The organism is Streptomyces sp. NPDC048659 (assembly GCF_040650575.1).
Classification (GTDB): domain Bacteria; phylum Actinomycetota; class Actinomycetes; order Streptomycetales; family Streptomycetaceae; genus Streptomyces.
Map to the genome: position 1 here is coordinate 1 of NZ_JBEZHM010000038.1, position 56,781 is coordinate 56,781.

The 56,781-nt window shown below is 74.2% G+C and carries 49 protein-coding genes (1 of these 49 only partly in view); 26 read left to right on the forward strand and 23 right to left on the reverse strand.

All coding sequences use genetic code 11. The features are described from left to right. Both AB0C99_RS25775 and AB0C99_RS25780 read left to right on the forward strand, forming a co-directional pair. Window positions 1-201: hypothetical protein (locus tag AB0C99_RS25775; protein ID WP_362479420.1), on the forward strand; the 201-nt coding region annotated here is incomplete at its 5' end. Window positions 202-328: 127 nt separating this feature from the next. Then, entirely contained in the window at window positions 329-838 is a 510-nt protein-coding gene (locus AB0C99_RS25780) for a GNAT family N-acetyltransferase (protein ID WP_362479423.1), read from the forward strand. 81 nt (window positions 839-919) lie between these two features. On the opposite strand, the gene AB0C99_RS25785 is transcribed toward AB0C99_RS25780, so the two are convergent. From AB0C99_RS25785 to AB0C99_RS25795, 3 genes are all read right to left on the reverse strand, one after another. Beyond that, window positions 920-1,045, reverse strand: coding sequence for an ALQxL family class IV lanthipeptide (locus AB0C99_RS25785; RefSeq protein WP_205628270.1), 126 nt, complete (start codon window positions 1,043-1,045; stop codon window positions 920-922). 97 nt (window positions 1,046-1,142) lie between these two features. Then, window positions 1,143-4,106 (reverse strand): class IV lanthionine synthetase LanL, encoded by a 2,964-nt coding sequence (gene lanL, locus AB0C99_RS25790; RefSeq protein WP_362479426.1) that lies wholly within the window; start codon window positions 4,104-4,106, stop codon window positions 1,143-1,145. 16 nt (window positions 4,107-4,122) lie between these two features. After that, window positions 4,123-4,290 carry a hypothetical protein gene (locus AB0C99_RS25795; protein ID WP_362479429.1) on the reverse strand — a complete coding sequence of 56 codons (168 nt, stop codon included), beginning with the start codon at window positions 4,288-4,290 and terminating at the stop codon, window positions 4,123-4,125. Between the two features lie 226 nt (window positions 4,291-4,516). Here AB0C99_RS25795 and AB0C99_RS25800 point away from each other — a divergent pair, with 226 nt between their 5' ends. The 3 genes from AB0C99_RS25800 to AB0C99_RS25810 all read left to right on the forward strand — a co-directional run bounded on the left by AB0C99_RS25800 (window position 4,517) and on the right by AB0C99_RS25810 (window position 7,087). After that, window positions 4,517-5,647, forward strand: a complete 1,131-nt coding sequence (locus tag AB0C99_RS25800) for a hypothetical protein (RefSeq protein ID WP_362479431.1) — start codon at window positions 4,517-4,519, stop codon at window positions 5,645-5,647. Continuing rightward, window positions 5,644-6,168, forward strand: a complete 525-nt coding sequence (locus AB0C99_RS25805) for a GNAT family N-acetyltransferase (RefSeq protein WP_362479434.1) — start codon at window positions 5,644-5,646, stop codon at window positions 6,166-6,168. Before AB0C99_RS25800 ends, AB0C99_RS25805 begins: the two co-directional genes overlap by 4 nt. Window positions 6,169-6,253: 85 nt before the next feature. After that, complete coding sequence (locus AB0C99_RS25810) at window positions 6,254-7,087, forward strand: methyltransferase domain-containing protein (RefSeq protein WP_362479436.1); 834 nt, start codon at window positions 6,254-6,256, stop codon at window positions 7,085-7,087. A 150-nt stretch (window positions 7,088-7,237) separates the two neighbouring features. On the opposite strand, the gene AB0C99_RS25815 is transcribed toward AB0C99_RS25810, so the two are convergent. Continuing rightward, complete coding sequence (locus AB0C99_RS25815) at window positions 7,238-9,184, reverse strand: DUF5107 domain-containing protein (RefSeq protein ID WP_362479439.1); 1,947 nt, start codon at window positions 9,182-9,184, stop codon at window positions 7,238-7,240. 139 nt (window positions 9,185-9,323) lie between these two features. Here AB0C99_RS25815 and AB0C99_RS25820 point away from each other — a divergent pair, with 139 nt between their 5' ends. Then, a complete protein-coding gene (locus AB0C99_RS25820) occupies window positions 9,324-9,656 on the forward strand; it encodes a DUF6204 family protein (protein ID WP_362479442.1) in 333 nt (110 codons plus the stop codon). A gap of 51 nt (window positions 9,657-9,707) precedes the next feature. Here the strand turns inward: AB0C99_RS25820 and AB0C99_RS25825 are convergent, their stop codons facing one another. Further along, a complete protein-coding gene (locus AB0C99_RS25825; RefSeq protein ID WP_362479445.1) occupies window positions 9,708-10,202 on the reverse strand; it encodes a hypothetical protein in 495 nt (164 codons plus the stop codon). Further along, window positions 10,199-10,444, reverse strand: coding sequence for a LapA family protein (locus AB0C99_RS25830; protein WP_362479448.1), 246 nt, complete (start codon window positions 10,442-10,444; stop codon window positions 10,199-10,201). The genes AB0C99_RS25825 and AB0C99_RS25830 overlap by 4 nt, the downstream gene beginning before the upstream one ends. Window positions 10,445-10,606: 162 nt before the next feature. Between AB0C99_RS25830 and AB0C99_RS25835 the strand changes: the two genes are divergently transcribed. Beyond that, window positions 10,607-11,356 carry a GntR family transcriptional regulator gene (locus AB0C99_RS25835; RefSeq protein ID WP_362479450.1) on the forward strand — a complete coding sequence of 250 codons (750 nt, stop codon included), beginning with the start codon at window positions 10,607-10,609 and terminating at the stop codon, window positions 11,354-11,356. Window positions 11,357-11,412: 56 nt separating this feature from the next. Beyond that, a complete protein-coding gene (locus AB0C99_RS25840) occupies window positions 11,413-12,582 on the forward strand; it encodes an adenosine deaminase (protein ID WP_362479453.1) in 1,170 nt (389 codons plus the stop codon). A 26-nt stretch (window positions 12,583-12,608) separates the two neighbouring features. On the opposite strand, the gene AB0C99_RS25845 is transcribed toward AB0C99_RS25840, so the two are convergent. The 5 genes from AB0C99_RS25845 to AB0C99_RS25865 all read right to left on the reverse strand — a co-directional run bounded on the left by AB0C99_RS25845 (window position 12,609) and on the right by AB0C99_RS25865 (window position 20,062). Continuing rightward, entirely contained in the window at window positions 12,609-14,369 is a 1,761-nt protein-coding gene (locus AB0C99_RS25845; protein WP_362479456.1) for a CocE/NonD family hydrolase, read from the reverse strand. A 440-nt stretch (window positions 14,370-14,809) separates the two neighbouring features. Beyond that, on the reverse strand, window positions 14,810-15,781 hold the full coding sequence (locus AB0C99_RS25850) for an LD-carboxypeptidase (protein ID WP_362479608.1): 972 nt from the start codon (window positions 15,779-15,781) through the stop codon (window positions 14,810-14,812). Between the two features lie 14 nt (window positions 15,782-15,795). Further along, on the reverse strand, window positions 15,796-17,781 hold the full coding sequence (locus AB0C99_RS25855) for a prolyl oligopeptidase family serine peptidase (RefSeq protein ID WP_362479459.1): 1,986 nt from the start codon (window positions 17,779-17,781) through the stop codon (window positions 15,796-15,798). A gap of 93 nt (window positions 17,782-17,874) precedes the next feature. Further along, window positions 17,875-19,236, reverse strand: a complete 1,362-nt coding sequence (locus tag AB0C99_RS25860) for a M20/M25/M40 family metallo-hydrolase (RefSeq protein WP_362479461.1) — start codon at window positions 19,234-19,236, stop codon at window positions 17,875-17,877. Next, complete coding sequence (locus AB0C99_RS25865; RefSeq protein WP_362479464.1) at window positions 19,229-20,062, reverse strand: M55 family metallopeptidase; 834 nt, start codon at window positions 20,060-20,062, stop codon at window positions 19,229-19,231. Before AB0C99_RS25865 ends, AB0C99_RS25860 begins: the two co-directional genes overlap by 8 nt. A 285-nt stretch (window positions 20,063-20,347) precedes the next feature. Between AB0C99_RS25865 and AB0C99_RS25870 the strand changes: the two genes are divergently transcribed. Further along, window positions 20,348-21,376, forward strand: a complete 1,029-nt coding sequence (locus tag AB0C99_RS25870) for a hypothetical protein (RefSeq protein ID WP_362479611.1) — start codon at window positions 20,348-20,350, stop codon at window positions 21,374-21,376. Between the two features lie 99 nt (window positions 21,377-21,475). Here the strand turns inward: AB0C99_RS25870 and AB0C99_RS25875 are convergent, their stop codons facing one another. Further along, entirely contained in the window at window positions 21,476-23,833 is a 2,358-nt protein-coding gene (locus tag AB0C99_RS25875) for an MFS transporter (protein WP_362479614.1), read from the reverse strand. 351 nt (window positions 23,834-24,184) lie between these two features. After that, window positions 24,185-24,628: an SRPBCC family protein gene (locus AB0C99_RS25880; protein WP_362479466.1), complete on the reverse strand. Its 444-nt coding sequence runs from the start codon at window positions 24,626-24,628 to the stop codon at window positions 24,185-24,187. A gap of 172 nt (window positions 24,629-24,800) precedes the next feature. On the opposite strand from AB0C99_RS25880, the gene AB0C99_RS25885 reads away from it, so the two are divergent. From AB0C99_RS25885 to AB0C99_RS25895, 3 genes are all read left to right on the forward strand, one after another. Then, complete coding sequence (locus AB0C99_RS25885) at window positions 24,801-25,856, forward strand: Rv2578c family radical SAM protein (RefSeq protein ID WP_362479469.1); 1,056 nt, start codon at window positions 24,801-24,803, stop codon at window positions 25,854-25,856. 102 nt (window positions 25,857-25,958) lie between these two features. After that, window positions 25,959-27,587, forward strand: coding sequence for an alpha/beta hydrolase (locus AB0C99_RS25890; RefSeq protein ID WP_362479471.1), 1,629 nt, complete (start codon window positions 25,959-25,961; stop codon window positions 27,585-27,587). 140 nt (window positions 27,588-27,727) lie between these two features. Then, complete coding sequence (locus tag AB0C99_RS25895; protein WP_362479473.1) at window positions 27,728-28,159, forward strand: RidA family protein; 432 nt, start codon at window positions 27,728-27,730, stop codon at window positions 28,157-28,159. Between the two features lie 23 nt (window positions 28,160-28,182). Here AB0C99_RS25895 and AB0C99_RS25900 read toward each other — a convergent pair whose 3' ends face one another. Beyond that, the gene (locus tag AB0C99_RS25900) at window positions 28,183-28,782 is read right to left on the reverse strand and encodes an adenylosuccinate lyase (protein WP_362479475.1); all 600 of its coding nucleotides are present in this window, start codon (window positions 28,780-28,782) and stop codon (window positions 28,183-28,185) included. A gap of 321 nt (window positions 28,783-29,103) precedes the next feature. Here AB0C99_RS25900 and AB0C99_RS25905 point away from each other — a divergent pair, with 321 nt between their 5' ends. From AB0C99_RS25905 to pssA, 9 genes are all read left to right on the forward strand, one after another. Then, window positions 29,104-30,885: a 3-hydroxybutyryl-CoA dehydrogenase gene (locus AB0C99_RS25905; protein WP_362479477.1), complete on the forward strand. Its 1,782-nt coding sequence runs from the start codon at window positions 29,104-29,106 to the stop codon at window positions 30,883-30,885. A gap of 124 nt (window positions 30,886-31,009) precedes the next feature. Beyond that, on the forward strand, window positions 31,010-31,861 hold the full coding sequence (locus tag AB0C99_RS25910) for a TetR family transcriptional regulator (RefSeq protein WP_362479480.1): 852 nt from the start codon (window positions 31,010-31,012) through the stop codon (window positions 31,859-31,861). Between the two features lie 406 nt (window positions 31,862-32,267). After that, window positions 32,268-33,605, forward strand: coding sequence for a crotonyl-CoA carboxylase/reductase (gene ccrA, locus AB0C99_RS25915; RefSeq protein ID WP_362479483.1), 1,338 nt, complete (start codon window positions 32,268-32,270; stop codon window positions 33,603-33,605). 14 nt (window positions 33,606-33,619) lie between these two features. Next, window positions 33,620-35,680, forward strand: coding sequence for a protein meaA (locus AB0C99_RS25920; RefSeq protein ID WP_362479486.1), 2,061 nt, complete (start codon window positions 33,620-33,622; stop codon window positions 35,678-35,680). Further along, window positions 35,677-36,651, forward strand: coding sequence for a CoA ester lyase (locus AB0C99_RS25925; protein WP_362479488.1), 975 nt, complete (start codon window positions 35,677-35,679; stop codon window positions 36,649-36,651). Before AB0C99_RS25920 ends, AB0C99_RS25925 begins: the two co-directional genes overlap by 4 nt. A gap of 4 nt (window positions 36,652-36,655) precedes the next feature. After that, entirely contained in the window at window positions 36,656-37,168 is a 513-nt protein-coding gene (locus tag AB0C99_RS25930) for a MaoC family dehydratase (RefSeq protein WP_351660024.1), read from the forward strand. A 2-nt stretch (window positions 37,169-37,170) separates the two neighbouring features. After that, entirely contained in the window at window positions 37,171-38,412 is a 1,242-nt protein-coding gene (locus AB0C99_RS25935) for an acyl-CoA dehydrogenase family protein (RefSeq protein ID WP_362479492.1), read from the forward strand. A gap of 170 nt (window positions 38,413-38,582) precedes the next feature. Further along, complete coding sequence (locus AB0C99_RS25940; RefSeq protein ID WP_362479495.1) at window positions 38,583-39,239, forward strand: phosphatidylserine decarboxylase; 657 nt, start codon at window positions 38,583-38,585, stop codon at window positions 39,237-39,239. Continuing rightward, window positions 39,232-40,107, forward strand: coding sequence for a CDP-diacylglycerol--serine O-phosphatidyltransferase (gene pssA, locus AB0C99_RS25945; RefSeq protein ID WP_362479617.1), 876 nt, complete (start codon window positions 39,232-39,234; stop codon window positions 40,105-40,107). Before AB0C99_RS25940 ends, pssA begins: the two co-directional genes overlap by 8 nt. Window positions 40,108-40,186: 79 nt before the next feature. Here pssA and AB0C99_RS25950 read toward each other — a convergent pair whose 3' ends face one another. Beyond that, entirely contained in the window at window positions 40,187-40,708 is a 522-nt protein-coding gene (locus AB0C99_RS25950) for a GNAT family N-acetyltransferase (protein ID WP_362479498.1), read from the reverse strand. A gap of 67 nt (window positions 40,709-40,775) precedes the next feature. Then, window positions 40,776-41,927 carry a glycerate kinase gene (locus tag AB0C99_RS25955; protein ID WP_362479501.1) on the reverse strand — a complete coding sequence of 384 codons (1,152 nt, stop codon included), beginning with the start codon at window positions 41,925-41,927 and terminating at the stop codon, window positions 40,776-40,778. A gap of 112 nt (window positions 41,928-42,039) precedes the next feature. Between AB0C99_RS25955 and AB0C99_RS25960 the strand changes: the two genes are divergently transcribed. The 4 genes from AB0C99_RS25960 to AB0C99_RS25975 all read left to right on the forward strand — a co-directional run bounded on the left by AB0C99_RS25960 (window position 42,040) and on the right by AB0C99_RS25975 (window position 46,147). Continuing rightward, window positions 42,040-43,728, forward strand: a complete 1,689-nt coding sequence (locus tag AB0C99_RS25960) for a BCCT family transporter (RefSeq protein ID WP_362479503.1) — start codon at window positions 42,040-42,042, stop codon at window positions 43,726-43,728. Window positions 43,729-43,797: 69 nt separating this feature from the next. Further along, window positions 43,798-44,871 (forward strand): ADP-ribosylglycohydrolase family protein, encoded by a 1,074-nt coding sequence (locus AB0C99_RS25965; protein WP_362479505.1) that lies wholly within the window; start codon window positions 43,798-43,800, stop codon window positions 44,869-44,871. Beyond that, on the forward strand, window positions 44,868-45,389 hold the full coding sequence (locus AB0C99_RS25970) for an NUDIX hydrolase (protein ID WP_362479508.1): 522 nt from the start codon (window positions 44,868-44,870) through the stop codon (window positions 45,387-45,389). The genes AB0C99_RS25965 and AB0C99_RS25970 overlap by 4 nt, the downstream gene beginning before the upstream one ends. Before the next feature lie 41 nt (window positions 45,390-45,430). Then, window positions 45,431-46,147 (forward strand): Sir2 family NAD-dependent protein deacetylase, encoded by a 717-nt coding sequence (locus tag AB0C99_RS25975; RefSeq protein ID WP_362479511.1) that lies wholly within the window; start codon window positions 45,431-45,433, stop codon window positions 46,145-46,147. 15 nt (window positions 46,148-46,162) lie between these two features. Here the strand turns inward: AB0C99_RS25975 and AB0C99_RS25980 are convergent, their stop codons facing one another. The 7 genes from AB0C99_RS25980 to AB0C99_RS26010 all read right to left on the reverse strand — a co-directional run bounded on the left by AB0C99_RS25980 (window position 46,163) and on the right by AB0C99_RS26010 (window position 56,353). Then, on the reverse strand, window positions 46,163-50,779 hold the full coding sequence (locus AB0C99_RS25980) for an AAA family ATPase (protein WP_362479513.1): 4,617 nt from the start codon (window positions 50,777-50,779) through the stop codon (window positions 46,163-46,165). Continuing rightward, window positions 50,776-51,174: a hypothetical protein gene (locus tag AB0C99_RS25985; protein ID WP_362479516.1), complete on the reverse strand. Its 399-nt coding sequence runs from the start codon at window positions 51,172-51,174 to the stop codon at window positions 50,776-50,778. Before AB0C99_RS25985 ends, AB0C99_RS25980 begins: the two co-directional genes overlap by 4 nt. Window positions 51,175-51,311: 137 nt before the next feature. Then, window positions 51,312-51,815 carry a methylated-DNA--[protein]-cysteine S-methyltransferase gene (locus AB0C99_RS25990; protein ID WP_362479519.1) on the reverse strand — a complete coding sequence of 168 codons (504 nt, stop codon included), beginning with the start codon at window positions 51,813-51,815 and terminating at the stop codon, window positions 51,312-51,314. A gap of 12 nt (window positions 51,816-51,827) precedes the next feature. After that, window positions 51,828-53,336 (reverse strand): AlkA N-terminal domain-containing protein, encoded by a 1,509-nt coding sequence (locus AB0C99_RS25995; RefSeq protein ID WP_362479522.1) that lies wholly within the window; start codon window positions 53,334-53,336, stop codon window positions 51,828-51,830. A gap of 49 nt (window positions 53,337-53,385) precedes the next feature. Continuing rightward, window positions 53,386-53,961, reverse strand: a complete 576-nt coding sequence (locus tag AB0C99_RS26000) for an O-acetyl-ADP-ribose deacetylase (RefSeq protein WP_362479525.1) — start codon at window positions 53,959-53,961, stop codon at window positions 53,386-53,388. 42 nt (window positions 53,962-54,003) lie between these two features. Further along, entirely contained in the window at window positions 54,004-55,425 is a 1,422-nt protein-coding gene (locus tag AB0C99_RS26005; protein WP_362479528.1) for an NAD(P)/FAD-dependent oxidoreductase, read from the reverse strand. Window positions 55,426-55,495: 70 nt separating this feature from the next. Then, window positions 55,496-56,353, reverse strand: a complete 858-nt coding sequence (locus tag AB0C99_RS26010) for an inositol monophosphatase family protein (protein ID WP_362479530.1) — start codon at window positions 56,351-56,353, stop codon at window positions 55,496-55,498. 235 nt (window positions 56,354-56,588) lie between these two features. Between AB0C99_RS26010 and AB0C99_RS26015 the strand changes: the two genes are divergently transcribed. Beyond that, window positions 56,589-56,781, forward strand: partial view of a biotin/lipoate A/B protein ligase family protein gene (locus AB0C99_RS26015; protein ID WP_362479532.1) — the 5' end (the start) only. Its footprint extends 863 nt past the window's final position; only the first 193 of its 1,056 coding nucleotides appear in the window; it begins with the start codon at window positions 56,589-56,591; its stop codon lies beyond the right edge, outside the window.

A 56,781-nucleotide genomic window follows, 5' to 3' on the forward strand; every position in this document is an offset into this window, starting at 1 on the left:
CTCGCCCCCGTGCTGGGCACCGGCGAGATCCGCAGCGTCAGCGCCGCGTCCGCCGACGACGAGTTCCACACCACGGTCATCAGCGGCGGCACCATCAAGCACACCGTCCGCCACACCAACGGCAGCTGGGAACCGGCCGACACCCCGCCCGGCGCCCCGACCGACCCCACCCACCTCGCCATCACCGGCAGCTGGAACTAGCAGCGAAACCGTGGTGGGGAGGGCCAGCGCATGATGGCCCTCCCCACCACGGTCCAGACCATCCGAGCACCGCATCAGCCCTCCCCGCGCCTGCGGGGCGGACCAGGGCCCGGGAGACACTGGTCCCATGGATTCCTCCCCCGTGACCGCCGTCCCCCTGCGCACCGCTCGCCTGGACCTGGAGCCGCTGCGGCTCGGTCACGCCGCCGAGATGGCCGGGGTGCTGGCCGATCCGGCGCTGCACGTCTTCATCGGCGGGGCGCCGCTCGCGGAGCCGGAGCTGCGGGACCGGTACGCCCGGATGCTGGCGGGCCCGGCGGATCCGGGGACGGCCTGGTGCAACTGGGTGCTGCGGCTGCGGGACCAGGGCGGCGCGGTCGGCACCGTGCAGGCCACGGTGACCGGGGCGGAGGCCGAGATCGCGTGGGTGACGGGCACCGCCTGGCAGGGCCGGGGGCTGGCGAAGGAGGCGGCGGGCGCGCTGGCCGACTGGCTGCGCGGGCGGGGCGTACCGGTGCTGGTGGCGCACGTCCACCCGGACCACCTGGCCTCGGCGGCGGTGGCGACGGCGGCGGGCCTGGCGCCGACGGACGGGTACGTGGACGGGGAGCGCCGCTGGGAGTGGCGGGCGGCCTGAGACGCGGGCGGAACCCCCAACAGCAGAGCTGCGCCAGGCGGGACCCCCGCTGTCGGGGGTCCCGCGCTGTGCCGCCGTGGGTCAGCAGCCGCTGGTCAGCCAGCGGCAGGCGGTGATGAGGGCGGCGGCGTGCTCCTCGCCGCGGGCGTCCTCGGTGCGGACCTCCTGGGGCAGCACCTGCAGGGCGTCGATGTCGTGCTCCATCATGGCGTTCTCCTTTGTGTGTCGCGGTGGGCGCCGGTCCGTGCGGGACCGGCCTCCGCGGGCCGGCGGCCAGCGGAAGTCTGGGGAGGGGCGGCGCCCGTCAGCTCTCGGGGAGCCAGGCGCGGGGGCCGCCGCAGCGCAGGCGCAGCAGCAGCGAGAGGCTGCCGGCCAGGCCGGTGGCGTACTCGGCGAGCACGGTCCTGCGGTTCTCGTCGGGGATCAGGAGCCGGCCGTCGCGCAGGACCGCCTGGGCGGCGAGGTGTTCGACGAGCAGCTCCGCGTCGGCGCGGTGCCGGGCCCGGCCGGTGAGCTCGGCCGTGTCGAGCAGGAACTCGGCGTTGCCCGCGAGCCCGTGGCAGGTGGCGGGCGAGTCGGTGACCCTGCCCGCCCGGACCGCGCGGGCCGCGCCGTCCACGAGGGCGAGCAGCCCGTCGGCGGCGCCGTCGCCGGCCGCCCAGAGGCGGGCCAGGAAGGTGCCGACGCCGGAGGAGCCGCTGCACCAGTGGCGGGCGAGCTCCGGGGAGTCGGCGAGGTGCCGGGCCCGGTCCACGGGCCAGAGCACCCCGGCGGCCCCGCCCCGGGCTGCGGTGGCGAGGGTGCCGCCCGCCTCGACGGCCGCGGCGCGGAACCGTTCCTCCCCGGTGGCCTCGGCCGCCAGCAGCAGGAAGGTGCCGACCCCGGCGACGCCGTGCGCGAAGCCGTAGTGCCAGGCCCCGGCGAGCGCGGAGCCGAAGTCCTCGGGCACCGGCCAGAACAGGCCCTCGGGGGTGCGCCGGCCGGCCGCGAGGAGTCCTTCGGCGGCCTCGGCGGCCCGGTCGAGGAAGCGGGGGTCGCCGGTGGCGTTCCAGAAGTGCAGCTGGGCGAGGCCGGAGCCGGCCGCGCCGTGGCAGACGTCCGGGTTGGGCCAGCGGACCGGCAGCGCGAGCGCGAGTCCGGTGGCGCGCTCGGCCAGCTCGGCGTCGTCCAGCGCGTGGGCGGCGTCGAGGAGCGCCCAGGCGGTGCCGGAGCGCCCGAAGTGCAGCCCCGGCAGGTGGCCCGGCAGCTCCCGCACCCGGTCGGCGGTCCAGCGCGCGGCGGTCGCCAGGCCCGCGCGCAGGGCCGCCGGGTCCAGCGGCACCCCGGCCGCGTCCAGGGCCTCGGCGTGGGTGAGCGCGCGGGCCAGCAGGGCGACGCCGCCCGCGGAGCCGTGCTGCACGGCGACCGGGTCGCAGGTCTCGCCGAAGGAGTCGGAGGGCCAGAGGCGTTCGGGGTCGTCCGGGCGCAGGGTGGCCAGCAGGTGCGCGATGCCGTCGCCGAGCAGCCGGTCGCGGACGGCGGCCGGATCCGCCGGTTCGGGGGCGGGGACGAGGCCGCTCACGGAGGCGAAGCCACTCACGGGGACGAGGCCGCTCACGGAGGCGAGGCCGCTCACGGGGGCCTGCACGCGAGCCTCCGGCCCGGCATCGGCTCCGCCCTCGCACCCGCCCGCCGCCGCGCCTCCGTCCGCCGCCCCGCCCGCCGCCGGGCGCCCGTCCGCGCGGAGTCCCGTGACGAACGTACGGGCCTGGTCGAGGCTCCAGCGGTCCTCGGCCGCGTCGCGCATCAGGCCGCGGATCAGCGGGGCGTAGGCGCGGACGAGCGGCTGGTCGCGGGCGAGCAGGGCGACGAGGGCGGCCAGCCGCTCCTCGTCGGGGCGGGCGTCGGCGGCGGGCCGGTCGGCGGCGAACAGCGGGTCGGCGCCGCTCAGCGCGTGCAGGACGGTGGCGCCGAGCGCGTACAGGTCGACGGCCGGCGGGAAGGCGGGGGCCACCTGGTCGGCGGCGCGCAGTTCGGGCGCGGTGTAGCCGGGGGTGGCGCCGAGCACCCAGCGCTCGCCGGGGGCGGCGGCCATCTCCAGGTCGATGAGGAGGAGCCGCCCGTCGGGGGTGACCATGACGTTGTTGGGGTTGAAGTCGTGCAGGGTGACGCCGAGTCCGTGGGCGGTGGCGACGAGTTCGATGAGCTGCCAGACCAGGGAGCCCGCGGTACGGGCGTCGGGGCAGGCGGCGCCGTCGGCGGCGAGGCGTTCGGCGACGGTGCGGCGCAGGGTCGCCCCGGGCACCGCCTCGGCGGCCAGGAAGACGCTGCCCTGCTGCTCGAAGACCTCGACCGGGCGCGGCACCAGGTCGGCTCCGGCGGTGGCGAAGCGGGCGAGCAGGGTGGCCTCGCGGCGCAGCAGGTCGCGGACGTCGAGCCCTTCGAGTCCGGCGCCGACGTGCGGGCGGGCCTGCTTGACGACGACCTGGTCGCCGTGGCGGGTGTCCTCGGCGCGGAAGACGCCGCCCTTGTTGGAGTGCTGGATGGCGCCGCGCACGACGTACCGCCCGGCGAGCAGAACGGGCTTGGCGGCGGCGGTGCTGCGGGGCGGGGCCGCCGGGCGGTCCGGGAAGGGCTCGCCGGCCCAGGCGGGCGGGCTGAACCAGGCGTTGCGCTCGTCGGCGACGGGACGGCCCTCGGGGTCGGTGAGCCGGGCGGCGAAGCCGCCGTCCTCGGTGAGCTCCCGCACGCCGGTGAACACCCCGTAGCGGTAGGAGACCTGGCTGTCGGGGAGGTAGCGCCGGTCGGAGAGGACGGCGGGGCCGGGCAGTCCGGCGGTGGCCTGGTGCAGTTCCTCCGCGAGCAGCCGGAAGCGCGTGTCGTCGGCCGGGTAGACGGTGAGGAACTTGCCGCCCCCGCCGCGCGCGGAGCGCCCGGAGACGAGGGCGGCGACCCGGCCGGGGGTGCCGGCGAACTTGAAGGTGGCGCCGTGCGCGACGAGCACGTCGGCGGCGCGGGCCAGGACGAGCGGGGCGGACAGCGGGGTGGCGGAGACGTGCAGCTTCCAGCCCTGGGCGCGGCGGACCGGCGCGGCGGGCCGCACGTGGCACCAGAACGGGCCGGGGGCCACGGTCCAGCCGGCCGCGTCGCCGGAGCGGGCGACGGCGGCGCGCACCAGGTCGGGCAGGAGCGCCAGGTCGGCGGGGCGCTCGGCGCGGGCCCGGCGGGGGCCGGGGCCCGTGACGGGGCCCGTGGCGGGCCCGGGCGTGGGCGAGGAGGAGGTCGACACGGTCCGCACCCCGCCCCTACAGCTGCGGCCGGACGTAGTGGTCGCCCCAACTGGTGTCCATCGGCTCGGCGGCGGCCGTGCGCGCCGCGCCCCCGTCCCGTCCCTCGGCCGTCGCGGCGGCGGCGCCGGTGAATCCGGTGAGCAGGACGGTGAGGGCGAGGAGACAGCGGACGGCTGCGGACATGCGAGGGCTCCTGGTTCGGGAGGCGTGGGGTGCCGGCATGACCCGTGTTCGACGGGTTCACGCCGGATGTCGTCCTCGCGGGGTTTGCCCCCGTCGGACGCCCTCAGTCCATCCCGGCGGGCCCGCTGGGTCCAGGGCCGCGACCTGGCAATACCCTGCATGGCACGGAAGTAGCAGGGCCGTGAACCGGGGGGAACCGATGCGGATGGGGACACATCTCGACGAAATGCCACGGCTGGACGCGCGGGCCGTCGCCGTCTTCGAGTACGTACTGGCGCGCGGCAGCCTGACCCGCTGGCCGCCCGACGTCGTACCGGCGCTGGGCCTGAGCCAGGAGGAGGTGGAGGCCGCGTCCCGCACGCTGCTGCGGCTGCGGCTGCTGCGCCCGGCCCCCGGCCGGCCGGAGGAGCTGATCCCGGTGAGCCCGGACGCCGCCGCGGCGGAGGTGGTCGGCCCGCTGGAGGCGGAGCTGGCCCAGGCCGCCGCGCACGCCCAGGCGGTACGGGACGAACTGCACGCGCTGATGCCGCAGTACCGGGCGGCGCGGCGCGAGCAGGCCCGCCGGACCGGGGTGGACCTGCTGCCGGACATCGCGTCCGCGTCGGCGATGCTGACGGAGGAGTCGGCGCGCTGCCGCGAGGAGGTGTTCAGCATCCAGCCCGGCGGCGGGCGGGCGCCGGGGCGGCTCGGCGCGGCGATCGACCGGGACCTGGCGATGCTGGACCGGGGGGTGCGGATGCGCACCCTGTACCAGCACTCGGCGCGCGCGAGCCTCTCGACGCAGGGGTACGTGGAGCGGCTCACCGAGGCCGGGGCCGAGTACCGCACGGCGGCCGAACTCCCTGACCGGGCCGTGGTGTTCGACCGCTCGGTGGCCTTTCTGCCGCGCCGCGCCGACGGGGGTACGGGCGAGGGCGCCGTGCTGGTCCGGGACCCGGACGTGGTGGCGTACCTGTGCCGGGTCTTCGAGCAGCACTGGTCGGGCGCGGTCCCGTTCCACGGCACGAGCGAGGCCGCGTACAAGGACGTCGGGCCGAGCCTGCGCCGGGCGCTGGTGGGGCTGCTGGCCGAGGGCGCCAAGGACGAGGTGATCGCCCGGCGGATGGGCATGTCGCTGCGCACCTGCCGCCGCCACATCGCCGAACTCCTGGAGGAGTTGGGCGCGGAGAGCCGTTTCCAGGGCGGCGCGCTGGCCGAACGCGCGGGGCTGACCGACCCGACGCCGACGGACCCGGCACCGGAGGACGACACGGCACCCGCCGACCCGGCACCGCCGGACGACGACACGACACCCGCCGGTCCGACACCGCGGGACGACACGGCACCGGCCGGCTCGGCGCCCGGGGAGCTCGCGTGACGGCCCGGGTGGCGGTGCGGGCGGCGACGGTGGCGGACGCCGCCGCGATCGCCGAGGTGCACGTCCGCTCCTGGCGCGCCGCCTACCGGGGGCTGGTGCCGGACGCGTATCTGGACGGGCTGGACGCCGGGGAGCGCGCGGAGCGGTGGCGGGAGCGCCTCGGCGGGCCGGACGCGCCGACGGTGCTGCTGGCGGAGCGGGCGGGCCCGGTCGGCTTCGCGTGCTTCCGGGCCTGCGGGGACGCGGACGCGGACCCGGCGGTGACGGCGGAGCTCGCGGCGCTCTACGCGGTGCCGGAGGCGTGGGGGCTCGGCGTGGGGCGGGCGCTGATGACGGCGGCGTACGGGGCGATGGCGGCGGCCGGTTTCCGCACGGCCCGGCTCTGGGTCCTGGAGGGCAATCCGCGGGCGCGGGCCTTCTACGAGGCGGCCGGGTGGCGGCCGGACGGGACCGCCGTGACGGAGGAGACGGGCGGCCGGCCGCTCACCGAACTGCGTTACCGGAGCGGCCCGTTCGGCTGACATGTCCACATGATGAGAACGGGGTCTCACGATACGGCCGGGCGGCGTACGGTTGCGCCATCGACCCACACGAGGGAGTCCGGCCATGACGTCCGCCCAGGAACAGCCCGCCGCGCACGAGACCGCCGTCTACACCCACGGGCACCACGAGTCGGTGCTGCGCTCGCACGCCTGGCGCACCGTGGCCAACTCCGCCGCCTACCTGATCCCCGAACTGCGCGCCGGGCTGGACGTGCTGGACGTCGGCTGCGGACCCGGCACGATCACCGCCGATCTGGCCGGGCGGGTCGCGCCGGGCCGGGTCGTCGCGGTGGACGCCGCCGAGGACGTGCTGGCGGCCGCGCGCTCCGCGGCGGCCGAACGAGGCGTGACCAACGTGGAGTTCGCGGTCGCGGACGTGCACGCCCTGGACTTCCCCGACGACTCCTTCGACGTCGTCCACGCCCACCAGGTGCTGCAGCACGTGGGCGACCCGGTCCAGGCGCTGCGCGAGATGCGCCGGGTGTGCCGCCCCGGCGGCGTGGTCGCCGCCCGGGACAGCGACTACGGGGCCTTCACCTGGTTCCCCGAACACCCGGGCCTGGACCGCTGGTCCGCGCTGTACCGGGAGGTGGCCCGCGCGAACGGCGGCGAACCGGACGCGGGCCGCCGCCTGTTCTCCTGGGCCCGCGAGGCCGGCTTCACCGACGTCACCGCGGGCGCCGGGACCTGGTGTTTCGCCACACCGGAGGAGCGGGCCTGGTGGAGCGGCCTGTGGGCGGACCGCACCACCCGGTCGGGCTACGCGGACCTGGCCGTCGGCGGCGGCCACACGACCCGGGAGGAGCTGGCGGACATCGCCGAGGCGTGGCGCGCCTGGGGCACCCACGAGGACGCCTGGTTCATGGTCCCGCACGGCGAGATCCTGTGCCGGGCGTGAGCGGGCGGGGCGGGGCGCGACTGGGCGGGGGCCGGGTATGAGCGAGCAGGCCCGGGCGTGAGCGATCGGGCCCGGGCGTGAGCGATCGGGCCCGGCACCGGCGACCGGGCCCGGACGGCCCGGCACCGGCACCCCCCGGCCCCGCCCGCCTCAGCTCGGCCGCATCCTGAACTCGTACGCGTCCGGAAGCGGTTCGTCCGTGAGGCGGGCCCACACCTCGCCCAGGATCTCCGCCCCCTCCCGCAGGTCGGCCACCTCGAAGCCCGCGTCGAAGACGGCGCGGGCCTCCGTCCGCCGCCCCTCGGCCAGCAGCAGCCGCGCCTCCAGGAAGCGGAACGCCCCCCGGACGCGGGCCTCTTCGGGCAGCCGCTCCAGGACCGCGCGGGCCCGCGCCGCACCCCCCGTCTCCAGGAGCGCGCCGATCGTCTCGCGCCCGAGGGCCGCGGTGACCAGCGGGTCGCCGCCGCACTGTTCGTCGAAGGCGTCCGCGTACCGCTCGGCCGCCCGGCGCGGATGGCCGCACTCGTGGTCGGCGACGGCCAGGCAGTGGAGCAGCGGCCAGCGCACGGAGGCGTTCTTCAGGCCGCGCTCCCAGCTCCGTACCGCCTGGGCGAGGTCGCCGCCCGCCCACTGGGCGATGCCGAGGTGGTATTCGGTGGCCGGGTCGGCCGGGGCCGTCTCCAGCATGTCGCGCCAGGCGTCGGACACCGGGGTGCGCCCGGGGCGCGTCTCCTCCGCCTCCGGCAGGGCGCCCGTCCGCAGCAGGTGGACCCACGGCCGCTGCTCCTCGCCGAGCTGCTCCTCGCCGAAGGGGGTGCCGGGCAGCGCGTACTCGGCGCGGAGCACTTCGAGCGCGCCCCAGCCCGAGCCCTCGGCCAGCCGCTCCCCCGGCTCTGTGTCGGCGCCGCGCTCCCGCCAGAGCGCGTACGCGGCCTCGACCTCCGCCCGGGGCACCGCCCGGTCCAGCGCCGCCTCGACGGTGCCGGTGGCCGCAGCCCAGTCGGCGCCGTGGACGGCGGCCGGGTCCGCGGCCAGCGGCCCGTACACCTCCAGCCAGGAGACCTCGCTCTCCGGCTCCAGGGTGGGGTGCTCCAGCTGGGTGCGGGCGAGTCCCGCCTGGATCTCGGCGTAGCCGGGGGTGCCCGGCTCGGTCAGCCACTCCTGCCAGCGGCGTCCGCCGCGCCCGGAGCCCCACAGGAAGAGCTTGCGCCCGCGCAGCGGGTCCGTGGAGGTCTGCACGAGCCCCGCGCCGGTCCCGTCCAGGGCGGCGATCCAGCGCCGCCGCCCGTCCGGCACCTCGTAGAAGTAGTCGGCGGCGTGGCTGCCGCGCAGCGGGTACGTGCGGTCGGTGCCGTCCGGGGTGACGGGGACCGGGACCCGGCGCAGGGCCCGCTCGTAGCCGTAGTGCCACGCCTGGTCGGCGGGGGCGAGGATCCGGCGGTCCTCGGGCACGGCCGTGTTGGACCACCAGTAGGTGGGCACCGGCCGCTCGTGCGGGTTGCGGATCCGGACCGCGACCCGCAGGTGCGCGGCCCCGGCGGGCAGCCACAGGTCCACCTGGAACGGCAGGTCGCGCAGCGGCTCCCACTCCCACAGCCGGAGCATCTCGCCGTCGCCGTCGGGGGCGGGGACGGCCGCCGCGTGCAGCGGGGCGCAGGAGAGGGTGGTGTGGCCGCGGGCGCCGATGTTCCACTCGATGCCGCCGGAGAACCAGGCCCCGTTGAGCGCGAAGGCGGCGGGCTGGAACACCGGGTTGCGGTAGAGGAGTTCGCGGTCAGCCGTCTTGTCGTACAGGGAGTGGACCCGGCCGCCGAGTCCGGGCAGCACGGTGACCCGCAGCCGCTCGTTCTCGATCACCAGTGCGTCGAGGTCCCGGGGCGTCCGGGCGCGCCCGTAGCCGTCCCTGACCCGGGCGGGGAGCAGGGTGCGCAGCGGGGCGTGCCCGAGCTGCCGGGCCATGTCGCGCGGGAGCGCGGCCCGGCCGTCGACCGCGGGGGCGGCGGCGGCCCCGTCGAGGAGGTGCAGGGCCGGGAGCGGGTTGTCCGGGCCCAACGGCGCCGCGGGCAGGGTGAGTACGGCACGTCGTACGGTCGTCATGACGCCATGGAACACGCCGGAACCACCGCTGGCCAGAGCGTGGACAACACCCTCCGGGGTACGCCGGAAATTCCGTTGCGGACTACACCGGTCGCCGTAGGGTTGTTGCTTTGCGGTGAGGGTTCCGAGGAGGCAGGGCATGGGCACGCAGCACACCTACCGGGTGATCGTGCGCGGTACGTTCGACGGGCTGGGCGACGAGAGCCGCGCGCGGCTGCTCGCGGAGGTCGAGGAGCACGGCATGTCGGCCATGCGCTTCACCGACGAGGGCTCGCTCACCTACGACCGGAACCTGAAGCACTTCTCGTACCGCCTGATCGTGCTCTCCGACGCGGCGGACGGCGACGAGATGGCGGGGGCGATCGCGGAGGACCGGGTGGAGGCCGCCCTGAAGGAGCTGGGGCACGGCTTCCGCGACCTGAGGTCCACGGTCACCGACATGGACACGATGAAGATCAACTACAAGCGCTGAGGGGTACGGGGGTACGGGGCGGGGTACGGGGGTCCCGCCCCGGACCGCTGTTCAGCGGCGGGCCGACGTGACGCGGGCCGGGCAGGGCTCGCCCTTCTTGAGGACGCCCACCACCACGCGCCCCCGCGCCCCGCGCGCGACGCCCGGCGCGGGGTGCTGGGTGCAGACGCGCCAGTTCGGCGGCCAGAGCACCCGCCGGTCGCCGCCCGCCACGTCGTGGACGTCGAGCCGGGTGCGCGGGTCCAGCGCGGTGAAGACCCGCCACAGCCCCTGGCCCAGGAAGTCCGGCATGGGCTGCCCGCCGCCGGGACGGCCCGGCGGCGCGCCGCCCTCGGCCCCGGGACCGGCACCGGCCTCGGCCCCGGTCCCGGTCTCGCCTCCGGCCCCGGTCCTGATCCCGTCCCCGTCTCCGGTCCCGTTCGCGGGGCCGGTCCCGTTCGCCGGGCCGGTCCCGGCCTCCGCCTCCGTCCGGGTCTCCGCCGAGCTCACCGCCATCGCGGCGAGCGCGAGCAGCGCGCCGGCGGCCACCACCGTCGCCCGCCTCACTTGCGCCTCCGGGCCGCCGCGTAATAGCCGCAGACCGCGCCGAGCACGGCCGTGATCAGCAGGGCCAGGTAGAGCGGCATGGAGACCTCGGGGATCAGCAGCCGGATCCGTACCTGCCGGGTGTTCTCGAAGATGAAGACCAGCAGCAGCACCAGCACCGCCGCGATCGCGATCCGGCCGGGCGTGAAGACCCCGCCGGAGCGGGCCGCCCTGCCCGTGCTCGACGTCTCCTTGGCACTCATGGCCGGCCCTCTCCTCCGTCGTCCGTCCCACCAGGATGGGCCGATTCGCACCCCGTGGCGGCGGTGAAGGCGCCCGTCCGGGTGACTTGTCAGACAACGTGGGCCCGCTACCGTAAGAGCACGGGGGCCGGCCGGACCGGCCCGGAGGCACGAGGAGGATCCGTGGCAGCCGGCGGACAGCAGCGGCGACCGGTCGTCGCGCTCTACGAGCGGATCGCGGACGCCGTCCACGAGGGCACCTACCCCCCGGGCTCCACGCTGCCCTCGGAGCCCAAGCTGGCGGCCGAGCTCGGCGTGAGCCGGCCCGCGCTGCGCGAGGCGCTGCTGCTGCTCCAGGAGGACGGGCTGCTCAGCGTCCGCCGAGGGGTCGGCCGCACGGTCAACGCCCACCCGCCCCGGCGCGGCTTCGAACACCTCCAGCCGCTCGAAGAGCTGCTGGGCGGCGGCGCCCCGGCCCGGGTGCGCGGCCTGCTGCGCTCCACCGAGGAGCCGACCGACTTCACCACCCAGCACCTGCTCGCCCCGGCCGGCGCCGAGCTGCGGTTCTGGGAGTCGGTGCTCACCGGCGAGGCGGGCCCGGCGGCGCTGAGCCACGAGTGGGCGGCGCCCGGCGAGGTCCTGGAGCGCGCCCATCCGGCCTTCGCCGAGGCGCTGCGGACGGCGCCCGCCCCGGACCGCGTCTCGATGCTGGCCGTGCTCGCCGGAGCCTCGCGCGGGGTGCAGCTCGCGGGCCACAGCGCCGTCAGCGCGACCCTGCTCGGGCGCCGCAGGGGCGAGCAGCTGGGGCGCTCGGCGGACACCCCGGCGGTGCTCGTCACCCAGGTCGTACGGGTGGCGGGGACCCCGGTCCTGGCGGCCAAGCACATGCTGCCGACCGGGGCGCCGGCCCTGCCGGTGCTCCAGTCGAACTGAGCGGTGTCACCGGCGTCACATCCCGCTTCCCGCGCGATGACGTACACTTCCCGGCCATGCACTTGTCTGACAACCCTGCCGCCCCCACCTCCGCCGCCTCCTCCGCGCCTTCCTCCGCGCCTTCCTCCGCGCCTGCCCCGGTGCCCGCTCCCGCCGGGCCGGCCCCGGCCGTCGCCGACTGGATCCGCGAGGCCCCGAAGGCCGTCCTGCACGACCACCTCGACGGCGGCCTGCGCCCCGCGACCATCGTCGAACTGGCCCGTTCCAGCGGCTACACCGCGCTGCCCACCGAGGACCCGGCGGAGCTCGCCGCGTGGTTCCGGGACGCCGCCGACTCCGGCTCCCTGGAGCGGTACCTGGAGACCTTCGCCCACACCTGCGCGGTCATGCAGACTCGCGAGGCCCTGGAGCGGATCGCGGCCGAGTGCGCCGAGGACCTGGCCGCCGACGGGGTCGTCTACGCCGAGATCCGCTACGCCCCCGAGCAGCACCTGGAGGGCGGGCTGAGCCTCGACGAGGTCGTCGAGGCCGTCAACGCGGGCTTCCGCGAGGGCGAGCGCCGCTCCGGCGGCCGGATCACCGTCCGCACCCTGCTCACCGGGATGCGGCACACCGACCGCTCGCTGGAGATCGCCGAGCTCACCGTCGCGCACCGCGACAAGGGCGTGGCGGGCTTCGACATCGCGGGCGGCGAGATCGGCAACCCGCCGGCCCGCCACCTCCCCGCCTTCCAGCACCTCAAGCGGGAGAACTGCCACTTCACCATCCACGCGGGCGAGGCCGTCGGCGCGGAGTCGATCCACGAGGCCGTGCAGGTCTGCGGCACCGAGCGGATCGGCCACGGCGTGCGCATCACCGACGACATCGCCGAGGACGGCACCCTCGGCCGGCTCGCCTCGTACGTGCGGGACAACGGGATCGCCCTGGAGGTCTGCCCGACCTCCAACCTCCAGACCGGCGCCGCGAAGGACTACGCCTCGCACCCGATCGACGAGCTGCGCCGGCTGGGCTTCCGGATCACCCTGAACACGGACAACCGGCTGGTCTCCGGCACCACCATGAGCGAGGAGTTCCAGCACATGGCGGACGCGTTCGGGTACGGGCCCGAGGTCTTCGAGGAGTTCACGGTCGCCGCCCTGGAGGCCGCGTTCCTGCCGCTGCCGGAGCGGCGCCGCCTGATCGACGAGCTCGTCCGCCCCGGCTACGCGGCGCTCGCGGCCCGCTAGCCACCGCGAGCCGCTCCGTCCGGCGGCTACCCGACCCGCCCCCGCACCAGGGGCAGCTCCAGCGTCCCCGTCTCCCCGGGGGCGCTGGAGACGGTCACGAGCTTCATCCCCCGGTTGCCGAAGTAGGCCGTGTCGCTGGCCGCGATGACGAACTCCAGCCGGTGGCCCGTCTCGTAGCGGTGCACGATGCCGGGGAGCTCGACGGTGAAGGGGCGGGTGACGTCCGGGACGCGCACCGGGGCGACGAGCCGGTGGACCAGGGTCCGGCCGCCGTCGGGGGCCACGTCGTAGAGCTTGGCGAAGAGGACGAGCTTGTCGGCGGCGTCGCCGGAGCCCTGGACCCGCTCGGCGGCCGGCGAGGAGACCCGCAGCGTCGCGCGGGGCGCGCCGACCAGCTCGGCGGGGCCGGTGAGCGGGGCACTGCGCCAGGCGAGGAAGGTCCCCGGGAGATCGTACGGGGCGGGGTCGGGCAGCCCGAGGAACCGGGCGGCCGGCGACTCCGAATGGCTCGTCGCCAGCGGCCAGTTGAGGTACGCACGGGTGCCCCGGACGACCTGGGCGCGGCTGCCGGTCAGGGTGCCGTCGCCGGAGAGGTAGAGCGTCCGGCTGAGGGCGGGCACGGCGTCCGCCGTGGCATAGCCGCTCCCCCAGTCGCGGTAATAGGCGAACGCGGGGCCGGTGTCGGCGCCGGGATCGCGGCGGAGGTAGCGGTCGAACCAGCCGAGGATGCGCCGACCCACATAACTGGCCGTCAGATCACCTCGGGACAGGTCGAGTTCGCCGGGCGCCTGCCCGCCGCTGTGGCCCCAGGACTGCCAGATCATCCCGGTCTTCACACCTCGGCCCGCGAGCCGCTCGTAGCTGGCGCGCGCCTCGTTGAGGGTGAACAGGCTGTCGGCCTGGCCCTGGACGAGCAGGGTGGGAGCCTTGACCCGGTCCAGGTAGGAGACCGGGGAGACGCTCCGGGCGTAGTCGAGGACCTTCCGGGTCGCCGCGTCGGGATAGGAACCGGAGTTGAGCAGCCGGACGGTGGCGCAGGCGTCGGTGACGAAGTGCAGGCAGCCCAGGGAGTTGATCCGGCTGGGGTCGAACGAGGGCACGAGCAGCGGCTGCCCCTCCCCCATCAGATAGAAGCCGTTGGCCCACTGCCACTTGAAGACGCCGGGGGTGGCCGGCCCTGCGGCGTTCGGCGCGAGGGAGTGGGCGAGGTCGTGCCAGGTGATGAGGGGGACGAGCGCGTCGAGCCGGGGGTCCACGGCGGCCGTCGCGAGCTGGACGGCACCGCCGTAGGAGCCGCCGACCATGCCGACCCGCGGGTCGCCCGCGCCGTCGCGGACGACGAAGTCGACGCGGGTGCCGTCGTCGGCGGCGCGGGTGCCGGCCAGGAAGTCGACGAGCCGCGAGGCGGCGGCTCCGTCGACGCGCGGGTCGTCCAGCGAGATCAGGCAGCCGCTGCGGCCGAAGCCGAGGCCGGAGTAGACGAGGGCGACGTAGCCGCGCGAGGCGAGGGCCCGGCCGATGGCGTCGGTGGTGCCGTCGGACTTGCTCCCGCCGAAGCCGTTGGTGGCGAGGACGGCCGGGGCGGGGTGCGCGGCGTCCACCGCGAGGGGCCGGTAGAGGTCGGCGTCCACGGCGCAACGGCGCCCGCCCGCCTCGACGGTGAAGCGCAGCGGGACGACCCGGTACGCGCCGGGCGCGCCCCCGGCCCCCGTCCCCGCCCCGACGGCCGGCCCCGCCCCGCCGACCAGCGCGGCCCCGGCGACCCCGACGGTCAGCGCCAGCAGCACGCAGAGCCGGGCCCGTAAGCCGGCCCACGCACGGGCGGGGCGGGAACGGGCGGGGGCGGGGCCGTGGACGGGGGCGGGGCCAGGTGCGGAGGCTCGGCCGTGGGCGGGGGCGGAGCCGCGCTCCCGATCTCCGCTACGGGCTCGGACACGGTCACGGCCACGGCCGGGTGCTCGGTCGGCAGCTCGGCCTGGGTCTCGGTCGGCGGCTCGGGCTCGGTCGGGGGCTCGGTCTCGGTCTCGGTCGGGCGACGGCACGGGAAAGGGCACGGGGGACCTCCACACCGGGGACGGCACGCTTGAGGGCGGCCCGACTCCGGGCGGGCCGGCCGATCCGCGCCCATGGTCCGGCGCGCCTGACCGGGCCGTCAACGCGCCCGTCGGGACTCGCCGGGGCTCGTCGGGGGGAGATCCGGTCGGCGCCGCGCGCCCCCGCGCGCCGGTCAGGCCAGCGCCGGCACCTCCAGGGTGAGCGTCCCGGCCCCGGCGTCGAGCACCCCGGGGATGCCGAACGGCACGGTGGGCGCGCTCGCCTGGTGCCCGAAGCCCATCCGCTCGACGACCGGGACGCCGAGGCCGCCGAGCCGGTCGGCGAGGACCGCGCGGACCTCCTCGTAGGGACCGCACTCCTCCCAGGAGCCGAGGCCGATCCCGGCGACCCCGTCCAGCCAGCCGGAGCGCAGCAGTTGGGTGAGGATCCGGTCCAGGCGGTACGGGTCCTCCCCCACGTCCTCCAGGAGGAGCAGCCCGCACCGGGCGGAGGGCCGGGCGTGCGGGGTGCCGAGCTCGGCGGCGAGCAGGCTGACGCAGCCGCCGAGGGTGACCCCCCTGGCCCGGCCGGGCACCAGGGCCCCGGCCGTCGCCGTGGCGATCGTGCGCACCGACTCCGGCTCGAAGAGGGTGGCCCGCAGGGAGGCGCGGGTGTCCGGGTCCTGGAGGAAGGCGGCAGCCGCGACCATGGGGCCGTGGAGGGTGGCGAGGCCGAGCCGGGTGGCGAAGGCTTCGTGGAGGGCGGTGATGTCGCTGTAGCCGACGAAGACCTTGGGCCCGGCGGCCCGCAGCGCCGCCCAGTCGACGAGGTCGGCCATGCGCTGGGCGCCGTAACCGCCGCGGGCGCAGATCACGGCCGAGACGCGCGGGTCGCACCAGGCCGCGGTGAGGTCGCGGGCGCGGGCCTCGTCGGCCCCGGCGAGGTAGCCGAGCGCGGGGTGGGTGTCGAGGACGTACGGGGCGACGACCGGGTCGAGGTCCCAGCCGCGCAGGATGTCGAGCCCGGCCGCCAGCCGGTCCTCGGGGATCGGCCCGCTGGGCGCGACGACGGCCACCCGGTCGCCGGGCCGCAGCCGGGGCGGCCGGGTGAGTGCGGGCACGCGCGCGGACCGCCCGGCTCCCGCCGTCCCTGCCGCCCCCGCCACCCCCGTCACGGCGTTCACGCGCGGAACTCCAGGTCGGGGACGTCCGTCCGGTCGAGGCCGAAGGTCCGTACGTAGAGGGCGAGTTCGGCTTCGAGGGCGCGGATCATCGTGTCGGCGCGGCGGAAGCCGTGGCCCTCGCCCGCGAAGGCGAGGTAGGCGTGCGGGACGCCGCGCCCGGCCATCCGGGCCAGCAGGCGCTCGGCCTGCGCGGGCGGGCAGATGGGGTCGTCGAGGCCCTGGAGCAGCAGGAAGGGCGCGGTGATCCGGTCGGCGTGCGCCAGCGGCGAGCGCTCCCGGTAGCGGTCGGGCACCTTGTCGAGGGGGCCGATCAGCGAGTGCAGGTACTGGGACTCGAAGTCGTGGGTCTCGTCGGTGGCCCAGCCGGTGAGGTCGAGCACGGGGTAGATGACGGTGCCGCAGGCGTACACGTCGGTGAGGGCGAGGGAGGCGGCGCTGGTCCAGCCGCCGGCGCTGCCGCCTCGGACGGCGAGCCGGCCGGGGTCGGCGGTGCCCTCGTCGGCGAGCGCGCGGGCGACGGCGGCGCAGTCCTCGACGTCCACCACGCCCCACTGCTCGCGCAGCCGTTCGCGGTACTCCCGGCCGTAGCCGGTGGAGCCGCCGTAGTTGACCTCGACGACGCCGATGCCTCGGGAGGTGAAGTAGGCGACCTCCAGGTCGAGCACGAGCGGGGAGTGGCCGGTGGGCCCGCCGTGGGCCCACACCACGTAGGGCGGGAGCTCGGTGCCGGGAGCGGTCCGGTCGGGGCTGTGCGGCGGGTACACGTGGGCGTGGATGTCCCGGCCGCCGGGTCCGGCGAAGGTGCGGACCAGCGGCTCGGGGTAGTAGGCGGGGTCGACCGGGTCCTCGTGGGCGGCGCCGATGACCCGGGTCCGGCCGGTGCGGGTGTCGAGCTCCACGAGCTCGGCGCCGCTGCGGGGTCCGGCGGCGACGCCGACGACCCGGGTGCCGTGGGCGGCGAGGGAGGAGGACCACTGGGTCCAGGGTCCCGCGGCGTCGACGAGCTCGCCGCTGTCGGGGTCGAGTATGCCGAGGCGGGTGGCGCCCGTGCCGTGGACGACGGCGATCAGCCCGTTCTCCAGGGGCTCGAACCAGCGCTGGCCCAGGGTCCAGAGCGGTCCGCCGAACTCCTCCGCGCGGGGGCAGAGCGCGACGGGCGTGCCGTCCTCGCCGGTGCGGTACAGGTTCCACCAGCCGGTGCGGTCGCTCAGGTGGAGGAGCCGTCCGTCGGCGCTCCAGCCGACCTGGGGCACGGACTCCTCAAGGCCGCCCGCGACGGTGCGGGCGTCCTGGAAGGTGCCGTCCGGGGCGATCCGGGCGAGCTGGACCTCGGTGCCGTCCCAGGGCATCCGGGGGTGGTCCCAGCCGATCCAGGCGGCCTGCCGGCCGTCCGGCGAGAGCCGGGGCCCGGTGACGAACCGGTGCCGGCCGTCGGAGAGTTCACGGATCCGGCCGCGGTCCTCGGCGGCGGAGCCGTCCAGCGGGACGGCGGCGATCACCCGGCGCACGTCGGTCGGGGCGGGACCGGTGAACTCCTCCAGGACGCACCAGACCTCGTCCCGCCCGGGGACCACGACGGGGTCCGCCCAGCGCAGCCCGCCGCCGGTCGCCGAGACCGGGGTGAGCGGCCGGGGCCCGGCGCCGTCCCCGGCGTCCGGCTCGTACACGTAGAGCCGCTGGTCGGGGAAGTGACAGAAGACGAGGAGCGGGGAGCCGTCGGGCCGCGAGGTGCCGGCCCAGGGCGTGCCGCCGTACTCGATGACCCGGCTGCGCACGTTCCAGGGGGCGGGCAGCACGGTTTCCTCGGTGCCGTCGGACCGGCGGCGCACCAGGGCGCGCCGGCCGCCCTCGGTGGGCCGCGGGGCGGTCCACCAGACCTCGTCGCCGAGCACCCCGACATGGTCGGGACGCCCGTCCCGTGCGGCGGCGAGCGCGGCGTCGACGGGTGACGGCCAACTGCCGTAGGCGGCCGTGGTTGCCATCTGGATCCCCCCTGGGTGGAGCGTGCGGACGGTGGAAGCGGACGTACGGAGCGATGGGACGTGAGGAGCGGTGGGCGGCGGCCGGACGGGGTGTCAGGCCGTCCGCAGGTAGCGGTCGAGGACCCGGACGCCGAAGTGCAGCGCGTCGACGGGGACGCGTTCGTCGACGCCGTGGAAGAGCGCCCCGTAGTCGAGCTCCGGGGGCAGCTTCAGCGGCGAGAAGCCGTAGCCGGTGATGCCGAGGCGGGAGAACTGCTTGGCGTCGGTGCCGCCCGACATGGAGAAGGGGATGACGTGCCCGGCCGGGTCGACGTGCTCGACGGCGGCCCGCAGCTTGGCGAAGGTCGGCGAGTCGACCGGCGCCTGCAGCGGCACCTCGCGGTGGTGGAACTCCCAGGAGACGTCGGGGCCGGTGAGCCGGTCCATGGTCTCGATGAACTCCTCCTCGCCGCCGGGCACGGTCCGCCCGTCGACGAAGGCCACGGCCTGGCCCGGGATCACGTTCACCTTGTAGCCGGCGTCCAGCATCGTCGGGTTGGCGCTGTTGCGGACGGTGGGCTCCACGAGGGCGGCGGCCGGGCCCAGTTTCTCCAGGAGCAGGTCGGTGTCGAAGTCGCGGGCGTCGACGTCGACCTCGATCCCGTACAGCGCGGCCAGCTCCCGCAGCGCGGCGCGGACGGTGGGGCTGAGCCGGACGGGCCAGGAGTGGGCGCCGATACGGGCGACGGCCGCGGCGAGGCGGGTCACCGCGTTGGCCGTGTTGACCTTGGAGCCGTGGCCCGCGCGGCCCTGGGCGGTGAGCTTGATCCACGCGGTGCCGCGCTCGCCCGCCGCGATCGGGTAGAGGGTGGTCCGCGGGTCCGGGTGGAAGCTGAAGGCGCCCGACTCGCTGATGCCCTCCGTGCAGCCCTCGAAGAGGCCGGGGTGCCGGTCGGCGAGGAAGCCGGAGCCGTCCTCGGCGCTGGCCTCCTCGTCGGCGGTGTAGGCGAGGACGATGTCCCGGCGGGGGCGGAAGCCCTCGCGGGCCCAGGAACGGACCACGGACAGGACCATCGCGTCCATGTTCTTCATGTCCACGGCGCCGCGGCCCCAGACCACGCCGTCGCGGACCTCGCCGGAGAAGGGGTGCACGGTCCAGTCGGCGGGCTCGGCGGGGACGACGTCCAGATGCCCGTGGACCAGCAGGGCCTCGGCGGCCGGGTCGGTGCCGGCGAGGCGGGCGACGACGTTGGCGCGGCCGGGGGTGCGCTCCAGCAGCACCGGTTCGAGACCGGCGCCGGCGAGGCGCTCGGCCACGTACTCGGCGGCGGGCCGCTCGCGGCAGTCGCCGCCGCCCCGGTTGGTGGTGTCGATCGCGATCAGCTCGGAGGTGAACGCGACCACCTCGTCGAGCGCCCGCGCGTCCGGTCCCGGGACCTCCCGGGCCGGGCCGGTGCCCCGCTCCTGCTCAGCCATACTGTTCCTCCACCGCGGCGGAGACGATGGTCGTGACCGCCTTGAACGTGCGAATCGCCTCGTACATCGTCTCGCTGGTGTACGCGACCTTGCGTTCGCCACTCCGCCCGGCGCCGGGGACCACCGTCGCGGCGGCGGCCAGGTGCTCGGCGTCGAACTCCAGCTCCACCGTGAACGGCCCGGCGGCGACCGGCTCGTGCCTGACCGCGAGCGAGGCGGCGGCCTTGGCCGCCGCGCGGATGTCGGCGGCCGTCCTGGCCGGGGTCCGGCAGACCGCCGCGTACCGCGAGACGTGGTCCTTGACGGCGACCTTGTGGGCCTCAGGGGCGTAGCGCAGGGCGTCCTCGCAGGTCAGGTCGTCGCCGGTGACGAGGATGACGGGCACCCCGTACTCGGCGACCACGTGCGCGTTGAGCAGGCCCTCGCTCGCGCGGACCCCGTTGAGCCAGACGCCGGTGATCGAGTTGGCGAGGTAGGTGTGCGCGAGGACGCCTTCGGCTCCCGCGCCCGTGTGATAGCCGACGAACGCGATGCCGTCGACGTCCCCGTGCTGGACGCCCTCGACCATGGAGAGCGACTTGTGCCGCCCGGTGAGCATCTCGGCCCGCTCGTCGAGCCGCTCCAGGAGCAGGTTGCGCATGGTCCAGTGCGCCTCGTTGATCAGCACCTCGTCGGCGCCGCCGTCGAAGAAGCCGAGCACCGCCGCGTTCACGTCCGAGGTGAACAGGGACCGGCACCGCTCCCACTGGGGGGTGCCGGGCAGCACGTCGGCGGGCCAGGTCACACCGGTGGCGCCTTCCATGTCGGCGCTGATCAGGATCTTCATGCCTGGCACCGTACGCGCCGAGCGGCGGGCCCGACCACCCCTGTGGAAAAGTGTCGGAGGCGTGGACCACTGGCGGTCTCCCGCGGCGGTCACGCGGCGGTGATTCGGGGCGAATCCTTTCATCTCGTACGTATAGGCTGACGGGCGCAGTTTTCCCGCCCCCGCGATTCCAGGAGCCCCTCGGTGACCACCTCGCTCGCCCCGTCCGAGACCCCCGCCGACACCGAAACCGGCGCCGACGCCGCCATCGAGACCGCCGTCGACACCGACACCGAGGCCCCCGTCGTGCTCGACACCGGCGAGTGGGTCGAGCCCGCCGCCCAGGCCGTCGCGGAGAGCGTCGTCCGCGACGCCCGCGACTTCGGCGTGTACGCGCGCACGGGCGGCTGGGCGTTCGCGCTCAAGGTGGCGCGGAGCGTGCGGCCGGGCGGGCAGTCCGCCGAGGGCACGGAGAAGGTGTCGGCGAAGGCGTTCGCGGAGCTCGCCGGCTGCTCCCCCGAGCGGGTCATGCGCTACTACAAGGCATGGGACATGGCCGCCGACGACGCCCTGGTGCCGCAGTTCGAGGCGCTGGTCCCCGGCGAGGACGTGGAGCTGCCCGAGGCCGACGTCTGGCTGTCGTACTACTCCTCCCGCTCCAGCGCGACCTCCGTGCGCGGCCACGCGATCAGCGCGGCGGCCGAGGCCGAGGGCATCAAGCCGACCAAGGCGCTGGAGGTGGCCGAGAACCCGACCGCGCTGCGCGCCGCGATCCTCGCCGACCCGGGCACGGCCGAGGCGGCGCGCGGGGCGCTGCTCGACCGGATGAAGGAGGACCCGGCGCTGCAGACCGAGATGGCCCGCGCGATCGCCCGTACCGGCGGCCTCAAGAAGGCGGTGGCGCAGGAGGCGAAGGCGGCGGACCGGATCGAGTACGTACGGCAGATCGCCGAGGGCGGCCAGATCCGGACGCCCGCGGGGCAGACCGTGGCGGCCCCGGCGGAGCTGCGCGCGGAGGCCGAGCGGCACCTGTCGCTCATCGACGAGCTCGACGACTCCGAGGAGGCGGGCGAGTGGGCCGGTGAGGCGTACGACACGGTGAAGACGCTGGTGGCGCGGGCGGTGGAGGAGGATCCCGCGCTGCGGGTGCAGGAGCGGCGGACGAAGTTCTACAGCAGCCTGCAGAAGGCGACGAAGGTCTTCGAGGAGCTGACTCTGGACGAGGTCCTGGAGGAGGACGTCGTGGAGGAGGACATGCTCCAGCGCCTGGAGGCCCTCCAGGAGGCGATCGGCGCCTGCATCAGCGCGATCCGCAAGGCGACCAACGCCTCCTGACCGGGGCGACGACGGAGAGGGCCGGCCCGGTAGCCCCGGACCGGCCCTCTCCGTCGTCCGCGACGGCCGCCCGGCGCACCCGGCGGACGTCGCGTCCGCTCAGTCCTCGTGGCCGAGCTGGAGGTCCCGCTCGGTGCGCCCACCGCCCGCGACCTGGAGGACGGTGGCGACCGGCGGGTAGCCGGCGGCGATGACGGTGTACTCGCCGGAGGACAGGTCCACGAAGCGGAAGGTGCCGTCGGGGCCGGTGGTGAGGGTGTCCACGACGTTGCCCGCGGCGTCGAGGAGGGTCACGCGGGCGTCCTCGACGGGGCGCCCGCCGCCCGCGCGGACGGTGCCGCGGAGCACGGCGCCGCCGGCGAGCTCGATGTCCTGGCGGGTCTCCCGCGCGGACTGCACGCTGACCGGGACGGCGGCGGGCCGGAAGGCGGGCGCGCTGGCGGCGAGGGTGTACTCGCCGGCCACCAGCTCCCCCATGGTGTACGTGCCCTCGCGCCCGCTGCGGGTGCTGGCGACGACCTCGCCGCGCACGTCGGTGAGGGTGACGGCGGCGTCCCGGACGGGGGTGCCGTCGGCGGTGAGCACGCTGCCCGCGAGGCGCCCGGCGCCGCCGAGCACGACGTCCAGGTCCACCGGGCGCTCGCCGACGGTCACGGACACCGCCTGCGGCTGGTGCCCGCCGGCCGCCGCGATCAGCACGTACGAGCCGGAGCCGGGTACGGCCAGCGCGTAGCGCCCGTCCTCGCCGCTGGCCCCGCGCCCGATCTGGCGCCCGGCGACGTCGATGAGGGTGAGGGCGGCGCGCGGGACGCTGCTGCCGTCGGGGTGCTGCACGTGGCCGCAGACCGGCACTCCGGAGGTGAGGGCCGTCCGGGCCGGGGGGATCGGGGTGAAGACCTCGGCGGCGGGCGCCTCGGTGGCGGGGGTGTGGTGGGACACCAGCGGTTTCTCCTTGAGGAAGAAGGCGAGGACGAGGCCGAGCACGAGGACCGGCACGAGGTAGAGGAAGATCCGCGGCATCGCGTCGGCGTACGCCTGGACGAAGGCGTCGCGCAGGGCGGGCGGCAGGGCGTGGACGACGCCGGGGGTGACCGAGTCGGCGGGCGGGAGCGCGGCGCCGGCGCCGGCGGGGAGCCGGGCGGCGAGGGCGTCGTCGAGGCGGGAGGCGAAGAGGGTGCCGAAGATCGCGGCGCCGACGCTGCCGCCGATCTGCCGGAAGTAGTTGTGGGCGCTGGTGGCGGTGCCCAGGTCGGCGGGGCGCACGGAGTTCTGCACGGCGAGCACCAGGACCGGCATGACCAGGCCGATGCCGAGGCCGAGGACCGCCTGCCAGAGGCTCTGCTGGAGGCGCGGGGTGTCGGTGCCGAGGCGGGAGAGCAGCCACATGCCGAGGGTGGCGACGGCACCGCCGAGCACCGGGTAGACCTTGTAGTGGCCGGTGCGGCTGATGAGCTGCCCGGAGACCACGGAGGCGACCACGATGCCGCCCATCAGGGGCAGCATGAGCAGGCCGGACTCGGTGGCGGTGGCGCCCTCGACCATCTGCAGGAAGGTCGGCAGGTAGCTGGCGGCGCCGAAGAGGGCGATGCCGACGACCATGCCGATGAGGCTGGTGACGGTGAAGACGGAGTCGCGGAACAGCCGCAGCGGGATCAGGGGTTCGCGGGCGAAGCGCTCGACGACCAGGAAGAGCACGGCCGCCGCGACGGCGCCGCAGCCGAGGCCGAGGACGACCCGGGAGTCCCAGGCGTAGCGGGTGCCGCCCCAGCTGGTCAGCAGCACCAGGCAGGTGGAGGCGGCGGCGAGCAGCAGGGCGCCGAGGACGTCGAAGCGGGCCCGGACGGCGGGCTTGGGAAGCTTGAGGACGACGGCCACGACGGCGAGGGTGACGAGCCCGAAGGGCACGTTGAAGTAGAAGCACCAGCGCCAGGAGACGTGGTCGGTGAAGAAGCCGCCGAGCAGCGGTCCGGCGACGGAGGCGAGGCCGAAGGCGGCGCCGATGAGCCCCATGTAGCGCCCGCGTTCCCGGGACGGGACGATGTCGGCGATGATCGCCTGGACGCCGATCATCAGCCCGCCGGCCCCGGCGCCCTGGAGCGCGCGGAAGGCGATGAGCTGGTCCATGCTGCGGGACCAGCCGGCCAGGGCCGAGCCGATCACGAAGACGACGATGGCGAAGAGGAAGACGCTCTTGCGGCCGAGGAGGTCGCCGAGCTTCCCGTAGACGGGCAGGCCGATGGTGGCGGTGAGCAGGTAGGCGGTGATCGCCCAGGACATCCGGTCCAGGCCCTGGAGTTCGCCGACGATCTTCGGCAGGGCGGTGGCGACGATCATCTGCTCCAGCGCGGCGAGCAGCAGCGCGAGCATCAGCCCGAAGAAGACGAGCCGGACCCGGCGGGGGTCGAGGGCGTCCGGCGGCCCCGGGGGCGGCGCCTCTCCGGCGGGTGGCCCCGCCACCGGGAGCGGGACCGTTTCACCGCTCTCCGGGGCTGCCTGGGCGGTGTCGGTCGCCCGGGCGTGCTTGTCCAGCGTGATCGCACCCACGTGCTGCTCCCCTCGTCACGGCGTCTGCGCGCGCCATTCTTCGCATTGCGCGCGAAGCGGGAGCAAGTCGGGCGGGGCGGCGGGAGGGTGGCCGACGGGGTCCCGAACACCCCCCGGGGACCGCGCACTTGGGGCGCTCATCAGGGCGTTTACGGGGCGTACCGCGACCCCTGGGCGCGCCGGGCGCTCGTACAGGGGTCGCGGGGAAACCACTCGAATCGGTGACGGGCCGGGGCGTTACTTCTCTCCGACCGTTTCCCGAGGCTACTTCTCGACTTCGGCGGCGAGCTTGGCGAGCACGGCGTCGTAGATGCGGCCGAGGCCCTTGGGGGCGAAGGTCCGCTCGAAGAAGCCGCCGATGCCGCCGGCGCCGTTCCAGACGGTGCTGACGACGACCTTCGCGCTGCCCTCACCGGAGGGGGTGACGGTCCAGGTGGTGACCATGGAGGAGTTGCGGTCCTTCTCGACGAGCTGCCCGTCGGTGGGCTCGGCGACCTCCAGCAGGCAGTCGCGGACGCGCTTGCTGGTGGCCTGGAGCTTCCAGTGGACGAGGGTGCCCTCGCCGTCGCCGCCCTCGCGCACCTCGTACTCGCTGAAGTGCTCGGGGAGCAGCTTCGCGCGCGTGCCGCTGTAGTCGGCCAGGGCGTCGAACACCGTCTCCGCGTCGGCGGCGATGATCCGCTCCGTCGTGGCCTCGACCTGCGCCATGGGGGTCCTCCAGCTGATCTCTCGGGGATGTGGGCCAAGCCAATCACCTGCGCGGCGGGGCGCGAAATCCGGGTTGCGGCGATCAAGGGAACAGGTGTTCTATTCTGGTTTCCCCGCTCGCCTCGCTCACCCCGCTCGCCCCGACCGCCCCGACCCGCCCCGAGGAGCCGCCATGCGCTGGGACCGGCTGGCCGACACCCCCGCCACCGACACCCCCGCCACGCCGGCCGCGCCCGCCGACGCCGCGCTGTTCGGCACGGACGCGGTCACCACCCGTACGTTCGACACGCCCGAGTTCCGCGGCATCACCTTCCACGAGATCCGGGCCCGGTCGATCGTCAACCGGGTACCCGGCGCCTCCCGGATGCCGTTCGAGTGGACGGTCAACCCGTACCGCGGCTGCACCCACGCCTGCGTGTACTGCTTCGCCCGGCGCAGCCACGCCTATCTGGACCTCGACACCGGCGTCGGCTTCGACTCCCAGATCGTGGTCAAGGTCAACGCCCCGGAGCTGCTGCGCGCGCGGCTGGCCTCCCGGAGCTGGCAGGGGGCGCACATCGCGATGGGCACCAACGTGGACTGCTACCAGCGCGCGGAGGGCCGCTACCGGCTCATGCCCGGGATCATCGAGGCGCTGCGGGACCGCGCCAACCCGTTCTCGATCCTCACCAAAGGCACCCTGATCCTGCGCGACCAGGAGCTGATCCGGCAGGCCGCCGAGGTGACCGAGGTCGGCGTGTCCGTCTCCGTCGGCTTCACCGACCGCGAGCTGTGGCGCACGGTCGAACCCGGCACCCCCTCCCCCGAGCGGCGCCTGGACGTGGTGCGCGCCTTCGCCGGGCACGGCATCGACTGCGGGGTGCTGATGGCCCCCGTGGTGCCCTTCCTCGGCGACCGGCCCGAGCAGCTGCGCGACACGGTCCGCGCGATCGCCGGGGCCGGCGCCTCCTCCGTCACCCCGCTCGTGCTGCACCTGCGGCCCGGCGCGCGCGAGTGGTTCTTCACCTGGCTGCGCCGGCACCACCCCGGGCTGGTGGGGCGGTACGAGCGGCTGTACGGGGCCGGGGCCTACGCGCCGACCTGGTACCAGCGCCGGATCACCCGTCAGGTGCACGAACTGGCAGCCGAGTTCGGCATCGGGCCCGCCCACCGGGGCGCCGCGCGCCGGATCCCACTGCCCGACCACCACGCGGGCCCGCCCGCCGCCGAACAGCTCACCCTGCTCTGAAGGCACGTCAACACCGCGCGGAAGCGGCCCGGGTGTCCTCTGAACGGGTCAACTCTGGCCGGAACAGGTCCTTCCGGGCCGTCTTCCGGGCACGGACGCCGTATGACCCCACGCGCAGGAACGCTGATCGCCGCTGGGGCGCTGGTCGCCGGGACGGTCACCGTCCTGCCCGCGTCCGCCGCCACCGGCACCCCCGACGGGACCGCCCCGGCCGGCCGCCCCACCGCCCCGCTGATCTGGACCGGCTGCGGCACCAAGGCGTACCCGAGGCTCCAGTGCGCCACCCTCAAGGTGCCGCTGAACCACGCCGCCCCCCAGGGCCGGACCATCCGGCTCGCCCTCACCCGGGTCCCGCACACCGCCAAGGCGTACCAGGGGCCGCTGCTCGTCAACCCGGGCGGACCGGGCGGCAGCGGACGCGGCATGGCCGGGTACGTGGCCGCGTCCCTGAAGCCGGAGGTGGCCGCCCAGTACGACGTGATCGGCTTCGACCCGCGCGGGGTCGGCAAGAGCGAGCCCGCCCTGGACTGCGAGCCCGGCCACTTCAAGCCCGTGCGCCCGGACTCCGTCCCGCGCGGGGCGGAGGAGGAGGCGGCCGGTCTCGCGCGCGCCAAGTCCTTCGCCAAGGCGTGCGGCGACAAGTACGGCGACGTCCTGCCGTACATCGACACCGTCTCCACCGCCCGCGACCTCGACGTGATGCGCGCGGCGCTCGGCGCGACGAAGATCAACTACCTCGGCTACTCCTACGGCACCTACCTGGGCGCGGTGTACGCCAGGCTGTTCCCCGAGCGGGTCCGGCGCATGGCCCTGGACTCCGTCGTCAACCCGCACGGCGTCTGGTACGAGGACAACCTGGCGCAGGACTACGCCTTCGACACCCGGCACAAGGACTTCGACGCCTGGGTGGCCCGCAACGACGCCACCTACCGGCTCGGCAGCGACCCGGCGGAGGTCGACGCGGCCTGGTACCGGATGCGGGAGGCGCTGCGGACCGCGCCCGCGGGCGGCAAGGTCGGCCCGGGCGAGCTGGAGGACACCTTCCTGCCCGGCGGCTACTACGACGGCTACTGGCCGCGGCTCGCGGCGGCGTTCAGCGCCTACGTGAACGACGCCGACCCGGCGCCGCTGGTGAAGGCGTACGAGACCCTCGGCGCCGCCGACGCGGCGGCGGACAACGGCTACTCGGTCTACACGAGCGTGCAGTGCCGCGACGCGGTCTGGCCGCGCGACTGGAACGTGTGGCGCAAGGACAACTGGGAGGCGCACACCAAGGCGCCCTTCTCCACCTGGAACAACGCCTGGTACAACGCGCCCTGCGCCTTCTGGCCGGTGGCCTCGCTGACCCCGCCGGACGTCACCAACGACCGGGTGGCGCCGGTGCTGATCCTCCAGGCGACGGAGGACGCCGCCACCCCGTACGAGGGCGGGCTCGCCCTGCACCGGATGCTGGCCGACTCCAGCCTCGTCGTCGAGCAGGGCGGCGGGAACCACGGGGTGACGCTGGCCGGGAACGACTGCCTGGACACCCACCTCGACCGCTACCTGGCCGACGGGACGGTGCCGCGCGGCGCGTCCGGCTCGGACGCGGACGCCGTCTGCGAGGCGCTGCCCGAGCCCCGGCCCGCGAAGACCGCGAAGACCGGGGCGACCGGGGCGTCCCGCGCGGACCGCGAGGGCGCCCCGACGGCGGGCACGGCCCTGCACGGGCTGCTCGGCCACGAGCAGTGAGCGAGGACGGCTGAACCCCGCCCGGGGCCGGGCCCGGGAAGGGCGCGGGGCGGCCCCGGGGCCGCCTGAGGCGACCCCGGGAAGGGCGCGGAAAGCGCGCGGGAACAGGACTGTCAGTGGGGTGCGTCAGGATGTGACGCATGACCACGCACCTGACCCACGTGTCCGCGCCCGAGGGCCTCGCCCCGAGCCCGCAGTACAGCCATGTCGTGTGGGGCACCGGCCGGTTCGTGGCCGTGTCCGGGCAGTGCGCCCTCGACGCCTCGGGCGCGGTCGTCGGCCCCGGTGATCCGGTGGTCCAGGCCCACCAGGTCTTCGACAACCTGCGCCGCTGCCTGGCCTCGGCGGGCGCGGGCTTCGAGGACGTCGTGAAGCTGACGTACTTCGTGACGGACGTGGCGCACCTGCCCGCCGTCCGCGCCGCCCGGGACGCCGCCTTCGGCACGGCCCCGCTCCCGGCGAGCTCGGCGGTGCAGGTGAGCGCCCTGGTCCGGCCCGAACTCCTGATCGAGATCGAGGCGTTCGCCCTGATACCGGAGGGGCGCCCGGAGCCGTCCGGCGCGACCGCCTAGGGCGATCCCGGGGCCGCGCAGCCCTACGGCCCGCCCAGCCGCCCCAGCGCCTCCCGCGCCGCGCCCCCGAGTCTCGGGTGCGGCAGCGCCGCCTCCAGGACCCCCCGCGCGCGGGTGTCGGCGAGCGTGCCCAGCCCCTCCACGCACGCGAGCCCGACCCGCCAGTGCGGGTCACCGGCCGCGAGCCGCCGCTCCAGCACCGCGACGAGGGCGGGGACGCTCTCGGGGGCGCGCAGCTCGGCGAGCAGCCGGACCGGTGACAGGGCGTAGGCGACGCGCAGCTCGTTGGTGGCGAGCGCGGCGGCGGCGCGGGCCGTGCGCGGGTCGCCGAGCCGGCCCAGGGCGTAGGCGGCGCTGACGCAGCGCTCGGGGTCGCGGTGGTTGAGGAGCAGCACCAGCGCCTCGAACGCCCGCCGGTCGCCCGCGAGTCCGAGCCGGAAGGCGGCGATCTCCCGGGCCCACAGCGGGCGTCCGGGGCCGGTGAGGGCTGTGTGCAGCTCCTCCGTGCCGAGCGGGCCGGCGAGTTCCTCGAATGCCGCGGGTATCGCCTCTCCCCCATTCCCGATCTCTTCCCGCAAACGATCGATCATCGAGCAGAATTCGGGGTCTTCGGCGGAATTCATATTCCGCAGCCTATCCGCGACCCAGATCACACTTCCCCCAACTTCCGAGGACTGGCGCGCTCGTTACCCGGCGGTTAATCTCAGGTGAGCGGGTCACCCCCCGCATTTTCACAACGGCCTGGTGACGCAGCCGTTGTGTGTGGTCTTTCGGTTCGGCAGTTCTCGACGTGACTCAGGGACAGGGTCCGTCGCACCTTTTCTCGCGCCCCCCTCTCGGCGCCGCGCTCCGTTCTCCGCGCCTCGCGCTCCGTTTCCAGCGCCTCGCGCCCCCTCTCCGCGCACTGCCTTCAGTCGTCACTTCTTCCTCCCAGGAGTCCCCTGATGGACACCCCTCTCTCCACCATCGCCGTCGTCGGCCTCGGCACCATGGGCACCGGAATCGCCGACGTCCTGGCCCGGGCCGGCCGCGAGGTCATCGGCATCGACATCAGCGAGCACGCCGCCGCCCAGGCCGTCGCCGCACTGGAGGCGTCCACCGCCCGCGCGGTGGACCGCGGCCGGATCACCGAGGAGGAGCGGCAGGACGTCCTGGCCCGCTTCCGCACCTACTCCGACCTGCACGCGGCGGCCGAGGCCGACCTCGTCATCGAGGTCGTGCCCGAGTCGTACGAGACGAAGCAGGAGGTCTTCCGGGCGCTGGACGGCATCGTCCGCCCGGACGCCATCCTGGCCACCGGCACCAACGCGCTCTCCGTGACCCGGCTCGCCGCCGAGTCGGCGCGCCCCGAGCGGGTCCTGGGGCTGCACTTCTTCACCCCGGTCCAGGCGATGAAGCTGGTCGAGGTGGTCTCCTCGGTGCTGACCTCCCCGGTGGCCGTGGACGCCGTGACCGTCCTCGCGCAGGAGCTCGGCAAGGAGCCCGTGGCGGTCGGCGACCGGCCCGGCTTCGTCGCCGACGGGCTGCTCTTCGGCTACCTCAACCAGGCCGCCGCGATGTACGAGGCCAAGTACGCGTCCCGGGAGGACATCGACGCGGCCATGCGGCTCGGCTGCGGGCTGCCGATGGGTCCGCTGGCGCTGCTCGACCTGATCGGCGTCGACACCGCCCGTACGGTCCTGGAGGCCATGTACGCCTCGTCCCAGGACCGGCTGCACGCCCCCGCCCCGATCCTCAGGCAGCTCAGCGAGGCGGGCCTGACCGGCCGCAAGTCGGGCCGCGGCTTCTACACGTACGCCGCCCCCGGCTCCGCCGAGGTGGTCCCCGACGCGCTGACCCCGGCGGGGGCCGTGGCGGGCGGCGCGGGCCGCGCGGTGCGCTCGGTGGGCGTCGCCGGCTCCGGGACGATGGCCTCCGGCATCGCCGAGGTCTTCGCGAAGGCCGGTTACGACGTGGTCCTCGCGGCCCGCTCGCAGGAGAAGGCGGACACCGCGAAGGCGCGGATCGCGAAGTCCCTGGCCCGCTCCGTCGACAAGGGCCGGATGACCGGCGAGGCGCGCGACGAGACGCTGGCCCGGATCGCCGCGGCCGGCTCGCTGGACGCCTTCGCCGAGGTCGACCTGGCGGTGGAGGCGGTCGCCGAGGACCTGGCGGTCAAGCGGGAGCTGTTCGCCCGCCTGGACAAGATCTGCAAGCCGGGCGCGGTGCTCGCCACCACGACCTCCTCGCTGCCGGTCGTCGCCTGCGCGAAGGCGACGAGCCGCCCGCAGGACGTCATCGGGATGCACTTCTTCAACCCGGCGCCCGCGATGAAGCTGGTCGAGATCGTCCGTACGGTGCTGACCGCCGACGACGTCCACGCCACCGTCCGCGAGGTCACCGCGAAGATCCGCAAGCACCCGGTGGACTGCGGCGACCGGGCCGGCTTCATCGTGAACGCGCTGCTCTTCCCGTACCTCAACAACGCGATCAAGATGGTCGAGGAGCACTACGCCACCCTGGACGACATCGACGCGGCGATGAAGCTGGGCGGCGGCTACCCGATGGGGCCGTTCGAGCTCCTCGACGTGGTCGGTCTGGACGTCTCGCTCGCCATCGAGCGGGTGCTGCACCGCGAGTTCCGCGACCCGGGTCTGGCCCCCTCCCCGCTCCTGGAGCATCTGGTGGCCGCGGGCTGCCTGGGCCGCAAGACCGGGCGCGGCTTCCGCGAATATGCCCGCCGCTGAGCCCTCCGCCGAGCCGTACGGGCAGTGGGGAGGGCTGCTGAGCCCCTCGGGCGCCCCTGGCGCGGGGCCCGGCTCCCCTCCCCCACCTGGGCACACTCCCGCTCCGATGCAGTACGTTCGGTCCATGTCCAAGGCCGCGAAGACACCCCGTGCCACGTCCACGCCCGACGCTCAGGAGAGCGCGGCGGGGACCCGCGCCGCCGCGCAGCGGCTCAAGATGCGCCGGGAGCTCGCCGCCGCGGCCATGGAGCTCTTCGCGACGAAGGGGTACGAGGCCACCACGGTCGACGAGATCGCCGCGACGGCCGGGGTGGCCCGGCGGACGTTCTTCCGCCACTTCCGCTCCAAGGAAGAGGCGATCTTCCCGGACCACGACGACACGCTGGTGCGCGCCGAGGCCGTCCTGAACGCGGCCCCGCCGCACGAGCACCCGCTGGACACGGTGTGCCGGGGCATCAAGGAAGTCATGAAGATGTACGCCGGCTCGCCCGCGGTCTCCGTGGAGCGCTACCGGCTGACCCGCGAGGTGCCGACTCTGCGGGAGCGCGAGATCGCCTCGGTGGCCCGCTACGAGCGCCTGTTCACGCGCTATCTGCTGGGCCACTTCGACGAGCGCGACCACCACGACGGCAACGACGACCCGCTGCTCGCCGAGGTGGCCGCCTCGGCGGTGGTGACCGCCCACAACCACGTGCTGCGGCGCTGGCTGCGGGCGGGCGGCCAGGGGGACGTGGAGGCGCAGCTGGACCACGCCTTCGCGATCGTGCGGGAGACCTTCGGCACCGGCATAGGCGCGGGCCGCCCCGCGACCCCGGCGGGGCCCGCGACGGCCCTCCCGGCGGCCGCCCTCGCGGAGGGTCCCGCGCCGGCGGCGACCGCCTCCGCGACGGGGGACGTGGTCATCGCCGTCGCCCGTACGGACGCACCGCTCGACGAGGTCATGCGGACCATCCAGCAGGCCCTCAAGCGGGGCTGAACACCGCTCCAACGCTCTCTTCCATGGGCCGTCCCCGGTTTTCCGGGGGCGGCCCATGTCGCGTTTGCGCAGCTCAGCCGGGTTTTCGATCGATCATCGCTCATCTGCGGGCACCAGATCGCATCTGAGAGAAATTGTTGGCACGCAGTGCCTTGTCACGTGACACGGCGTGCCATACGTTGAAGTCGTCCGGGCGGCCGGCCCGCGGGGAATCTCCTCGCGCGCAGGCTGTCCCCACCAGCGATCCTGCTCGTGCGCCCGGACGCCTGCGTCACAGGCACCCCTCGCGCCCCACACCGGCGCCGCCACCGCACCACCGGCCGAACCGACGGCACACCTCCACAGCACCCACCCCGACGTAACCCTCAGCGCGTCCCCCGGGACGCCGCACCGCCGGAGGCATCCCGTGAAGGACATCCTGGACGCGATCCAGTCGCCCGACTCCACCTCGGCCGACTTCGCCAGCATCAAGCTCCCCGAGTCGTACCGCGCCATCACCGTCCACAAGGACGAGGCGGAGATGTTCGCCGGCCTCGAGAGCCGCGACAAGGACCCGCGCACGTCGCTGCACCTCGACGACGTGGCGCTGCCCGAGCTCGGCCCGGGCGAGGCCCTGGTCGCCGTCATGGCCAGCTCGGTCAACTACAACTCGGTCTGGACCTCGATCTTCGAGCCGGTCTCCACCTTCGGCTTCCTGGAGCGCTACGGGCGCCTGTCCGAGCTCACCAAGCGCCACGACCTGCCGTACCACGTCATCGGCTCCGACCTGGCCGGCGTCGTGCTGCGCACCGGCCCCGGCGTCAACTCGTGGAAGCCCGGCGACGAGGTCGTCGCGCACTGCCTGAGCGTCGAGCTGGAGTCCTCCGACGGGCACAACGACACGATGCTCGACCCCGAGCAGCGCATCTGGGGCTTCGAGACCAACTTCGGCGGCCTCGCCGAGATCGCCCTGGTCAAGTCCAACCAGCTGATGCCCAAGCCCGGCCACCTCAGCTGGGAGGAGGCGGCCTCCCCCGGCCTCGTCAACTCCACCGCGTACCGCCAGCTCGTCTCCCGCAACGGCGCCGGGATGAAGCAGGGCGACAACGTCCTCATCTGGGGCGCGAGCGGCGGCCTCGGCTCGTACGCCACCCAGTTCGCGCTGGCCGGCGGCGCCAACCCGATCTGTGTCGTCTCCTCCCCGGAGAAGGCCGACATCTGCCGCTCCATGGGCGCCGACGCGGTCATCGACCGCAACGCCGAGGGCTACCGGTTCTGGAAGGACGAGAACACCCAGGACCCGCGCGAGTGGAAGCGCTTCGGGTCCAGGATCCGCGAGCTGACCGGCGGCGAGGACATCGACATCGTCTTCGAGCACCCGGGCCGCGAGACCTTCGGTGCCAGCGTCTACGTCACCCGCAAGGGCGGCACCATCACCACCTGCGCCTCCACCTCGGGCTACATGCACCAGTACGACAACCGCTACCTGTGGATGTCGCTGAAGCGGATCATCGGCTCGCACTTCGCCAACTACCGCGAGGCGTGGGAGGCCAACCGCCTGATCGCCAAGGGCAAGATCCACCCGACCCTCTCCAAGGTCTACTCCCTGGAGGACACCGGCCAGGCCGCCTACGACGTCCACCGCAACCTGCACCAGGGCAAGGTCGGCGTGCTCGCCCTCGCTCCGGAGGAGGGCCTCGGCGTCCGCGACCCGGAGCTGCGCGCCAAGCACATCGACGCCATCAACCGCTTCCGTAACGTCTGACCCCGGGACCACAGATGACAGAGCGTCAGAAGGACCGGCCGTGGCTCATGCGGACCTACGCCGGCCACTCGACCGCCGAGGCGTCGAACGAGCTCTACCGGCGCAACCTCGCCAAGGGCCAGACCGGCCTCTCGGTCGCGTTCGACCTGCCCACGCAGACCGGCTACGACCCGGACCACGTCCTCGCCCGCGGCGAGGTCGGCCGGGTCGGGGTGCCCGTCTCGCACCTCGGTGACATGCGGCGGCTGTTCCAGGACATCCCCCTGGAGCAGATGAACACCTCCATGACCATCAACGCCACCGCGATGTGGCTGCTGGCGCTCTACCAGGTGGTCGCCGAGGAGCAGGGCGCGGACATCACCCGGCTCCAGGGGACCACCCAGAACGACATCGTGAAGGAGTACCTGTCGCGCGGGACGCACGTCTTCCCGCCCGGCCCCTCGCTCCGGCTCACGACGGACATGATCGCGTACACGGTCAGCCACATCCCGAAGTGGAACCCGATCAACATCTGCAGCTACCACCTGCAGGAGGCGGGCGCCACGCCGGTCCAGGAGATCGCGTACGCCATGTCCACGGCCATCGCCGTCCTCGACGCCGTCCGCGACTCCGGGCAGGTCCCCGAGGAGCGGTTCGGCGAGGTCGTCGCCCGGATCTCCTTCTTCGTGAACGCGGGTGTCCGCTTCATCGAGGAGATGTGCAAGATGCGCGCCTTCGGCCGCATCTGGGACACCGTCACCCGCGAGCGGTACGGCATCGAGGACGCCAGGCAGCGCCGCTTCCGCTACGGCGTGCAGGTCAACTCGCTGGGCCTGACCGAGGCCCAGCCGGAGAACAACGTCCAGCGGATCGTCCTGGAGATGCTGGCCGTCACCCTCTCCAAGGACGCCCGCGCCCGCGCCGTGCAGCTGCCCGCCTGGAACGAGGCGCTCGGCCTGCCGCGCCCCTGGGACCAGCAGTGGTCGCTGCGCATCCAGCAGGTCCTCGCCCACGAGTCCGACCTGCTGGAGTACGAGGACATCTTCGCCGGCTCGCACGTCATCGAGGCCAAGGTGGAGACCCTGGTCGCCGAGTGCCTGGCCGAGATCGAGCGGATCCAGGAGATGGGCGGCGCCATGGCCGCCGTCGAGTCCGGCTACCTCAAGGCGCAGCTCGTCTCCTCGCACGCCGAGCGGCGGGCCCGCATCGAGTCGGGCGACGACAAGATCATCGGCGTCAACATCTTCGAGACGACCGAGCCCAACCCGCTCACCGCCGACCTGGACACCGCGATCCAGACCGTCGACCCGGCCGTCGAGGCCCGGGTGGTGGCCGCCGTCGGCCGCTGGCGCGCCGAGCGCCAGGAGTCCACGGACCGGCAGGGCGGCGGCGACCCGTTCGTCTTCCCCACCACCCAGCAGGCCCTGGAGCAGCTCAAGGAGGCCGCGAAGGGCACCGCGAACCTGATGGAGGCCACCCTGGAGTGCGCCAGGGCCGGCGTCACCACGGGCGAGTGGTCCGAGGCGCTGCGCGAGGTCTTCGGCGAGTTCCGCGCCCCGACCGGCGTCTCCTCCGCCCCCGTCGCCGTCCCGGCCGAGCCGGGCTCCCCGATGGCCGAGGTCCGCGCCAAGGTGGACCGCACCGCCCGGGACATGGGCGTCGGCAAGCTGCGGTTCCTGGTCGGCAAGCCGGGCCTGGACGGGCACTCCAACGGCGCCGAGCAGATCGCCGTACGGGCCCGCGACGCCGGGTTCGAGGTGGTCTACCAGGGCATCCGGCTCACCCCGGAGCAGATCGTGGACGCGGCCCTGGAGGAGGACGTGCACGCCGTCGGCCTGTCGATCCTGTCCGGCTCGCACGCCCAGCTCGTGCCCGACGTGCTGGACCGGCTGCGGCTGGCCGGCGCGGCCGACATCCCGGTGGTCGTCGGCGGGATCATCCCGAACGCCGACGCCGAGGAGCTCCGGGCCGCGGGCGTGGCCGCCGTCTTCACCCCGAAGGACTTCGGCATCACCGGGATCATCGGCCGTATCGTCGACGAGATCCGCAAAGCCAACCAGCTCAGCCCCCTTGAAAGCACGGAGGTCCCCGCATGACCAGCCCTGTCTCCCCGGTGAACCGGCTGCGCCCCCGCCGCTCCTGCCTCGCGGTGCCCGGCTCCAACCCGCGCTTCCTGGAGAAGGCCCAGGGCCTCGCCGCCGACCAGGTCTTCCTGGACCTGGAGGACGCCTGCGCGCCGCTGGCCAAGCCGGACGCCCGGCACACCATCGTGAAGTTCCTCAACGAGGGCGACTGGACCGGCAAGACCCGCGTGGTCCGCGTCAACGACTGGACGACCCACTGGACGTACCGCGACGTCGTCACCGTCGTCGAGGGCGCCGGCCAGAACCTCGACTGCATCATGCTGCCGAAGGTGCAGAACGCCGAGCAGATCGTCGCGCTCGACCTGCTGCTCACCCAGATCGAGAAGACCATGGGCTTCGAGGTCGGGAAGATCGGCATCGAGGCGCAGATCGAGAACGCCCAGGGCCTGAACAACGTGAACGCGATCGCGCGGGCGTCGCAGCGCGTGGAGACCATCATCTTCGGCCCGGCCGACTTCATGGCCTCCATCAACATGAAGTCGCTGGTCGTCGGCGAGCAGCCGCCCGGCTACCCGGCGGACGCCTATCACCACATCCTGATGAGCATCCTGATGGCCGCCCGCGCCAACGACCTCCAGGCGATCGACGGCCCCTACCTGCAGATCCGCAACCAGGAGGGCTACCGCGCGGTCGCCGGGCGCGCCGCCGCGCTCGGTTTCGACGGCAAGTGGGTGCTGCACCCGGACCAGGTCGCCGCGGCGAACGAGATCTTCTCGCCCGCGCAGGAGGACTTCGACCACGCCGAGCTGATCCTCGACGCGTACGACTACTACACCTCCGAGGCGGGCGGCAAGAAGGGCTCCGCGATGCTCGGCGACGAGATGATCGACGAGGCGTCCCGCAAGATGGCCCTGGTCATCTCGGGCAAGGGCCGCGCCGCCGGCATGAAGCGCACCACCGCGTTCGAGATCCCGGAGGTCTGAGTCCATGCAGTTCGGCCGCACCTACGAAGAGTTCGAGATCGGCGCCGTCTACAAGCACTGGCCCGGGAAGACGGTCACCGAGTACGACGACCATCTCTTCTGTCTGCTCACGATGAACCACCACCCGCTGCACATGGACGCGAACTTCGCCGAGAACACCACCGACTTCAAGCGGAACGTGGTCGTCGGCAACTACGTCTACTCGCTGCTGCTCGGCATGTCCGTCCCGGACGTGTCCGGCAAGGCGATCGCCAACCTGGAGATCGAGTCGCTGCGCCATGTCGCGCCGACCTTCCACGGCGACACGATCTACGGCGAGACGACCGTCCTGGACAAGACGCCGTCGAGGTCGAAGAGCGACCGCGGCATCGTCCACGTCGAGACCAAGGGCTACAAGCAGGACGGCACCCTGGTGTGCGTCTTCCGCCGCAAGGTGATGGTCCCGACCGCCGAGTACATCGAAGCGCGCGGCGGCGAGCAGCCCGGCCGCCCCCAGCTCAAGGAACAGGGGAAGTAGTCATGGCGCGACTCGCCCAGACCCACGGTCTGACCGACGTCCAGCGGGAGATCCTCGCCACCGTCCGGGACTTCGTCGACAAGGAGATCATCCCGGTCGCCACGGAGCTGGAGCACCGTGACGAGTACCCCCAGCAGATCGTCGACGGCCTCAAGGAGCTCGGCGTCTTCGGTCTGATGATCCCCGAGGAGTACGGGGGTCTCGGTGAGTCGCTGCTCACCTACGCGCTGTGCGTGGAGGAGATCGCGCGCGGCTGGATGTCGGTCTCCGGCATCATCAACACCCACTTCATCGTGGCGTACATGCTCAAGCAGCACGGCACCCAGGAGCAGAAGGAGTACTTCCTGCCCCGGATGGCGGCCGGCGAGACGCGCGGCGCCTTCTCGATGTCGGAGCCGGGCCTCGGCTCGGACGTGTCGGCCATCACGTCCAAGGCGGTGAAGGACGATGGGGGCACCTCCCGCTCGAGCGGAGCCGAGAGTGGGGGAGAGTACGTCCTCAGCGGGCAGAAGATGTGGCTGACCAACGGCGGCACGTCAACGCTGGTCGCGGTGCTCGTCCGAAGTGACGAAGGACACCCCGAGGGCACCGCCCCGCACAAGTCGATGACGACCTTCCTCGTCGAGAAGGAGCCCGGCTTCGGGGAGGTGCGCCCCGGCCTCACCATTCCCGGCAAGATCGAGAAGATGGGGTACAAGGGCGTCGACACGACCGAGCTCATCATGGACGGACTGCGCGTTCCGGCCGATCGGGTCCTCGGCGGCCGGACCGGGCGAGGGTTTTACCAAATGATGGACGGCGTCGAGGTCGGCCGCGTGAACGTGGCGGCCCGTGGCTGCGGCGTCGCACAGCGTGCTTTCGAGCTCGGCGTCCGCTATGCCCAGCAGCGTCACACTTTCGGCAAGCCGATCGCCCAGCACCAGGCGATCCAGTTCAAGCTGGCCGAGATGGCTACCAAGGTCGAGGCCGCGCATGCGATGATGGTCAATGCAGCACGCAAAAAGGACTCCGGGGAACGAAACGACCTCGAAGCCGGGATGGCGAAGTACCTCGCCTCCGAATACTGCAAGGAGGTCGTCGAGGATGCGTTCCGCATTCACGGTGGCTACGGCTTCTCGAAGGAGTACGAGATCGAGCGCCTCTACCGCGAGGCACCGATGCTGCTCATCGGTGAAGGTACCGCCGAGATCCAGAAAATGATCATTGGCCGCCGCCTCCTGGAGGAATACCGATTCCAGGGATGATTGTCGCTTTTGAGTCGGTTCGGCCGCGAAGAAGATCACACCCCGTGTTCGTCTTCCGGCCGCCGACTCGGTTCCTGGCTTGCCCAGTTGCGCCCCGCAACCGATAGCATCGCCGGAAAGCCGCCGTCCCCCTGTTGCCAGCGCGGCATCATCCGCTACGAAGGTCATCCATGCCCGACAGTCGAACCTCCGCACATCGCGACACCCTCAAGGGCGCCCGCATCGCACGGGGAGCATCGCCGTGGCTCCTGCCGACCGTCGCCACCGCGGCGCTCAGCCTCGCGCGCTCCCGCAAGTCGAGGCGCGCCGCGGCCATCGCCGTGCCGACCACGGCGCTCGCGGCCGGAATGCTGTGGTTCTTCCGCGACCCCGAGCGTGAGATCGCTCAGGGCCGGGTCATCTCGCCCGCCGACGGCGTGGTGCAGAGCATCATGCCGTGGAAGGACGGACGCACCCGCGTCGCCATCTTCATGAGCCCGTTGAACGTGCACGTCAACCGCGCGCCGCTGGCCGGCACCGTGACGTCCGTGGAGCACGTCCCCGGCGGCTTCGTGCCGGCGTTCAACAAGGAGAGCGAGAACAACGAGCGCGTCGTCTGGCACTTCGACACCGAGCTCGGTGACATCGAGATGATCCAGATCGCGGGTGCCGTCGCCCGGCGCATCGTGCCGTACATCCCGCAGGGGACGAAGGTCGAGCAGGGAGACCGCATCGGTCTGATCCGCTTCGGGTCGCGCGTCGACATCTACCTCCCGGAAGGTGTCGAGGTCGCCGTCGAGGTCGGTCAGACCACGACCGCGGGGGTGACTCGCATTGACCGTGATTGATCCCGACACACGGGCGGCCGACTGGGTCGCCGACGGCGACCAGGAGGCCGCCGACGAGGCCGAGGAGATGCCGCTGTCGCTGAGGCTGTCCATAGCGGACGCCCTCACGCTCGGTAACGCCACGTGCGGCTTCATGGCGGTGTACTTCACCACCACCGGCATCCTGATCCCGCACCTCACCGGCAGCAGCGAGACCGGCATGGCGCGCAACAGCGCCGCCACCGCCGTGATCCTGATGCTGGCCGCGGCGATCTTCGACCTCTTCGACGGCATCGTGGCGCGCAAGCTCCGCAGCTCGCCGATGGGCGCCGAGCTCGACAACCTCTCGGACCTGATCAGCTTCGGCCTCGCACCGGCCTACTTCGTGCTCGTCTACGGCATGGTCGCCGACGACGCGCAGCAGAAGGTCTCGGCGCTGGCCGCGATCGTGGTGCTGCTGGCGGTGGTGCTGAGACTCGCGCGCTTCTCGTGCGTGACGATGAAGGACGGGATGTTCCAGGGCATGCCGAGCCCCTTCGGCGCCCTGACCGTCGTGTCGATCATCCTCCTGGAGCTGCCGTTCATCCCGACGCTCCTCGCGATCATCGGCGTCGCCTGGCTGATGGTGAGCCGGGTCGAGTACCCGAAGCCGCGGGGCATCCTCGCGGTGGCGATGCTCAGCTGGATCGTCGGCGCGATGGCGATGCTCGCCGCGTGGGCGTTCGACGCACCCGGCGGGGCGTTCCTGCTCCAGACCGGCTGCGCGCTGCAGGTGGTGCTGGGCGCCGTGATCCCCCTCTTCGCGACGGCCCGGCGCGTGAACACCTTCCGCGACAACCGGCGCGAGAGCCGGGAGGCGCGGCAGGCGCAGGCGGCGCAGCTGCCGTAGCGACCCAGCACGACCCATGACGAAGGCCCCGGACGCGAGCAGCGTCCGGGGCCTTCGTCCTGTCCGGGACCCGGGACGGTCAGGGCAGACGCTTGTAGAAGAGCGTGGTGGCCTTCAGGGCGCCGCCGGGGCCGGCGGCGAAGTCCGGGATCGACCCGGCCTCGCTCCAGCCGGCCGCGCGGTAGAGCCGCTCGGCGGGGCTGCCGGTCTCGGTGTCCAGGACGAGCAGGGTGAGCCCGGTGGCGGCGGCGTGGGCCTCGGCGGCGGCCAGCAGGCGGGGGCCGAGGCCCCGGCCGCGGGCGGCCCGGTGGACGACCAGCTTGGCGATCTCGCCGCGGTGCCGCCCATTGGCCTTGCCGTCCCGGACCAGGGTGACGGCGCCGAGGACCTCGTCCCCGGGCCCGTACGCCGCCCAGACCTCGCGGTCCCCGGCCGCCCCGGTCCACCAGGCGGCGGCCTCGGCGGGCTCCAGGGGGGCCAGGAAGCCGAGGGAGGCGCCGGAGGCCACGGCGTCCACGAGGAGGTCCCCGAGGCCGTCGGCGGCCCGCAGGCGGACGTCCTCGGGGGTGAGCGGGCGGACGGTGTCGGTGTGCGCGTTCATACGGGCGAGCCTCACACGCCCGTGTTACGCGGGCGTGTCCTGCGGCTCCGGTGACCGCGCGGCGGCCCTACGCGAGGAAGTCCCGCGCGATGTTCGCCGCGGCGCGCTCCAGGAGCGGGCCCGCGTTCGCCATGGACAGCGCCGGGTCGGGCTCCAGCTCGGCCAGCGGGTAGGCGCGCCGGATGCCGGCCGCGCCCAGGGCCTCCGGCGGCAGGGCGAGCCGCCCGCAGACCGCGACGACCTCCTTGCCGGCCGCGCGGGCCGCCGCGGCGACACCCGCCGGGGCCTTGCCGTGCAGGGTCTGCTCGTCCAGCGAGCCCTCGCCCGTGATGACCAGGGTGGCGCGCTCCAGGGCCGGGGCGAAGCCCAGCACCTCCAGCATCAGCTCGATGCCGGGGCGGAAGCTCGCGTCGAGCAGCAGGGCCCCGTAGCCGATGCCGCCCGCGCCGCCCGCGCCCGGGGAGGCGGCCAGCTCGGCGGCCTTGGGGCCGACGGCCTTCTCCAGGATCCGCGCGTAGTGCGCGAGGGCCGCGTCGAGCGTGGCCACGTCCTCGGGGGTGGCGCCCTTCTGCGGGCCGTAGACCGCCGCGCAGCCCTTGGGGCCGGTCAGCGGGTTGTCCACGTCGCTGGCGAGGACCAGGTCCACGGCGGCGAAGCGGGGGTCGACGCCGGACAGGTCGGCGGAGGCCAGGGCCGCGAGGGCGCCGCCGCCGGGGCCGACCGGGGCGCCGTCCGCGTCCAGGAAGACCGCGCCGAGCGCGGCGAGCATCCCGGCGCCGCCGTCGGTGGTGGCGCTGCCGCCGACCCCGAAGACGAGCGTGGTGGCACCGGCGTCGAGGGCCGCGCGCAGCAGCTCGCCGGAGCCGTAGGTGGTGGCGGTCAGCGGCGCGAAGACCCCGGCCGGCAGCAGCTGGAGACCGGACGCCTCCGCCATCTCCACCACCGCGGTGGTCCCGCGCAGCGCGAACGCCGCGGTGACGGGCGCGCCGAGCGGCCCGGTCACGGTGACCTCGTGGCGCTCGAATCCGGCCGCTACGGCCGCCGCGACGGTGCCGTCGCCGCCGTCGGCGACGGGCAGGGTCTCCACTTCGAGCTCCGGGACGACCTGTCGCAGGCCGGCCGTGACCCGCTCCGCGACCTGTACGGCCGTGAGCGAGCCCTTGAACTTGTCGGCCGCGACCAGTACGCGCGCAGCCTCAGTTACTGCTCCGTCCGTCACCTTGCATCCCTTGCTTTCGAACGTGCAGTCGCGCCGAGGCCGACCTTATCCGCACGGCAAGACGGCGTGCCACCCCCTGATAAAGCGAAATTCCGCATCATAGTGGGCCATCATGAGTACCGAACCGATCGATCAGACATCACAAGAAGGCCCTGGTCCCGCCCCCTCCCCCGGCCCCGACGCGAAGGTCATCGCCCTCGGGATGGCGGTCGTGGTCGGCGTGGTCGGCTGGGCGGCGCTCGGCAAGCACTCCTTCGACAGCGCCTCCTCCTCGGCCCTGAACTGGGTCCTGTCGAATTTCGCCTGGCTCTTCGTCACCGCCGCCGACGTCTTCCTGGTGCTGTGCGTGGTGATCGCGCTGAGCCGCTACGGCCGGATCCGGCTGGGCGCCGACGACTCGGAGCCGGAGTTCACCAACCTCGCGTGGATCGCGATGATGTTCAGCGCGGGCATGGGCATCGGCCTGATGTTCTACGGGGTGGGCGAGCCGCTCCAGCACTTCCTGAGCCCGCCCCCGGCGAGCGGGGTGCCGGCGCAGTCCGGCGAGGCGGCCCGTACCGCCCTGGAGTACTCGTTCTTCCACTGGACGCTCACCCCGTGGGCGATCTACGGGATCGCGGGCCTCGCGCTGGCGTACGCGGGCTTCCGCAAGGGGCGCGGCAACACGCTGAGCGCCGCCTTCGTGCCGCTCATGGGCGAGCGCAGGGCGCGGTCCTGGCCGGGCAAGTCGATCGACCTGCTGGCGGTCTTCGCGACGGTCTTCGGCACCGCGACCAGCCTCGGGCTCGGCGCCCTCCAGGTCGCCGAGGGGCTGAACCTGACGATGGGCGTGAAGGACTCCACGGCCACCGAGCTGATCATCATCGTGTCGCTGTCGGCGGCCTTCGTCCTGTCGGCCTTCTCGGGCCTGCACAAGGGCGTGAAGTGGCTGTCGACGCTGAACATCGTGCTGGCGGGCTGCATGGCGCTGTTCGTCTTCCTGCTCGGCCCGACGGTCTACATCCTCGACACGATCCCGGCCTCGGTCGGCGGCTACCTGGACCAGCTGCTGCCGATGGCCAGCCGCACCGGGGCGTTCACCGACCGGGCCTGGCTGGGCGCCTGGACGATCTTCTACTGGGCGTGGTGGCTGTCCTGGGCCCCCTTCGTCGGCACCTTCATCGCCCGGATCTCGCGCGGCCGGACCGTGCGCGAGTTCCTGTTCGGCGTGCTGCTCGTGCCCTCGGGGGCGACGGTCATCTGGTTCTGCGTGATGGGCGGCACCGCGATCCGGCTCCAGTCCACCGGCGAGGCGGACCTGGCGACGGCGGTCAAGGACGGCCCGGAGGCGTCGCTGTTCGCGATGCTCGACGCGCTGCCGATCGGGACGGTCACCTCGTACCTGGCGATGCTGCTGGTGATGACGTACTTCGTGACCAGCGCCGACTCGGCGTCCCTGGTGATGGGCTCGCTGACCAGCCGGGGCGCGCTGCACCCGCCGACCTGGCTGGTGGTGACCTGGGGCGTGCTGATGGCGGCGGTCGCGGCGGTGCTGCTGGTGGCGGGCGGGCTCAGCTCGCTCCAGACCGCGACGATCCTGGTCGCGCTGCCGTTCGTGCTGGTGATGCTGGGCCTGTGCTGGGCGCTGCTGAAGGAGCTCCGCGAGGACCCGGGCGCGGGCCCGGCCCGGCACCAGGCGCTGCACGGGGTGCGGGACGCGGTCCGCGCGGCGGTCGGCGAGGCGATCACCGAGCAGGGCGCCTCCCGCCACCACCGGCTGCGCCGGGCGGCGAAGTCGAGGACGGGGGGCGAGGAGGAGTAGGGGGCCGAGGGGGCGACCCGTGCGGGGCGTCGGTGGGCGGCCCGGCGGTGTTCCCGGTAGACCGGTCGCATGGGCCTCCTCACGCACGCCGAGCTCGCCGACCGGATCCTGGGCGGCTGGACGGGACGGATCGCCGGGAACATGCTCGGCAAGCCGGTCGAGCGGGGCGACCACTGGACGCCCGAGCGGATCGACGCGTATCTGCGCCTCACCGACGCGCTCCCGCTCACCGACTACCTGCCGGCGCCGCCCGCCGCCGGGGCGGACGGCTTCGAGCTGCGGCCGGAGTGGCCGCAGTGCGTGCGCGGCCGGATCCGCGGGAGCTGCCGGGACGACGACATCGACTACTCGATCCTGGCGCTGCACCTGCTGGAGACCCGGGGCTTCGCCTTCACCACCGAGCAGGTCGGGGAGGTGTGGCTGCTGCGGCTGCCGTATCTGCGGACCTTCACGGCGGAGCGGGTGGCCTACCGCAACCTCGCCAACGGGCTGAAGCCGCCGCTGACGGCCACGTACGACAATCCGCACCAGGAGTGGATCGGCGCGCTGATCAGGGCGGACGTGTACGGCTGGACGTCGCCCGGCGATCCGCGCCGGGCCGCCTCGCTGGCGCGCCGCGACGCGGTCCTGTCGCACACGGGCAACGGGGTGTACGGGGCGATGTGGGCGGCGGCGCTGGTCGCCGCCGCGTTCACCGCGCCGGGTCCGCGCGAGGCGCTGGACACGGCGCTCGACCGGGTGCCCGCGAGCAGCCGGCTGGCGCGGGCGGTGCGGCACGCGATGGCCCTGCACGAGGCGGGTCTGGAGTGGTCCGAGACCGTCGCCGAGCTGCGGCGGGAGACGGGCGGCCTCGGCTGGATCCACACGGTGCCGAACGCGGCGGTGCTGACCGCCGGACTGCTGTACGGGGAGGGGGACTTCACCCGGACGATCACGCTCACCGTGCGCGGCGGCCTGGACACCGACTCCAACGGGGCGACGGCGGGCTCGGTGGCGGGGGTGCTGTGCGGGGCGGCGGCCATCCCGCCGCAGTGGTCGCGGCCGCTGCGGGACCGGGTGCGCAGCGCGGTGTCCGGTTTCGACGGGGTGCGGATCGGCGAACTCGCCGACCGGACGCTGCGGCTGGCTACGCTGGCGGGATGACACAGCCCGCGCAGCCCGCACCGCCCACGTCGTCCGTCTACGCCGCGTACATCGCCGGTCTGCCCCGGGTCCTGGCCGCCGCGGCGGTCCTGTTCCGGGACGAGGACGGCCGGATCCTGATCGTCGAGCCGAACTACCGGGAGGGCTGGGCGCTGCCGGGCGGCACGGTCGAGTCCGACGAGGGCGAGACGCCCCGCCAGGCGGCCCGCCGGGAGACGGCGGAGGAGATCGGCCTGGACGTGGCGGTCGGCGGGCTGCTCGCGGTGGACTGGGCGCACGGGACGGGCCGGCCGCCGATCGTGGCGTATCTGTACGACGGCGGGGTGCTGTCGGAGGCGCGGTTCGCGGCGATCCGGCTCCAGAAGGAGGAGCTGGTGTCCTGGAAGCTGATCGACCCGGCCGAGGCCACCGCGTACCTGCCGGGCAGCCTGGGCCCGCGGGTCCTCGCCGCGCTCGGCGCGCTGGCCGGGGGCCGCGGCCCGGTGGAGCTGGAGAACGGGCGCCCGGCGGCCGGTTAATCGGCTCGCGGGGCCTTCCCGGCACGTCCTAGGCTCGCGGAATGGCCATGATCGCGATCCTCACCGGCGCCGGCGTCTCCACCGACTCGGGCATCCCCGACTACCGGGGCCCCCAGGGCGTGTGGCGGACGGACCCGGAGGCCGAGCGGCTCGTCACCTACGGGCCGTACATGGCCGACCCGGAGATCCGCCGCCGTTCCTGGCGGATGCGGCTGGAGGGCCCGGTCCTGGAGGCGGAGCCGAACGCGGCGCACCACGCGATCGCCGCGTTCGAGCGGAGCGGGCACGCGCTGCGGGTGCTCACGCAGAACGTGGACGGGCTGCACCAGGCGGCCGGGGTCCCGGAGCGCAAGGTGCTCGAACTGCACGGCACGGCGCGCTCGGTGGTCTGCACGGCCTGCCACGCGCGCTCGTCGGCGGCGGAGGCGCTGGACCGGGTACGGGCGGGCGAGGACGATCCGGCGTGCCGCGGCTGCGGCGGGATCCTGAAGCCGGCGACGGTGATGTTCGGACAGCGGCTCGACCCGGTGGTACTGGCGAACGCGACGGCGATCGCCAAGGCCGCCGAGGTGTTCCTGGCCGTCGGCTCCAGCCTCCAGGTCCACCCGGCCGCCGCCCTGGCGGGCATCGCGTCGGAACACGGCGCCCGCCTCATCATCGTGAACGCCGAGCCGACCCCGTACGACCCGCTCGCGGCCGAACTGATCCGCGAACCGATCGGCACGGCCCTCCCGGAGCTGCTGGAGCGGCTGCGGTGACGGGGGTTGACGCTTCTACCGGCAAGGCGGGCGGAACGTTTCGTTCGGCAGATACTGCTTCCACTGCGCGGGGGTGATGGGGTCGCCGGCCGACGCGCAGATCCCAGCGAGGTCCGGTTCCGGCCCGACGTCCCACAGTTCGATGCCCATGGACGCTCTGACGAGCGCGAGATAGGCACCGTCAGGCGTGAAGCGGAGCCCGTAGACCTGATCCGAGTTCGACGGCGGCAGGTAGCTCCTTCGGGTGGGCGTCTTCGGGTCGGAGACGTCCCAGATCTCGGGGCGCGAGTCGAACTCGTCCGCGGGGTTCTGCCCCAGCAGCGCGAGACGGGTCCCGTCGGCGTTGAAGGCCAGGGGGGAGTTGCGCCGCACCCGCCACTGGGAGACTTCCTCGGTGATCCGGCCCTGCTGGAAGCGCCACAGGCTCACCGTCCCCGTGCCGTCGCTCGTCGCCAGCAGCTTGCCGTCGGGCCGGAACGCGGTGGTCAGGGAATCGGTCCGCTTGGGAAGGGGCCGGGACCATCGCCGCTGGGGCCGCGCCGGGTTGCCGAGGTCCCAGCCCTCCAGCGCGCCCTCGACGGCGGGCTGCGGGGTGCCTGGGGCGTCCGGGCCGTCGGTCGGGCTGAAGGGCGAGTCGGCGAGGAGGAGCCACCGGCCGTCGGGGGAGAAGTCCAGCGACGTGGTCGACGCCTTGATCCGGGCCACCTGCCGGGGTCGAGCGGGGTCCGCGATGTCGTAGATCCTGACGCTCGGCGGTATGTGGTTCCTGTCCGTCCAGCCGGCCATGTCGGATACGGCCAGCACGGGGGCCGTCGGGCTGAAGGCGATGACCTGCACCCCGTTGTCCAGATCCTCGATGGTGGACAGCGGCCCGGCGCCCGGGGCCGCCGCGGTGTCGCGCAGCCGCACACCGACCAGTTCCGCCGGCTTCCCGTCCTTCTTCCCATCCTTCTTCCCGCCCTTCTTGTCGTCCTTCCCGCCGCTCCGGCCGGGGAACAGCTCCACGTCGGCGAGCAGGCGCCCGTCAGGGCTGAGGGCGATGGACCCGCCCGTGAACATGTCGGGAGAGCGGGTCGTGGTCCGCAGCACGGCCGAGTCCGGGAAGTCCGTCACATCCCAGAGGTAGTTCACCCCGACGCCCTGAAGGGCGAGCAGCGTGTCCTTGCCCGCCTTCCGGTAGTCGAACGTGGCCCCCGTCCCGGGGACCGAGGGCAGTACGGCCCGGGCGCCCAAGCGGGCGGGGTTGTCGATGAAGAAGACGTGCACCCCTTTCTCCGTGGCATGGAGCAGCCTGCGGGGCGCTCCCGGATCGAACGTGACCATGCCTGCGGTCAGGCCCTGCGAACCGCCTTGCGCCCCGGGAAGAATCGCCCCGGGCACGACGGTTTCCGCGTAGATCCACGTATGCCATTCGGCCTCGCAGGACCCGGCCACGTACGCGCGCACCGGGTTGAACGCCACCGACGTGATGCCACCGCCGCAGAAGATGGACGAGTCGATCAGCGAGTCCTTCGCCGGGCCCATCCGCCGGGGCGCGGCGGGTGTGTCCAGTCGCCACAGGCCCATGTCCGCCGACGTCCTCTTCGCCACCGGGGCCGCGAGGATGCGACCGTCGGGGTCGAAGGCCACCCGGTGCAGCGGTCGGGGGTTGGCCTGGGCCACGCGGTCGTACTGCTGCCCTTGGAGGGTCGCCACGGCTTTGGGGTGCCGGGGGTCGGCCGTGCTCCAGAGCTTGATGCCGCCGTCCAGGCTCATGCTGGCGAGCAGATCGCGCCGGGGTGACACCGCCAGGGAGTCGACGGTGCCGCGATGCGCCCGCAGCGCGGGCAACGGTGTGGGCGCGGTCCGGTCGGTGATGTCCCAGAGGCGGATCTCACCGTTCGTCAGTCCCGCGTAGAGCGTCTTACCGTCCTGGCCGAGGGCGAGCGCGGGCACGGCGTGCTCCAGCGTGGGCGCGGCGGTCTGCCGGGGGCGCGCGGGGTCCGACAGGTCCCAGATCCGCACCCAGGCGGTGGTCGGCCGCCGATCGTCGTAGGTGACCGCGGCAAGGGTGCGGCCGTCCCGGCTCACGGCGAGCGGGCCGATGCCTTCTGCCGCGATCCTGGCGGAGCCACGCGGAGACCGCACCACGATCGCGTCACCGACGGACAGCGCCAGTACGCGGCCGTCGCCGCTCAGGGCGAGGTCGTAGGCGGGCTCCTCCGCGTTGATCACGCCCGGGGTGGTGACGCTGTTGAAGATCGCGCTGCGGCCGGCGTCCTGGTCGATCCGGTACGACAGCAGGCTGAGCTGCTTGGCCAGGCCCGGCTGTTGGGAGCGCAGTCCTTCGGCCTCGGCGGCGAGGTACCGGGCGAGGTCGCGTTCGGATGCCCGCTCGGCCCGGCGCTGGAAGACGAATGAGCCGTACAGGCCGATTCCGGCGAGCAGGACCAGCGTGGCGAGGACCGCGATCGTCGCTCGAAGCATCCGTACTCCCCGGCGTTCCCTGCGTCGGGACGCCTTGAGGAACTCGGCGTACGGGGAGTCCGGTTCCGCGGCGCTCGTCGGTGCGGACGCGGCCCGCTCGCGTACCGCGGCCAGGCGGTTGCCCCGGTACAGCAGCGAGGCGTCCCGCCCTGACTGGTGCCAGGCGGCGGCGTCCGCGGTGAGCTGCTGACGCGCGCGCAACCAGTCCCGGTCGGCCTCGATCCATTCTCGTAGCCGTGGCCAGGTGTGCAGCAGCGCCTCGTGGCTGACGCGTACGGCGGCCCGGTCGACGGTGAGCAGCCGTGCCCGGGCGAATCGGTCGATCGCCTCCTGGGCCGCGGCGGTGTCGGGCAGGCCGTGCATCAGCGCCGACGGGTCCATCGGCTGCGCGGTGTCGGCCTGGCCGTCGCCCACGCGGACGAGCCGCGGCAGCATCAGCCGGACGGCTTCGCGGCCGGTCGCGTCGAGTGCCTCGTAGGCCGCTTCCGCGGTCTGCGCGACCGCTCCGTCGATGCCGCCGGCGGCCCGGTACTGGGCGACGGTGAGCCGGGTTCCGGTGCCGCGCGCCCATGTGGCCCACAGGACGTGGGACAGCAGCGGGAGTGCGCCGGCCGCGGAGCTCGCGTCGGCGGTCGCGCCGAGTTCGTGCAGGATCACGTCCGCGAGCCCGCCGTCGAGTTCGAGGCGAACGGCCGCCGCCGGGCCCTCGATCGCGGCGCGGAGTTCTGCGGTCGTCATCGGCTCGACGAGGAGCTGGCCTTCTCCCAGCGCGGTGACCAGCTCGGGATGCGAGACGGCCTGCCCGTAGAAGTCGGCACGCAGCGCGAGCACCACCACGGCACCCGGCCCGCCTTCCGCCGCCGGCCGGGTCAGCGCGGTCAGTGCGCGGAGGAAGGCGGTGCGCTCCTGGGCGGTGCAGAGCGTGAAGACCTCCTCCAGCTGGTCGACGACCAGGATCAGGCGTCGCCCGGGCCGGTCCGGCGGTCCCGCCGTCAACCGCTTGGCGAGTCGCACCGGTTCGGCGGGGTCGGTGTCACCGTACGTCCCGCCCGGACCGGCGGCTCCGTCCGTGGCGCGAGCGGTCGCGGGCGCGGCACCGAGCAGGTCGGCCAGCCGTGGGAGCGGGCTGGGGCCGGGAGTGAGCCGGAGGAGGAGCCACGGGGTGGTTCCGAAGAGCTCCCGTTCACGCAGTCGGGCGGTCAGGCCGGCGTTGAGCAGCGAAGACTTCCCCGAGCCGGAGGGGCCTACCAGGATCAGCGGGGTTGATGCGAGGGACCGCGCGAGGTGTTCCATCCGGTCGAGCAGCCGCTCGGTCATGCCCTCGCGCCCGAAGAACAGATCCGTCTCGTCGGCCTTGAAGGCGTCCAGGCCCGGATACGGACAGCGCTCCCGGGCCGTCCCGGCTTCCTCGGGGGGCTCGTCGTGCCGCACCGTCACCGCCGGGTTGGGCGCGAGTACGAGTCCTCCCGAACGGTCTCCCGCCTGCCGCCGGGGCAGCGGCTGCTGCCGGGAGCTCATCTTCCGGAACACTCCGTCGAACACCGCGTCGAGCGTCAGCCGGGGCGCCCCACGCGGATCGCCCTCCGTGAGCAGTTCGATGACCGCTCCGGTGAACGCGGTGTGCCGCGCCTCCGACGGCGCGAGAGCCAGGTGCTCCGCCGCCCCCATCAGATACATCCCGTGCACGGGAGCCAGATCGAGGGAACGGGCGACCGGTGGCCCACCACCGAGCGACGCACGCCCCGAGAAGCAGCAGTCGAGCACGACGACGACGTACGAGGCCCGGCTGGCACCGAGCGCCTGCCGCAGCGAGGCGAACGACAACGCCTGGTGCTCCGCCATTCCGGGTGTCAGCCGGTCGGTACCGCGCGCCGCCAGATGGAGCTCGCCCTCGGGACCGAGCAGGCCGTGGCCGATGAACCACACGAGCAGCACGTCTTGTGACCGCTGGGCCTCATCGACGATCGCCCGTGCCATGGTCCGGGCATCGGCCGGATCCAGGAGCAGGCGCACATTGCCGGCCCGCACCCCGCAGCGTTCGACCAACGCCTTCCGCAGGTCGTGGGCCGACGTCGCGACGGAGGGCACGGAGGACAGCAGTGGGCCGTCGTGGTGAGCGGTGGCGATCAACAGGACCCGTACGCCCGGCCCCGTCAGACCTGTCACGGCAGCTCCCGGGGACCGGCCCCGTCCTGTGGCTGCCCTATCAGTCCGATGATTTCCTCGACCTGTCGCCGCACCGCCTCCGCGTCGAGGCCGGCCACCCGCCGCGCGGTGACTTCGGCCGAACCGCGGCCCCGTACCGTCACTTTGACGCGCACGTCGCCCCGTCGCGTCCGGAGCCAGGCGACCACCCCGGTCGCGAACGCCGTCGCGGCTCCCGCCGGCCCCACCGCTACGGCCAACGCGTCCAGGGTCGGCCCCAGCGCGCCGGGGCGAGGGGGCGACTCCACGCCCTCGACACGCCCCCGCAGTCCGTCCGCCCCGGCTAACCACGACCGCAGGTCACGGAGAGCGTCGTCGCCCGGGCCTGCCCCCTCCACACGCACCTCGATGTCCATTGCTCCCCCGTCGTCGCCGACCACAAGACATGCGAACTGCCGTATCGAGGCTAGCGACCCGCTCCACGGGTGAACAGATCGAAAGCCGGCCGGACCGACCCGGACGGACGGCTTCGACGGGACGGCCCCCGCCCCCCCTAGAACAGCGTCTCCTCCCGCCCCGACTCCCCCGATTCGAAGGCGAGGAGGCGCTTCTTGCGGGTCAGGCCGCCGCCGTAGCCGGTGAGGGAGCCGCCGGAGCCGATGACCCGGTGGCAGGGGACGATGATCGAGACCGGGTTCTTGCCGTTGGCGAGGCCGACCGCGCGGGAGGCTCCGGGGTTACCGAGGGCCTCGGCGAGTTCGCCGTACGTCCGGGTCTCGCCGTACGGGATGAGGCGGAGCTGTTCCCAGACGCGGAGCTGGAACGGGGTGCCGATGAGGTGCAGTTCCAGGTCGAAGTCGGTGAGCTCGCCGGCGAAGTAGGCGTCGAGCTGGCGGACGGTCTCGGTGAAGGGGCGGGGGTCGGGGGTGCCGAAGGACTCCTCGGGCGGGCGGTGGCGCTGGTCGGTCATGTGGACGCGGCTGAGCACGCCGTCGACGGCGACCAGGGTCAGGGCGTCGTAGGGGCTGTCCACGACGGTGTGCTGGACGGTGGGCATGACGGGCTTTCCTTAGGCGGGGAGGTGGTTGATCGGATGGCTGTCGGTGGCCCAGAGGTACTGGACGGCGTAGGCCCGCCAGGGGCGCCAGGCGGCGGCGCGGGCGGTGAGCGCGGCGGGGGTGGCGGGCAGGCCGAGGCTCTGGGCGGCGCGGCGGACGCCGAGGTCGCCGGGGAGGAAGGCGTCGGGGTCGCCGAGCGCCCGCATGGCGATGACCTCGGTGGTCCAGGGTCCGAAGCCGGGGAGGGCGAGGAGCCGGGCGCGGGCCTCCGTCCAGTCGCTCTCGGGGCCGAGGGAGAGGGCTCCCGCGGCGAGCGCCTCGACCAGGGCGAGCAGGGTGGCGCGGCGGCTGCGGGGCAGCGCGAGGGTCTCGGGGTCGAGTCCGGCGAGCACCTCGGGGGTCGGGAAGAGGCGGGTGAGGCCGCCCTCCGGGTCGTCGACCGGGACGCCGTGCGCGGTGACCAGGCGGGCGGCGTGGGTGCGGGCGGCGGCGGTGGACACCTGCTGGCCGAGCACGGCCCGGACGGCGAACTCGGCGGCGTCCACGGTACGCGGGACCCGGCGGCCGGGCGCCGCGTCGACCAGGGGCGCGAGCAGCGGGTCGGCGCGCAGCCGCTCGTCGACGGCGACGGGGTCGGCGTCGAGGTCGAGCAGCCTCCGGCAGCGGCTGATGGCGTGGGTGAGGTCGCGCGGGTCGGTGAGGGAGAGCCGGCACCGCACGTGGCCGGCGCGAGGCGCGAGGGCGACGATGCCGTGCCCGTACGGGAGGGCGAGGGTCCTGCGGTAGGCGCCGTCGCGCCATTCCTCGACGCCGGGGACGGCGGTCGCGGCGAGGTGGCCGAAGAGGTTGGAGGGCTCCAGCGGGGCGCGGAACGGCAGCCGGAGGGTGAGCACCGTGCCGGGAGAGGCGGTGGGGGCGGTGGGGGCGGAGGGTGTGGTCGGGGCGGTCGGGGCCGCGGGGGCGGCGCGGGCGCGCAGGTCGCCGGGGGTGAGGGCAAAGACCTCGCGGACGGTGTCGTTGAAGGTGCGGACGGAGGAGAAGCCGGCCGCGAAGGCGATCTCGGCCATCGGCAGCGCGGTGCTCTCGATGAGCAGCCGGGCGGTCTGGGCGCGCTGGGCGCGGGCGAGGGCGAGCGGCCCGGCGCCGAGTTCGGCGAGGAGCTGGCGTTCGATCTGGCGGGCGGAGTAGCCGAGCCGGGCGGCGAGCCCGGGGACGCCCTCGCGGTCCACGACGCCGTCGCGGATCAGCCGCACGGCGCGGGCGACGGCGTCGGCGCGGGCGTCCCACTCGGGCGAGCCGGGGCTGGTGTCGGGGCGGCAGCGCTTGCAGGCGCGGAAACCGGCCCGCTGGCAGGAGGCGGCGCTGGGGTGGAACTCCATGTTCTCGGCCTTGGGCGGGACGGCCGGGCAGCTGGGGCGGCAGTAGATCCGAGTCGTGCGGACCGCGGTGAAGAAGACGCCGTCGAAGCGGGCGTCCTTCGAACGGACGGCCCGCACGCAGCGCTCGGTGTCGGTGTGCATGGTTCAAGGATCGGTCACCGGAGGCGGCCGGGCTGGCGGAAAAACGACATCAACGTCCGGCGGCGTCGGCCTCGGCGAGGGCCGTGACGAAGACCTCGTAGGCGTCCTCGTCGTAGAGCACGAAGCGGACCTCGCGGACCGGCGGGGCGGTCTCGACGCCGCCGGTACCGGCAGCGCCGGCTCCGGCCTCGCGGACGGCGCGGATCGCGAGGCGCGCGGCGTCGGCCATGGGCCAGCCGTAGATGCCGGTGGAGACGGCCGGGAAGGCGATCGTCTCGGCGCCGAGTCCGGCGGCGACCCGGAGGGCTTCGGTGTAGCAGGAGGTGAGCAGCGCCGAGCGGTCCTCCGCCCTGTCGTACACGGGTCCGACGGTGTGGACGACCCAGCGGGCGGCCAGGTTCCCCGCGGTGGTGGCGACGGCGCGGCCGGTGGGCAGGCCGCGGCCGTAGTGGCCGGCGCGCAGGGCGCGGCAGTCGGCGAGGATGGCGGGGCCGCCCGCGCGGTGGATGGCGCCGTCGACTCCGCCGCCGCCGAGCAGCGAGGAGTTGGCCGCGTTGACGATGACGTCGGCGTGCTGGTGGGTGATGTCACCGAGGACGAGGAGGATGCGGGGACGGCTGCTCATGTCCCCATCCTCGCGCCGCCCGGCCCCTTCCCGCGCGGGGTTTTATCGGACAGGTGCGCGCAGGCGGCGCCAGACCGACTTGGCGGCGTTGTGCCCGGACATGCCGTGGACGCCGGGGCCGGGCGGGGTGGCGGAGGAGCAGAGGAAGACCGCCGGGTGCGGGGTGTTGTAGGGGTGGAGCGACAGCTTGGGGCGCAACACCAGCTGGAGGCCGCGGGCGGCGCCGCAGGCGATGTCGCCGCCGATGTAGTTGGCGTTGCGCTCGGCGAGCTCGGGCGGGCCCGCGGTGGCGCGGGCGAGGACGAGGTCGCGGAAGCCGGGGGCGAAGCGCTCGATCTGCCGCTCGATGGCGTCGGTGAGGTCGCCCCGCCAGCCGTTGGGGACGTGGCCGTAGACCCAGAAGACGTGCTTGCCGTCGGGGGCGCGGCCGGGGTCGACGAGGGTGGGCTGGGCGGCGATGAGGAAGGGGGTGTCGGGGGCGGTGCCGGAGGACGCCTGGTTCAGGGCGGTGCCGATCTCCCCGGCGGTGGGGCCGATCTGGACGGTGCCCGCGCGGCGGGCCTCGGCGGCGGTCCAGGGCACGGGGCCCGACAGCGCGTAGTCGATCTTGAAGGCGCTGGCGCCGTAGCGGTAGGAGTCGTAGTGGCCGCCGAGTCCGGCGATCCGGGCCAGCGCGGTGGGCGAGGTGTCGAAGACGTACGCCCGCGCGGGCGGCAGGTCGTCGAGCCGCTTGACCTCGTAGTCGGTGTGGACGGTGCCGCCGAGCTCCGTGAGGTACGAGGTGAGGGCGTCGGAGATGGACTGGGAGCCGCCCCTGGGGATCGGCCAGCCGCCCGCGTGCGCGGCGAGCGCGAAGACGAGGCCCACGGCGCCGGTGGCGATGCCGCCGAGCGGGGCGATGACGTGGCCGACCAGACCGGCGAAGAGGGCGGGCGCCTTCTCGTCGCGGAAGCGGCGCAGCAGCCAGGTGGACGGCGGGAGCCCGGCGAGGCCGAAGCGGGCGAGGGTGACCGGGTCGCGGGGCAGCGCGGTGAGCGGGAGCCGCATGAAGTCCCCGGCGAGGGTGTCCCACTTGCCGAGGAAGGGCGCGACGAGCCGCCGGTAGGCGCCCGCGTCGCGGGGGCCGAAGGAGGCGGCGGTCTCGGCGACCGAGCGGGAGAGGACGGCCGCGGTGCCGTCGTCCCAGGGGTGGGCCATCGGGAGCTCGGGGTGCAGCCACTCCAGGCCGTGCCGGGCCAGCGGCATCGTCTTGAAGACCGGCGACCCGGCGCCCAGCGGGTGGACCGCCGAGCACGGGTCGTGGCGGAAGCCGGGGAGGGTGAGCTCCTCGGTGCGGGCGCCGCCGCCGACGGTGGACTTCGCCTCGAAGACCGCGACGGAGAAGCCGCGCCGGGCCAGCTCCACGGCGGCGGTCAGTCCGTTGGGTCCCGCCCCCACGACGACGGCATCGAGCATCGACGGCACCTTCGGACTCCTTCGTCAGCCGATGGCCAGGGGCCAGGGATTCCAGCATAGGCCGGGCCCCGCAAGGGACTTACGGGGCCCCGAGCAGCGCCCGGACGCGCTCCGCGGTGGCCGCGTCGCGGGCGGCGGTGAACGGCAGCGCGTTGCCCCCGGTGACGCGGAAGCGCTCGCCGGTGAGGGTCAGGTCGGTGCCGCCTGCCTCCTCGACCAGGAGCAGTCCGGCGGCGTGGTCCCAGGCGTACTCCCAGGAGAAGGCGACGGCGTCGAGCTCGCCCTTGGCGACCGCCAGGTACTCCAGGCCGGCGGAGCCGCAGGGGCGGGGGCGGACGCCTTCGGTGCGCAGGCCGAGCAGGGCGCGCTTCTGGTCCGGGGTGGTGTAGTCGGGGTGCGAGGTGGCGACGGCCAGGTCGGCTCCCGGGGCGGGCGCCCCCGACCGTATGACCCGCCCGTCGACGGTGGCGCCGCGGCCCCGCACCGCGACGACCAGCTCCTCCAGGGCGGGGGCGTAGGTCCAGGAGGCGAGGAGCTCGCCGCGCACGGCCAGGGCGACCAGGGTGCAGAAGCCGACCTCGCCGCTCACGAACTGGCGGGTGCCGTCGACCGGGTCGACGATCCAGACCGGGGCGTCGCCGCCGAGCGCGTCGTACACCGAGGGGTCGGCGTGCACGGCCTCCTCGCCGACGACGACGGAGCCGGGCAGCAGGGCGGTGAGCGAGGCGGTCAGATGGGCCTCGGCGGCCCGGTCGGCGACGGTGACCAGGTCGTGCGGGCCGTTCTTCTCGACGATCTCCTCGGCGCCGAGCCGGCGGAAGCGCGGCATGATCTCGACGGCGGCGGCCTTGCGGACGGCCTCCTCCACCTCGGTCGTCCCCCCGGCGAGGACGTGCTCCAGGAACGCTGCGGCTGTGGTCTGGTCGTCTCGGCTCATGTGACCAGCCAAACACACCGCGCTGACATTCCGGAGACCCCGTGACGACCTGGGGGCGTCCCGGTGGCGACCTGGGGACGACCTGGGGACGGCCGGGGGGACGGTCCGGGGGGCGACCGCCTGTGGACAACCGGCGGGCCTCCGCCGCTCCGCGAGTACGCTTTGATCGAGTTCACCCCTTTGTCTCCTTCTCTGCAGGTCCATCCCCTGCAGGCCCATCCCCGGGGAGGGTCCCGTGCACGGCGAGTACAAGGTTCCGGGCGGCAAGCTGGTCGTCGTCGACCTCGACGTGGAGGACGGCGCGCTGCGCCGGGTCCGGGTCGCGGGCGACTTCTTCCTGGAGCCCGACGAGGCGATCCTGGCGATCGACGGGGCGCTGGAGGGCGCTCCGGCGGACACCGACGCGGCCGGTCTGGCCGCCCGGATCG

Coding starts and splice junctions, on each gene's coding strand:
- AB0C99_RS25780 (WP_362479423.1), top strand. CDS start 329: ATGGATTCCTCCCCCGTGACCGCCGTCCCCCTGCGCACCGCTCGCCTG.
- AB0C99_RS25785 (WP_205628270.1), bottom strand. CDS start 1,045: ATGATGGAGCACGACATCGACGCCCTGCAGGTGCTGCCCCAGGAGGTC.
- AB0C99_RS25795 (WP_362479429.1), bottom strand. CDS start 4,290: ATGTCCGCAGCCGTCCGCTGTCTCCTCGCCCTCACCGTCCTGCTCACC.
- AB0C99_RS25800 (WP_362479431.1), top strand. CDS start 4,517: ATGCCACGGCTGGACGCGCGGGCCGTCGCCGTCTTCGAGTACGTACTG.
- AB0C99_RS25810 (WP_362479436.1), top strand. CDS start 6,254: ATGACGTCCGCCCAGGAACAGCCCGCCGCGCACGAGACCGCCGTCTAC.
- AB0C99_RS25815 (WP_362479439.1), bottom strand. CDS start 9,184: ATGACGACCGTACGACGTGCCGTACTCACCCTGCCCGCGGCGCCGTTG.
- AB0C99_RS25820 (WP_362479442.1), top strand. CDS start 9,324: ATGGGCACGCAGCACACCTACCGGGTGATCGTGCGCGGTACGTTCGAC.
- AB0C99_RS25830 (WP_362479448.1), bottom strand. CDS start 10,444: ATGAGTGCCAAGGAGACGTCGAGCACGGGCAGGGCGGCCCGCTCCGGC.
- AB0C99_RS25840 (WP_362479453.1), top strand. CDS start 11,413: ATGCACTTGTCTGACAACCCTGCCGCCCCCACCTCCGCCGCCTCCTCC.
- AB0C99_RS25855 (WP_362479459.1), bottom strand. CDS start 17,781: ATGGCAACCACGGCCGCCTACGGCAGTTGGCCGTCACCCGTCGACGCC.
- AB0C99_RS25860 (WP_362479461.1), bottom strand. CDS start 19,236: ATGGCTGAGCAGGAGCGGGGCACCGGCCCGGCCCGGGAGGTCCCGGGA.
- AB0C99_RS25865 (WP_362479464.1), bottom strand. CDS start 20,062: ATGAAGATCCTGATCAGCGCCGACATGGAAGGCGCCACCGGTGTGACC.
- AB0C99_RS25880 (WP_362479466.1), bottom strand. CDS start 24,628: ATGGCGCAGGTCGAGGCCACGACGGAGCGGATCATCGCCGCCGACGCG.
- AB0C99_RS25885 (WP_362479469.1), top strand. CDS start 24,801: ATGCGCTGGGACCGGCTGGCCGACACCCCCGCCACCGACACCCCCGCC.
- AB0C99_RS25890 (WP_362479471.1), top strand. CDS start 25,959: ATGACCCCACGCGCAGGAACGCTGATCGCCGCTGGGGCGCTGGTCGCC.
- AB0C99_RS25895 (WP_362479473.1), top strand. CDS start 27,728: ATGACCACGCACCTGACCCACGTGTCCGCGCCCGAGGGCCTCGCCCCG.
- AB0C99_RS25900 (WP_362479475.1), bottom strand. CDS start 28,782: ATGAATTCCGCCGAAGACCCCGAATTCTGCTCGATGATCGATCGTTTG.
- AB0C99_RS25905 (WP_362479477.1), top strand. CDS start 29,104: ATGGACACCCCTCTCTCCACCATCGCCGTCGTCGGCCTCGGCACCATG.
- AB0C99_RS25910 (WP_362479480.1), top strand. CDS start 31,010: ATGTCCAAGGCCGCGAAGACACCCCGTGCCACGTCCACGCCCGACGCT.
- AB0C99_RS25920 (WP_362479486.1), top strand. CDS start 33,620: ATGACAGAGCGTCAGAAGGACCGGCCGTGGCTCATGCGGACCTACGCC.
- AB0C99_RS25925 (WP_362479488.1), top strand. CDS start 35,677: ATGACCAGCCCTGTCTCCCCGGTGAACCGGCTGCGCCCCCGCCGCTCC.
- AB0C99_RS25930 (WP_351660024.1), top strand. CDS start 36,656: ATGCAGTTCGGCCGCACCTACGAAGAGTTCGAGATCGGCGCCGTCTAC.
- AB0C99_RS25935 (WP_362479492.1), top strand. CDS start 37,171: ATGGCGCGACTCGCCCAGACCCACGGTCTGACCGACGTCCAGCGGGAG.
- AB0C99_RS25940 (WP_362479495.1), top strand. CDS start 38,583: ATGCCCGACAGTCGAACCTCCGCACATCGCGACACCCTCAAGGGCGCC.
- AB0C99_RS25950 (WP_362479498.1), bottom strand. CDS start 40,708: ATGAACGCGCACACCGACACCGTCCGCCCGCTCACCCCCGAGGACGTC.
- AB0C99_RS25960 (WP_362479503.1), top strand. CDS start 42,040: ATGAGTACCGAACCGATCGATCAGACATCACAAGAAGGCCCTGGTCCC.
- AB0C99_RS25965 (WP_362479505.1), top strand. CDS start 43,798: ATGGGCCTCCTCACGCACGCCGAGCTCGCCGACCGGATCCTGGGCGGC.
- AB0C99_RS25970 (WP_362479508.1), top strand. CDS start 44,868: ATGACACAGCCCGCGCAGCCCGCACCGCCCACGTCGTCCGTCTACGCC.
- AB0C99_RS25975 (WP_362479511.1), top strand. CDS start 45,431: ATGGCCATGATCGCGATCCTCACCGGCGCCGGCGTCTCCACCGACTCG.
- AB0C99_RS25985 (WP_362479516.1), bottom strand. CDS start 51,174: ATGGACATCGAGGTGCGTGTGGAGGGGGCAGGCCCGGGCGACGACGCT.
- AB0C99_RS25990 (WP_362479519.1), bottom strand. CDS start 51,815: ATGCCCACCGTCCAGCACACCGTCGTGGACAGCCCCTACGACGCCCTG.
- AB0C99_RS25995 (WP_362479522.1), bottom strand. CDS start 53,336: ATGCACACCGACACCGAGCGCTGCGTGCGGGCCGTCCGTTCGAAGGAC.
- AB0C99_RS26000 (WP_362479525.1), bottom strand. CDS start 53,961: ATGAGCAGCCGTCCCCGCATCCTCCTCGTCCTCGGTGACATCACCCAC.
- AB0C99_RS26010 (WP_362479530.1), bottom strand. CDS start 56,353: ATGAGCCGAGACGACCAGACCACAGCCGCAGCGTTCCTGGAGCACGTC.